Source organism: Streptomyces sp. NPDC091371, from assembly GCF_040684275.1.
In the GTDB taxonomy this organism is placed as follows: Bacteria; Actinomycetota; Actinomycetes; order Streptomycetales; family Streptomycetaceae; genus Streptomyces.
The window spans coordinates 1-55,523 of the sequence record NZ_JBFBFP010000025.1; the positions used below are offsets into that span (position 1 = coordinate 1).

The following is a 55,523-nucleotide window of genomic DNA, read 5'->3' on the forward strand; positions in this document are numbered from 1 at the left end:
CCGCTGTGGACCGCCTCCGTCAGCCTGGCCGGCGGCACCGCCGTGCACTACCGCTGCGACGAGCAGTCCGACTGGATGCCGGACCTCGCCGACATCGAGCGCAAGATCACCGACCGCACCCGCGCGATCGTGATCATCAACCCGAACAACCCGACCGGCGCCGTCTACGACGACGAGATGCTGCACGGGCTCACCGACATCGCCCGCCGCCACAACCTGATCGTCTGCTCGGACGAGATCTACGACCGGATCCTCTACGACGGCGCGATCCACACGAACACCGCCGCCATCGCCCCGGACCTGCTGACGCTCACCTTCAACGGGCTCTCCAAGAACTACCGCGTCGCCGGCTACCGGTCCGGCTGGATGGCGGTGTGCGGGCCCAAGAAGAACGCCTCGTCGTACATCGAGGGCCTGACGATCCTGGCGAACATGCGGCTCTGCGCCTACATGCCCTCCCAGCACGCCATCGCCACCGCCCTCGGCGGACGGCAGTCGATCAACGACCTGGTGCTGCCCGGCGGGCGGATCCTGGAGCAGCGCGACACGGCGTACGACCTGCTCACCCAGATCCCCGGCATCACCTGCGTGAAGCCCAAGGGTGCGCTGTACCTGTTCCCGAAGCTGGACCCGTCCGTCTACAAGATCAAGGACGACCGGCAGATGGTCCTCGACCTGCTGCGCGAGGAAAAGATCATGGTCGTGCACGGTACGGGCTTCAACTGGCCCGAGCCCGACCACTTCCGCATCGTGACCCTGCCGGGCGCGAAGGACCTCACCGACGCGGTCACCCGGATCGGCAACTTCCTCGACGGCTACAGCCAGCCCTAGAAAGATCGTGCGCCAGCGGGCAGAGGGTTTGCGGGGTGGCGGCGAGGTCCCTGAGCAGAAGCTACGGGCTCCAGTCAAGGGCGATCGTCGTTTCTGTGAATTGCAGAAGTCTGCAATTTCATAGATGCTGTGAGGGCTGTGTCTGCAGGTAGCCGCGGGCGCAGCACCAGCCGTTCGCCCCGGTGCCTGGGGCGGGAGAAGGGTGCGAGACCGTGCCGGTTCCGCTGTATCAGGCCAAGGCCGAGTTCTTCAGGATGCTCGGGCACCCTGTGCGGATACGGGTTCTGGAGCTGCTGCAGGACGGGTCGATGCCGGTGCGCGATCTGCTGGCCGCGATCGAGGTCGAGCCCTCCGCGTTGTCGCAGCAGCTCGCGGTGTTGCGCCGGTCGGGGATCGTCACCTCGGTGCGTGACGGATCGACCGTGGTCTACGAGCTGGCTGGCGGGGATGTCGCGCAGCTGATGCGGGCGGCTCGGCGGATTCTGACCGAGGTGCTGGCGGGGCAGCGCGAGCTGCTGGAGGAGCTGCGGGAGTCCGAGGTCCGGGCGCCGTGACTGTGAACAACTTCCTGACTTCCATGCTGGGGCGGGTCCGCTCGGTGCTGCCGACGCGGGCTGATTTTGCGGTCATGGGCCGCAGTCCCCGCCGGGATCTGCTGGCTGGGCTGACCGTGGCGATCGTCGCGCTGCCGCTCGCGCTTGGCTTCGGGGTCTCCTCCGGGCTCGGTGCGGAGGCCGGACTCGCCACCGCCGTGGTCGCCGGCGCGCTCGCCGCGCTGTTCGGCGGGTCGAACCTCCAGGTGTCCGGGCCGACGGGTGCGATGACCGTGGTGCTGGTGCCGATCGTCGCCCAGTACGGGCCCGGCGGCGTGCTGACGGTCGGGCTGATGGCCGGTGTCCTGCTGATCGGTCTCGCGCTTCTGCGGGCCGGGCAGTACATGCGGTACGTGCCGGCGCCGGTGGTGGAGGGGTTCACCCTTGGTATTGCCTGCGTGATCGGCCTCCAGCAGATACCCAACGCGCTCGGTGTGGCCAAGCCGGAGGGCGAGAAGGTCCTGCTCGTTGCCTGGCGGGCTCTCGTGGAGTTCGTGGCGTTCCCGAACTGGACCGCGATCGGTCTCTCGGCCGGTGTCGCGGCGGTGATGCTTGCCGGTGCCCGGTGGAGGCCGACGGTCCCGTTCTCGATCGTCGCGGTGATCGCCGCGACCGTGATCACGCAGGTGTTCCACCTGGGCGCGGCGTCCCCGATCGGTGACCTGCCCTCCGGCCTGCCCGCTCCTTCCCTGGCCTTCCTCGACCTGTCCGTCCTCGGCTCGCTGCTCGCCCCGGCCGTGGCTGTCGCGGCGCTTGCCGCGCTGGAGTCCCTGCTGTCGGCGACGGTCGCGGACGGGATGACGGTGGGACAGCAGCACGACCCGGACAAGGAGCTGTTCGGGCAGGGCATCGCCAACCTGGCGGCCCCGCTGTTCGGCGGAGTTCCGGCCACGGCCGCGATAGCGCGGACCGCGGTCAACGTCCGTACCGGCGCTTCCTCCCGCCTGGCCGCGCTCACCCACGCCGCGGTGCTCGCGGTGATCGTGTTCGCCGCGGCCCCGCTCGTGTCGAAGATCCCGCTGGCCGCGCTCGCTGGTGTGCTGCTGGCGACGGCGATTCGCATGGTGGAGGTCGGCTCGCTGCGGGCGATGGCGAAGGCGACGCGCTCGGACGCGGTCGTGCTGGTCCTGACCGCCGCCGCGACCCTGGTCCTCGACCTCGTCTACGCGGTGATCATCGGCCTGGTCGTCGCCGGAGCGCTCGCCCTGAAGGCGGTGGCGAGCCAGGCTCGGATGGAACTGGTCGACTTCCGGCCGGATGTGCCAGGTGAGCACAGCGAGGAGGAGCACGCGCTGCTGGCCGAGCACATCGTGGCCTATCGCATCGACGGCCCCCTGTTCTTCGCCGGCGCCCACCGCTTCCTCTTGGAGCTGTCGGAGGTCGCTGACGTGAAGGTGGTGATCCTGCGCATGTCGAGGGTCACCACACTGGACGCCACCGGCGCCCTCGTACTGAAGGACGCCGTGGAGAAGCTGAACCGACGCGGCATCGCCGTCATGACCTCCGGCATCCGGCCAGGCCAGCGCCAGGCCCTGGACGCCGTGGGCGCGCTCGACCTGCTGCGCCACGAGGGACGTGAATACGCCACGACCCCGGAAGCGATCGCCGGGGCCCGCAAACACCTGGAACAGGCGGGACTGCTGCCCCGTACGCATCACCGACCGCACCGCATCCGGAAGGGAGCACGATGACCGTCCCCGCCGACCGCCGCATGATCGAGGTCTCCGGCACCGAGGCCCTGTGGCTCCTCGAAGGCTCCAGCCAAGGCCGACTCGTCTACGTCCAGCGGGAGCTGGCCGTCGTGCGCCCCGCCACGCACGTGATGGAGTACGGGCGCCTCGTCGTCCGGGCCCCCGTGCAGGCCGCCAGCATTCCCGGCCGTGCGCTGCTGACCTACCAGGTCGATGAGATCCGCACCCCTGCCGGCACCGGCTGGACGGTCAGCGCGCACGGTCCGGCGGACGTCATCGCCAACCCCGACGAGGCGGCTCACTACCGGCGCACCCTGCCAGGCTGGGCCCACGGCCCGCACGACACCCTGCTGCGGCTGCACCCGCAGCAGGTGTCCGGGTTCCGCCTTGCCCGCACCGTGGCGGGGGCGGGCCGGTGAGTGTCCGGGTCGAGACGATGCCTTACCGGCACGTGTTGGACGTGCCCGCCATGGGCTCGGCCGTCCGCATCGCGCGCGAGACCACCGAGCTGGTCCTCATGGAGTGCGGGGTGGGCCTTCGGCATCCGAGCGTGGACCCGGCGCTGCTGATCCTGGCCGAGCTGGTCACCAACGCCGTCCGCCATGCCGCCGTGTCCTCGCCGACGATCACGGTCACCTACGCGCACGGACCGGGGGCGTTCGCGTTCGCTGTCCATGACCGCCACCCCTACCAGCCGGCCTTGTTCGGGGCGCTCGCCACCGCCCCGGGCAGCGGCCTGGCCATGGTGGTCGAACTGGCGATGGAGCTGGGCGGCACCGCCGCCGTGAGGCCGGACGCGGACTCGCGCGGCAAGGCCATCTGGATCACCCTGCCCCTGTGACGAGCGAACCGAGGAACGAACGATGACGATCGAATGGCGGTACACGACCCGCGAGGACCTGGGCGTACTGTCCCTGGCGGGCTACCTCGGCGCGGATGCCGTGGACCGGTTCACCGGCGCCATCGGCTGGGCGCTGGCCCGGGGCACCGGCCCGGTCATCCTCGACCTGACCGGTCTGCTGGGCTGGTCGGCCGGCGGACAGATCGCCGTCGCCCAGGCCGCACGCCGCCTCGCCGAGAACGGTCGACGCTTGGAGCTCGCGGCGATACCCGCGGACGGCTCCCTCGTACCGGACGCCACCTGCCCGCCCGTCGCCGTCCACTGCGACCTTGCCGCCGCCCTGGCCGCCCACGGGGCCCAGGACGCGGTCAGGCAGTGGCGTACCGATGACTGGCAGGACCCGAATCACCCGGCCACACCCGCCCTCACCTGAACACCAGCACCAGCTACGAGAACGGCAAGGACACCCACGCCATGAGCGACATCATCGTCAAGGACTCCAACGGCACCCCGCTCGCCGACGGCGACTCGGTCACCCTGATCAAGGATCTCAAGGTCAAGGGGACCTCCGAGACCCTCAAGCGCGGCACCCTGGTCAAGAACATCCGTCTCACGTCCCGTCCGGGCGAGGTCGAGTGCAACACGAAGAAGGTCAAGGGCCTGGTCCTGCGGACCGAGTTCCTCAAGAAGGCCTGACCGGCGAAGGACCCGCTCTCGGGGGTCCGAACGTCACGAAGGCCGCCCACGGGGTCCCAGGAGTTGCAGGGATCTGCAACTGTGGAGGTCGCAAGGTGTGAAGAGGGGCGATCGGATGCCCCTACGAGGGAATGGTTCCGGGTGGATGAGATGGGCAGTCAAGGCAGGGGTACCCAGGTGAGCACACCGCTGTACCAGCTGAAGGCGGAGTTCTTCAAAACGCTGGGGCATCCGGTCCGCATCCGCGTCCTGGAACTCCTGGCAGTACGCGAACACGCGGTCGCCGAGATGCTCCCGGAGGTCGGGGTGGAGGCGGCGAGCCTCTCCCAGCAACTGGCCGTCCTGCGCAAGGCCAACCTGGTGGTCACCCGCCGCGAAGGCTCCAACGTGTACTACCAGCTCACCCACCCCCAGATCGCAGAACTGCTGCGGGTCGCCCGCGGCATCCTCTCCGGCGTACTGGAAGGTCAGGCCGAACTCCTGGCCGACCTGCGCGCCACCAGCCACATCTAGGCAGCACACACGGCGCAGGCCCCACGAGGGCCGCGCCCCACATGCGGCGGCCGTCTTCCGTTAGTGCGGGTTCAGCGCGCTTCTGACACCGGAAGACGGCCGCTCCTCATTTCTGAGCGTGCTGGCCGAGATAGAACAGCAGGTACACGAAGCCGGCGAACAGGTGCGTGCCGAAGATGTAGAAGAAGGCGCGCAGGGCGACGCCCTTGGCCAGCCACCGTTCCTGTTTCGCAGCCTCGCTCTGCGCGGGCTTGTCGTCCGTCATGACGGCTGCCCTCCTGTCCGGGTGTCGGGTTCATGCTGGGCTGGGGCGTGCGGGCGGACGAGGATCTTCATGCCGTGCTCGCCGGCGTGCTCGATGACGGCTGCGACCCCACTTGCCTCTACGGTGCGGGTATCGGGGACGGCGCCGAGGTAGGTGATCTCGTAGAAGTGGACAGCCTGGGGCTCACTGCTGTTCATGGGGTTCCCTCGGGCAGGATGAAGCGGACGATGACCGTCTTGCCGCGCCCGCCGGTGGCGGGCTCGATACGGACGTCACCGCCGTAGGCGCGTGCTAGGTCGGCGACGGTGCGCAGCCCTTGCCCTGTGGCCCGGTCGGCGTCGGCCAGGGTTATGGGGCGCGGGTCCAGGTCTGCGACGGCTACGACGAGCATGTGGTCGCTCACGTGGAGGGTGACCTCGGCGTCCGGGGACTGCTGGGCGTGGCGGACGGCGTTGGCGATGAGCTCGCTGACCACGAGCAGCGCGGCTCCGAAGAGGGAGGAGGCGCTTCCCAGGCCGAAGAGGACCAGGGAGCGTTCCGTACGCTCGCGCGCGGCCCGTACCGAGCCCGGCACCAGCGGGACCGTCCACGCGTGCTTGCGCGTCTGCGGCAGCGCATGCTGCCCGCTGGGGTGCCCGGCCATTACCGCGGCCTCGGACGAGACCGTGACGCCATCGGCTTCACCGGCCATCCGCGCCGGTGGCCACGCCGTGATCGTGGGCCACGCGCAGCGCGTCCTCCAGCTCCTCCTCAGCCTGCGCCTCCTCGACGGCATCGTCAGCCTCCCGCGCAGCCTGGAGACGAGCCCGCGCCATGCGGACCCGTTCCAGCGCCGCTTCCTCGAACCCGGCCACACCACAACCCCCGTCCACCGAATCCAGAACTAGTAAATTGCATAACTCTGCAAGTCTAGCGGGTGCGGGTCCGCCCGGGGTTTCACAGTGGGCGGGGGTCAGCGGATCTGGTGGACTCGCTGGCTGGTCAGTTCGTAGCGGGCCCCGACCACGGCCAGCACGCCCGCTGCAACCTTGGCCGACAGGACGGGCTCGGCGGCCAGGCGGGAGCGCACCAGCCGCACGTTCGCCGTGATGGCCGCGTCCACGCGCGCCGCCCCGCGAAGGGTGCGGTTGAGCGCCGGATGGATTTGGTCGGCCAGGTACTGCATATGGCCGGGCAGTAGCTCGCCGTCCTCGGCAGCCTGGACGGCGGCGGTCACGGCCCCGCACGACTGGTGCCCCAGAACGACGACGAGCGGGATTCCCAGCTCGTGAACCCCGTAGGTGATACTGGCGAGGACCGCCTCATCGAGGACGGAGCCGGCCGAGCGAACCGTCAGCAGGTCACCCAGACCCTGATCGAAGACCAACTCCGGCGGGACACGGGAATCGATGCACCCCAGAACCACAGCGAAGGGATGCTGCCCGGCCACCAGTGTCTGCCGCACCGCCCGCGTCCGGTCCGGATTCCGCTCGTGAAACGTCCGCCAGCGGGCATTGCCCGCCGCGAGTTCCCGCAGCGCGGACTCGGGAGTCCGCGGCCGCAGGCCCTTCCCATCGGCGCGGATGGCGGTCGAGGTAGCGGTATCGGACACCAGCCCGGCGGCCACCGCCACCGCTCCCGTCAGCGCGCCCCGGACGAGCCCGCGACGCCCCAACGGTGCACGACGTTCAGTGTTATCTGTCATGCAGGGACAAATTAGGCGTATCCCGGCCGACGTGCAGGCTGCCGCCTCAGGCTTGGTCCGGCCTTGAGGAAGTCTTGGCCTCATCCGCCCAGGCATGGCCAGCGTGGAGGCGTGCGGCCTTGAGTAGCCCTCATCCATGGCAATCGGTCCAGGTACAGCGCGCCGTCTTCCAGCGAGGCGAGACTGGGCTGAGTGCGCATCCTGTCACTGGACTTCACTGCGGCCTGACGCAAACGCCCACACCGGAAGGTCTGAACGATCACGTGATTCCGTGATCGCTCACAACCGCGAACAACGTCGAAATCGCTTACACGCCGACGAACTCCTTCTGGCTCAACCGCATCGAGGCCCAGTTCACCGCCCTGCGCTACTTCACCCTCGACGGCACCGGCCAGACGCCGAAGGCAGCGGGCAACGCCGTCATCCGCAACTGGACCGACATCACCGATACATGGCAGAAGGATCCGCTCCAAGATGAGATTGCCGATGCCTTCATCTGGCAACCCCCAGCGCGCAGGACCGTCCGAGCTGGCTGACCGCAGTTACACGTTGGCGGCCGGCCAGCCACGACACGGTCCGTTCGACGACCCATCGGTGTCGGCCCAGACGCTGCGAGGACTCGACGCCCTTGCGGGCGACACGATGCCGGATCCCTCGCAGTCGGAGCCATCGCCGCAGGTGGTCGTAGTCGTAGCCCTCGCCCGCACCAGCCGTGACCGGCACAAGGCCTGAACCTCAGCTGCGAGATCACGCACTCAGCGGTCCACCCGGCCAGTCATCGTCCGCGACCACTGCGGCGACTATTGCGGCTGTCATTGCCTCGATGGATGCGGCACGGCCCGCTGTGGTGCCGTCGCGTGCGCCGCTACCGATGACGATCTCCCTGACGCGCCTCCTTTCGACGGGCGGCTCGGGGTTCCAGGGCGCGGAAGGGGTTCCGTCCGGTTCGAGACCATGGGGCCACGGGTTGTGCGAGAAGTCCACCAGGAAGTCACCCGAGCTGGAGTCGAGCATCAAGGCATCATCCCTGCCGGCGTCCACGGCGGCCCGGATTCGGTCCAGGAGCGCGCCGCGGTCCTTCCCGCGGTTCTTCCCGCGGGCTTCGAGCGCGGCGAGTCCGAACAAGGCTTCGGGACTCCCGGCATCCGCTGCTCCGTGGAGCAGGAGTACCGCCCCTTCGGTGTTCTCCCCGGCCTGCTGCCCCTCCAGTGCCAGGTGGTGCACCACCGCCGCCGTCTCGTCCTCGTCGGCCACCGCGCGTGCCAGCGCCCGCCAACCGTCCACGTCACCGTCGGCCTCGTACATGCGGGCCAGTTGTACGAAGGCGAGCGCAGCCGTGTTCTTGTCCTCCGCACCCGATGCGCGACGGTACAACGCCTCGGCTCCCGCCCGGTCCTGCGACGCTTCCAGCACACCGCCGAGGCGAAGCATGCCCTTGTCGTCACCGGCCTCAACCGCGCGCTGGTACAGCTCCTTCGCTTTCTGCAGGCTCCCGTTCAGGGCAGCCCGCTCTCCGAGCACGACCAGGGCCTTCGGGTTCCCGTGGAAAGCCGCGCGTTCATACAGGGCCAGAGCGTCTGCTTCCTCCCCTGACCTCTCCAGTATCTCGGCGAGCGCCGCCAGCGTAGCGGCGCTCGCCGGCCCGTCGGCTTGGTGGAGCAGCGCCGTCAGGCCCGGACGGCTGCCGTCGGCGGCTCGGAGGAGCGCCAGCCTATAGGCGGGCCACTCGCTGGACTCCTGCGCCGACAGGACGAAGGAAGCCGCTGCATCAAGACTGCCCGACTGGACGAGCCGGTCCGTCCACTGGTCGCGGGCGAACCAACTCCCCGCCTCGGCCGCCTGGTGCAGCAGAGTGTCGGCCTGCGCCGCGTCCCCGGCTTCCTCTCTCGCTCGCGCGATCGAGTAGAGCACTTGGCCGTTGCCCGCTTCAACGGCCAGGCAGCAGACCTCGGCGACGCCTTCCTCGTCGTTCATGCTCTGGCGCAGCAGACACATACCGACGAGTGCCCGGGTGTGTCCGGCATCCGCGGCCAGCCGGTAGAGCTCGTCGGCCCGTTGCAAGTCACCGGCCTTTGCACGCTCCTCGGCAACCTCGGCGAGATCGTCTCCGCCGAACGGGCCGGAACACCGGAGGGTCACGAACTCCAACACGTCCAGGCCGGTGAGCCCTCGGCGCAGTGCGTCGAGCAGTGCCCGTGCCACGTCGCTTCCGCTCCTGGCCGCGTACGCGCACAGGTCTTCGGCGCGGGCGGGGTGACCTTCCTGCGCGTACCAGTGCGCCAGGTGGAGCAGCGGGCCTTCCTCCCCGGCGTCGCAGGTCAGGCGCACTAGGCGGTCGGCGCGGTCGAAGTCTCCGACGGCTGCGCGGGACATGGCCAACGACATGGCGCTCTGGTCGTGTCCGGCCTCGGCCGCCCGTTCGATGAGCCGGTCCGCCCCCTCGACGTCTCCCGCCCGCCGCTTGGCCTTGGCGACCTCGACCATGGCCACGGTGTCGCCCAGCTCGGCCGCTCTCAGCCACAGCCGGTGCGACCAGTGCAGTCGCAGCCGCGACGCTGCCGCCCGGGACAGCAGGAGAAGGCTCTCAGGGTCGTCGACATGCTCGTACGCGGCCGACCAGAAGGACGCCGGCGGGCACAGAGCGCGGCGCTCGTGCGCACCGTGCTGCTCGATGTAGTCCGCCAGGCGGTACACCGGCCCGGACGTGTGGTCTCCCGGAGGACCGCCGGCGGACCGCGGACGCATCCGGCGCAGCGGTGCGAGGTCGCCGTGGACCGCCCGTCCTGTCTCGGTGAAGGCCCGCTCGTACCAGTCGTCTTCGAGGGTGTCGTACTCGTCGTCGGTGAGGTAGTCCTCCGCGGCCTGTGTAAGGAACGCGTACGGCAAGTGGGGGCCGACGCCGAGGCGGCGGGCGTCGACCGCCGCGCAGAGCAGGGCACGCGCCGCGGGCGAGGCGGCCCGGTACTTCTGCAGCAGTGCGGGCGCGCCCGCGAGGAACTGGGCCAGCCGTCCGTCCTGCGTGCGTTCAAGCGCCAGTCCGAGCTGCCGGTCGCCCTGCCCGGCCAAGGCTCGCGCCGCGTCCAGGGCCGGAGGGTCGAAGCGGTCGGGCAGCATGACGAGCCGCCCGGCCAGCAGCGCGCGGACCTGCGCATGGGGATCCTGGCCCAGAGCCGCGGGCCGGGTGTAGTCGTCCGCGTACCGGGGCCACAAGGTGCCCAGCACCAGGACGGGTCCCCGGCGCTGGTCGGCCAGGAGGGTGCGCAGGCCCGCGGCGATGCGTTCGCCGACGCCCTGCCCTGCGCCGAGGTAGTGCTGGGCTTCGTTGAGCCAGACGACCGTCCGGGGCCGGACCCGGGCCAGCTCCGCCTGCGCGGACTCGGCGCGGGTCGGGTCGAACGGGTGCCACAGCCGCCATCCCTGAGCGGCCAACGGCTGTACGGCCTCCCAGAGTGCGCGGGTCTTGCCGGTGGACGAGGATCCGACCAGTACGGCCATCCGGCTGTTCCCGGCGGCCGCGTCGGCGACGACCCCGGCCAACTCGGCGTCGTGAGGCCGTCGTACGTAGGACGGCATCGCGGGGACCGTGAGCCCGGGGTGCGGTTCGCCGAGGGGTGGCGCCGGTTCGACGGCCGGGTGGACTTCCAGATCGTGCGGGTGCCACTCCCGGATGGGGCGGCCCGCTTCGGGGGCCGGCGGCGGTGGAGCTGCGGCCGGTTCCGGCCCGGCCGGCGACGCCGCGCGGGCAGACGTACGCAGCTCCAACAGCGGGCCCGGTTCCAGGCCGAGCGCACGCGCGAGCGCGGCCACGGTGTGTGCGGAGGGAACGGGGGTGGCGTCCGAGGTGCTGAACGCCTGGCTGACGACCGTACGGCCCAACCCCGCCCGGCGGGCGAGCATGCTCTTGGTGAGCCCGGCCACGGCCAGCGCCTCGTCGAGGCGGGCACGCAACTCGGCCCACGCCGCGGGCCCGTGTGGGACCCGGGGTTCTTTGCCCTCCATGGCCGTCCGCGCCCCCTCGTTCGCCAATGCCGACCTGGTGTTCGTGATTGTTCATTGTTGACCGGACGCACCACGGCGAACAGCGGAAGCGCGACATTCGGTTCATCACCCACACGTGCCCGCCGAGCAGGCGCGCCGAGCCGAAGGGAACGACCCGTGTCCCAGCGAACCACGCTGATCCTGTTTGCGTCCGCCCTCGCCGTTGTCATCTGCGGCCTGGCGGGCGTGGGCGCCGCCTATCTCGCCCGCCGTGACGGCGCCTCGTACCCGCAGGCCCTGAGCCGGGCGGCGGGCACATTCGCCGCCGGTATCACCGTCGTCGCCGCGACGGCGACGGCCCTCGTCAACGTGATCGGTCAGGGCCCGTGAGCGTAGGTCCTGTCGTCAAAGTGGGGCCGTTCAGGCCCGCGGAGTCCGGCGCCGAGCATTGCGAGGCGCCTTCGAGCTGACGAGCCCGCTCTTCCTGGCCACCGGTGACCGAATCGCTTTCGAAGGTGACGGGCTTGTCGTCGTGCGGGCCAGTGGAGAGCGACTGTCACCGGCCGGCGACTGGTTCAGTCGTTGCGGAACCCGGGTCTCTGCGCCGCCGGTAGAAGGGGATGAGCCTGCAACATCACGATGCCCGGCAGGAGCCGCTGGTGGAACTGTCAAGCTTCCGGGGTGAGTTCTGTTCCTGTCTCACCGCTCGGGCAGATGCCCTGTTCGACGAGCCCTGGCCTCGGTGCTGCTCACCCGGTCGGCAGACGGCCGGCTGGTCCTGGCCGTCGATGTCACCTGCTGACTGCGGTCCGACGCCCACACCTCACCGCAGCGGATCATGTGTCACACCTACGGCCAGGGCAAGGACCAGCACATCCCCTTTCCCGGGTGGCCCTACTCGATCGTCTGCAGTTGCGCGAACTGGTCGAGCGGCTGATCACCGCAGGCCAGTGACAGGTCGACGACCCGGACGTCCTCGTCATCGCGGACGCCGGATACGACGCACCCCGCCTGGCCCACCTCCTGCAAGACCTGCCGGTGCAGCTCCTGGCCAGGATACGAACGGCATGAAACGACCCCGGCGTCCGTCAGGCCGCCGGGGTCGTCGTGAACACGGTGTCGGCGCAGCTCCTCGTCCGGGCCGGCCACCTCGCCCCTGGGCCTCGGCGGCGTCACAAGTCAGACGGCCACGGCCTCGGAGGCCCGCAGCGGCAGTCGTCACAGATCGGAGTTCTGACCGGGCGCGGGGGCGACCGGTCAGTGCTGCGAGCGGCGGTGTTCCGCCGGGCGTGATCACGGCACGCCACCGACGCCCTCCGGCCGGCCCGCCGTTCGGGGGCCGAGCCGGGCGGCGTCCAGTTCGTCCTGCCAGGCGCGGGAGGCGAAGGCGGAGGCGTACAACTCAGAGCAGGTCGCCAGGTGTTCGTTGAACGCGGCGCGCAGCCGGGCGGTGTAGTGCCGGCACAGCGCGGCCGCCGGGGTCCCGCCGGCATCGGCGTCGATCACGGCGGCGGCGAGGACGGCCGTACGCAGGGCTTGGGCGGTTCCCGTGCCGCTGAGCGGGTCGTAGCGGATGGCGCCCGCCCCGACGGTCAGCAGCCCGTGCGGCAACTCATCCGTGGGGGTCAGCGCCGGGGCGGGATGCAGCCGAGGGGCTGCCGGGATGGCGGCCACCGTATCCGGCGGGCGGCGCAGTACGTCGCCCGCCGCGGACTCGGTGAGCAGCCGGGCCAGCAGTCCGGCCGGGTCCTCGGCGGGGCCGGGCACCATGGCCTGCACCAGGCAGTCGCCCGCGCCGAGGGGGGTGAGCTGGACCCAGCCCAGACCGGTGGTGTCCAGCACGGCGGTGCGCTCGTCCCGGCCCGCCCGCAACGGGGCGGTGCCCGCCAGCAACCGCCGTCGCCCGAGCGTGTGGTGGGCCACCGGTGCGCCGCCCACCACCTGCGCCGTCACCGTCCACCGCGCCGGGCCGCCCGCGTCCGGCGTCGGCCAGGCCTCGAGCCGCTCCCGCATCCGGGCCGCCAGCACCGCCCCGTCCACCACCCGCCCCGCCTGCGCGAATCGCGCGGAGCGCACCCCGGCCCCCCACCGCACCCGGCGGTGGGTCAACTCCCACGCATCGTCGAGGAGTCCGGCTCCCCACACGGAGCGAAGCAGCTCCAGCGTCGGCCCGGTCAGCAGCAGGGGCCGGGTACCCGCCCCGGGTTCCGACGCCGCCAGCTGGATCCGATGCCCGCGCCCGACCAGCAGCCACGCGCAGGTGAGCTCCGCCAGCCCCGATCCGGCGATCGTGACGGGACTCACCCGTTGTCGCCGCCGTCGTGCATGGTCAGTGCGCCGAGCAGTGCCTCGGTGTCGCGGTAGTGGCGGACCACCGTCCTTCGCTCGCCCACCTCGACGAGGCTGAAGAGGGCCTCGTGAGCTCGGATGGCGGCGAGGGCCGCGGCCCTGGTGAGCTGCCCGTCGGCGAGGGCCACCCCGCCCGCGGGGGCGGGCTCGACGAGCCATTCGGGGAGCGTGAAGCGGGGTGCCACCCCGCGTGCGGCGAGCATGTGGTTGACCTCGTGCAGGTTGGCCATCGTACGGCGGGACTGCTCGATCAGTACTCCGCCCGCGCTGTCGCCCAGCATGAACGTGGGCTGCAGCGCCCCCAGCAGCATCGCGTAGTACAGGTCGCTGAGTTGCAGGAGCTGTGTGTGCAGGGAGCCTCCGTCGCCCGGCCCCAGGTCGCGCAGGTATTGGCTGGGGGTGAATTCCGCCAGATGGCCCTTGACGGCCTGGAAGCGCCTGAAGTGGTCGCCGCCCTCGTCGATGATCAGTTTGATCAGATGGGCGAGCCGCTCCGACTCCGGGAAGAGGTCCGGCCGCTTGACCAGGGTTTCGTGCAGCTTGACGTACATCCCGTCCACACCGGTGTCCACCTGCTGGCTGGGCGCCTCGACGTCGATGAACCATTGCAGCTGGGCGGCGTCGAGCGGGCGCAGTGCGAAGTCGTGTGCGCCGTCGCGATCGATCGTGCTCGCGCGGCCGAGGACCACGGATTCCCCCAGTGTCCCGAGTGCCTCGTTGACCCACCGCAGGTGACGCATCTCGTCGACCGCGACAGCGAACACCTCCTGGGCGGCCGCGTACACCTTCCGGGTGAGATCGCTCGGGTTCGCCGGCAGGCGCATCGGTGCCTGGAGCGAGTAGTGGGCGAACAGGTACTCCACGCACAGCGCGTGTTCGACCGTGGCCAGCGTCTTCAGCTTCTTGATGACGGCCGGCCGGTCCAGCGGCTGAACGGACGAAGGGGCCGGGATGCCTTCACTGTCGTCCTCGCGGTCGTTGAGGACCACGGGCAGCACGTTCCAGTTCGCGATCAGCCCCGGGTACGTGAACTCCAGCGCCGTGCGTACGCCGCGCGGGGAGGCCTCGTCGGCCGCGTCCGTGTCCAGATCGGGTACCGGCGTACGGTCTTTGCGCAGGAAGTTCATCTGGGGGACGCTGCCGTCCGAGCTGCTGGTGACGTCGGGCTTCGAGGCGGCCCAGTAGAAGCACCCGCAGTCCCGGAAGTCGTACTGCCACGGCGCGCACAGGCTGCGCGTGAGGTCGCCCGGCTGGTACACGTCCGGGTCGATCACCCCGTCCTCGTCCAGGTAGCGGGCCCGGTCGGCGACCAGAACGGCGAGTTTGAAGCCGCCGTTCGGGCCGCGCCGCACGAAGTCGGCGTTGTTCCTCCGCAGGTCGTTGACGTCGCCGACGGCCAGGGCGCCCTCCGACCACCTGCCCGGTCCCGGGCCGACCAGGACGGCGATCCGGCCGGGCAGCAGATCGTGTACCCGCCGCCACACGTCCAGGCCGTCCAGCCCGCTGCAGTCGATCACGGGGGCCTGGGCCTCCGTCTGATCCACGGTCGTACGTCCGCACAGCGCCCAGATGTACAGGGGGCTGTCGGGGTCGTCCACGTCGGAGGCCTTCAGACCCTGTGCCGCGGCGGCCCCGCCGTTCACGGCCAGGACCCTGGAACCGCTGCCGCGCTGGAAGTCGACTGTCAGGCCGGGGAAGAACGCCTTGTCCAGGTTGCGCTGATCGAATTCCAGGCCCGGGAAGCAGTTGTCGACACCGCTTTCCGGGCGGGTGCCCGAGGGGTTGCCGCGTACGACGTACTCGGCCCGGGCAGTGAGGTTGCGCGGGAACAGCTTCCCGTCGGGGGGCGGAAGGTCTGGCATGGACGGCTCCTTCAGACGGCGCTGGCAGGGCTGGCGGGGCTGACGGGAGTGGGGGTGGAGTCCGCAGCCATACGGAAGAACTCGGGTACGGCAGCGGACAGTTCGACGTAGGCCCGCAGGCAGAAGTCCAGCCAGCCGCGGATGTATTCACAGCCCGGCCGTCCCCGGCGGCTCACCTCGTGGTAACAGCCGCCGCCGCACAGGTAGCGGGCCCAGCAGGAGCGGCACGGCTCCTGACGATCGACATGGCGTGCAGCCAAGTGCCGGGCGCGGGCGGCGACGTCGGAGCCTTCCGCCAAGGAGCCCATGGCGAAGGCCGGGTCGTCGACCAGCCGGTGGCACGCGTACAGCCCTCCGTCGGCCGAGGCGCTGAGATATCCGGCGCCCGCGCCGCAGGGATACGGGCGATGCGTGCCCCGGTGGAGCTGGTGCATCGCGGTCTGGAAGTTGCCGAAGGGGTAGGCGCGCCCGGCCGACAGCTCGCGCAGCGCCTTCTCGCCGCACTCCACCATCCGCTCCAGGAACCCGGTGAAGGCCTCGGCGGTGATCTCGTACGCCGGGTCCGGCGCGCTGACCACGGCGGCGAAACCGACCTCGTCGAAGCCGAGGCCGATGCCGTGCTCCAGCACGTCGAGCAGTCGGCCGGTGTGCGGGGTGACACTCACCCGCGCAGCCAAGTGACGGGGGCGGCCGTGCCGGGCGAGCACCTCCAGGCCGGCCCGCAGACGGTCGTACGCACTGCCTCCGCCCGGCGCCCGCCGCAGCGCGTCGTGGCCCTCGCGGTCACCGTCCAGGCTGACCGTGACGGTGAAGGGGTGGTCCGCGAACAGGCGCGCGTCCTCGGGGCGTACGGTCGTCAGGTTGGTGGTGAGGGCGAAGCGGACCCGGTTCCCGGCGGCGGCCCCGGCCCGTTCGGCGTACGCGACCACCTCGTGCAGCAGGTCCCGGGCCAGCAGCGGCTCGCCGCCCATGAAGCCGACCACCACGTCCGCGCCGGGCGCGGCTTCGGCCAACAGCCGGTCGACCGCGTCGAACGCCGTCCGCCTGGGCATCGCGCGGGCGGCACCGCCGAACTTGCCCTCGTCCGCGTAGCAGTGCCCGCAGCTGAGGTTGCACGCCTGCATCACGTTGAGCGAGAGGGAGGCGAGCGGCGGCGGCTCGGCGGGCGTGCCGTCGATGCGCCGCTGCGCCCAGAGCGGTAGCGCGAGCTCGCGGGCCAGGTCCTCGAGCGAGCCCTCCGGGGCCGCCGTCCACCGCTCCAGCCGGGCGGCGGTCGGCTCGGGCAGGTCGTACACCCTGCTGCCGTCCGCGACGAAGAGGTGCGCACCGTGCGCGCTGCGGAAGACCCGGACCTCGGAGCTCGGGCCCGGGGGCGCGAGAGTGGTCTGCGCGTCCGCCGGCGGCGGACCGGCCGGGCGACGGCCGATCTGCAGCAGTACGGTCATGACCCGGGCTCCGTGTTCTCGCGCAAGGAAGCGGCCCAGCCGGTCAACAGGTCGTACTGGCGGCGGGTCAGGTGCAGCGGTCCGGCGTCGGCCCCGCGCATGGCTACGGGCATACGGCCGTCGAGGTAGTCGGGCGTGTCCTCGACCGGTTCGCGGATCACCCGTCGGATCAGGTCGGGCTGCTCCCGCAGCAGGTCCTCCAGTACCTCCAGCGCCACGTAGCGCCGGTGGCGGCGCCGACCGCCGTCGGTGAGCGCGAGCAGGACGCCGGTCAGAGGTTCGGGGACGGGAAGCGGGCCGCGGTCGTTCACTCCGTCGCCGTCGAGGTCCTCGCCATAGGTGTCGCGGACGCGCTCGTTCTGGACATCGACGTTGATGTTTCCCATCGTTTCCAGGATCCGCTCGAACAGGTCCCGGATCTCCAGGGTGGTGAGCGGTTTGTCGGCCAGGTACGCAGGGTCCTTGACGTCGGCGCGCTGGACCCGGTCCGCCAGCCCGTCTGCGAGCGAGACGAAGGGCCTGCGGTCCGGGGCGAAGTCGGGCGGGCTCACCACGATCCGGGCCGAGGCTTCGAGGCCCCCGGGGAGGGAGGCGGTGACCGTGCCGTCGCAGATGTCGTCGACCAGTCCCAGGCTCTCGTTCTTGTCCTCGATTTCCGCACCGGCGAAGAGGCCGCCCGGAACGGTCCTCGGGTCGTCGCTGGTGTCCTGGAGCGGGAACCCGCACCACCGGGCGTCCGGGTTGAGGATCAGCCGCTGCGGCGGCAGCGCGTAGTCGGTTCCGTCGGCGCGGGTCTCCAGATCGGTCGGGCCGTACACTGCCCCGACCCCTGGCCTGAACCGCAGCCGCAGCTCGGGGAGCGCGGCGTTCGGTGCGGGCACCTGTACGGAGCCCAGCGGCAGGCTGCGGCCGGCCGGTAGCAGCGGATCCGCGACGCCCTGCGGCGATCCGCCGGCCAGCGGACGGGGGGTGTGGTCGTTGCCCCGCACCTCGGTGAGCGCCTCGACCCGGTCACCGTCGGACTGGGTGTAGTGGTGCGCCTTGAGATTGGCCACCGCGACCTCCCAGCGCAGATCCGCCAAGGTCAGCCCGAACTCCGTCAGCACCGCCTCGGTCAACGGGCCGGTCCGGCGCTTCCCACCGGTGGTCCAGGTGCCGTGCAGCTCGAAGTACGGGCACACCGGCCGCCAGCCGCCCTGGTCGTCCTTGAAGCCCACCGCCTCGGGCATCCGCTCGGTCAGGGTGCCGTCAGGGGCAAGGTCGAGAGTAGGGGCGGGGACGACGGTGGTCTTCCCCGAACCGCGCGGCGACAGGTCGCTCGGCCCCCAGCTGTAGTTGTCGCACGGCACGGGGGAAGGCCCCAACCGGGCGATGGCGAGCGGCGGATGGAGCCAGATTCGGTCGATCACCAGCATCTCCTAGCGGTGGCGAGCTCGGGGAGGAGACGAGCGCGTGCGACCTCGTGGGTCGCGGGCCGGGCCTGCGAGACAGGACAGAATCACGGTACGTGATCAAACGTACGAGATTCATCACAATCCGTCACGTCCGACACGGGTGGTGACTTCGACGTCGCCGACGCCGGTGCCGACCGTCCGGTCCGATCGCGGGAGGCAGGTTGCGCAGGCAGGCGACGGCGGACACGACGAGCCGGCCCCGTCCGTTGCCGAGGTGGGTGATCCCTGCCGGTTCGGTGCGTCCGGCGAGCCACTCGGCCCGCTCCACGTCCAGCCGCCGTGGCGGGGCACACGGGCACAGAAGACCCACGCGGACCCCGACGACACGACGTGGCCGACCGGGAATCCGTCCGGACGGCCGTCGTCCGGCCTGTTGAGCGACGCTGAAGGTGTGGATGAAGGCGACGTGCTGGTTGTCGATGGGATGGGATGAAACGCCCCCGGCGGCCGTCAGGCCCCCCGGGGGCGTCGTGAGCACGGTGCCGGTTTCGTGCTCACTCTGTCGCGTGGGTCTCGGTGATGGCGGTGCGGGTGGAGGACTCGTCGACGATGCCTTTCTCCTCGGTGAAGGCGGCGATGAGGGACTGCCCGGCGATGTCTCCTCCTTGCTCATGGTGGGAATCTGGTAGCTGATCGAGATCCGCTGGGTTCAGGGCTGCCAGGACGCCGTGCTTCATGCGTGTGCGCAGGGTGGGCTGGCCGATCAGCAACACCGTGAACGGCGTGGTGGAGTCCATGTCGTAATTGGTGAGCATGCGGAACGCGTCCAGCTCCTGGTGGTCGAGCAGGTGCGACTCGTCGATCACGACGGCCGGCGTCCTTCCCCGTTCGTCGACCTCCGCGGCCAGCGCGGCGGAGGCCTGGGTGGCGAGGGCGGCCAGGTGGACCTTGGGGGTCTCGCCCAGGCTGGTGGCGATGTGGTCGTAGAGGCCGCGCATGCCGACCTCGGGGTTGGGCTGGTAGATGACCGTGAACCGTGCGGGGGCGAGTGAGGCGACGGCGCCTTCGAGGGCGACGGTTTTGCCGGAGCCGGCTTCGCCGGTGACCACGCCGATCGCGCAGTTGTTGATGCACCAGGCGATGCGGGCGGCGGCTTCCCGGTGGGAGTGGTGCTGGTGGAGCATGGACGGGGCCAGGTTTCGGCCGAAGGGGACGCGGCTGAAACCGAAGTACCCCTGAACGCGGTCGATCATCGTAATCCCCGCCCGTCGTCCATCAGGGACGAGTAGTTGACGCCCTTCGCTGTGTTCGCCGTGTGTGTTTCGTCGAGGATCTTCAGGTAGTCAATTCCAGTCGGCGGGGCCGGCTCCAACGGTGTCTCCGGCCTCGCCTTCGGATGGATGTGCCGGCCCACCCGGTGAACGCCTCCCGGAGATCAGCGGGGCTGGGCAGCGGCAGCGGCAGCGGCAGCGGCAGCGGCCGGGGAATCGAACCCAGCCAGCGTTCGATCGGAGGCTGCCCGGTCTCCGAGTGCACAGTGCGGTGGTAGACGGTCTCCACCCACGCGGTGAAAAGCCTGTTCAGCTCGGTGAGGTGCCCAATCTGGCCGACACGTTCGTCGTCGAGCTCGACCAGGAACTGGTCACGGACGGTGCGGAAGAACCGTTCGATTTTACCCGGCCCTGTGACCGTCCGGGCTTGGAGCGGGTGAGCCGGATAGCCAGGGACGCGCAGGCGCGCAAGAGCCACGTGTCCACGAAGGCCGATCCGTTGTCGACGTAGATCGGCTCCGGGACGCCGCGGGAAGACAGGGCCGGCCGCAGGACTGCGGCCAGGCGGAAGGTGTCCTCGGCGAACCCGAACCGGTGGCCCACGATCGCGCGGCTGTGGTCGTCGATGAACGCGAACAGGTACTCGCGGCGGGCGGATGCCGCCGTCCGGATGGTGACAGCTGGAGAATGGAGGATCTGTACGTACCCACTCTCCGAGGTCGAAGCGGGTTGCTGAGCTGATGACTGAAACGCCGTCCACGATGCACATGGTCTCCTTTGCGGCCTGGAGGGATGACGCCCTGCCCTCGGGCCGCCTGGCCGATCGGCGCTATGTCACCCTGGCTGAGCTTCTGGTCCGGCTGGGGAGTTACGGACTCGGGCTGACCTGGAAGGTTCAACTGTTCGACGATCAGCCGCACCCGGCGTTCGCGCAGATGACGAAGATGTCAGCGGGCACCGGAATCCCCACCCTCGAGTTGCTGGCCATGGACGCGCCTTACCTGCAGGCAGTCGACGGAGACTTCGAGGGCTACGCGGGCAGCGAACTCATGCTGACGTTGCGGGAGTTCGACAGTTCCAGCTGGGACGTCCGTACAGCCGACGCGTGGGTGCTGAGTGAGATCCAACGGCACTACCCAGACGCCAGGCCAATGACTTCAGACGAATGGGACACCACGAACTGATCTTCTGAGGAGGGAGCGGCCGAGCCTGTGGCCCCGTCGCCTGGCTGTGCATGAGCAGACCGACGCTGGTTGTCCACGGCGTCGATCAGGGTGCCGTCGACGTCGAACAGGACGTACCGCTGGGGGCCGGGCGGGGGAAGTTCGCTGGTCACGGTCCCGGTCCTGCCATCCGACGCCGCGGGCGGATGGGCCGGCCCAGGCCGGACCGCACAGGGGTCGCACGGTCCGGCCCGAGCTTCAGGGGTGTGGTGTCAGCGTCTGGTGACCCGTGTGGTGGTCCTGTCGGTGTTGTTCGCCGGGTTCTGATCAGTGGTACGGGAGGTGGCTCCGGCTGTTGCGGTGATGGCGGGGCTTTGGGTGGCTCGCACCGTGACGTGGAAGACCCGCTGCTGTCCGGCGCCCAACGCCTTGACGCGCCAGGTCACCTGCGTCGGATGATGCCGGTCGGCACCTGGAGACGCCCCGGTGACCGGCACCCCGCGCGGTCGGGTCAGCGTGACGGCCGTGTCGGCGGCGCTGAAGGGCCCGTTGTTGGTCACTGTGACGTCATAGCTGTACTCGGCGCCGCCGCGTACAGTGGCCGGTGCGCTCAGCCGGACCGCCAGGTCTGCCCTGGGCGGACCGGCCCCGACCTCCAGTCGCCCGATGTGGTCGCGGAAGAGTTCGGTGAACCACACGTTGCCGTCCGGGCCCGCGGTGATACGGATCGTGCCGCTGCCGGGATTGGGCAGCGGGTACTCCTCGATGTCCCCGTCGGTGGTGATCCGCCCGATGCGGTCGCCGACCTGTTCCGTGAACCACAGATTGCCGTCGGGCCCCGCGGCGATTCCGTCGGGACCGGGACCGCTGTCGGCGTTGGGCAGGGTGTACTCGGTGACGGCGCCCGCAGTGCTGATCTTCCCGATCCGGTTGGTGAGGATCTCGGTGAACCACAGATTGCCGTCGGGCCCGGCCGCAATGCTCAGCGGGAAGTTGCCGGCGCTCGGCAGATCGTACTCGGTGACCTGTCCGGCGGTCGTGATCTTCCCGATCCGGTCAGGCGAGTCCTCGGTGAACCACAGGTTGCCGTCGGGCCCGGTGGTGATGCCGAACGGGGAACCGCTTCCGGCGGGCAGGTCGTAGAGGGTGATGACACCCGACGTGGTGATCTTCCCGATATGCCTGCCGATGAACTCGGTGAACCACAGATTGCCGTCGGGCCCGGCAGTGATGCCGAACGCATCGGTGTCCTCGCCGGGCAGCTGGTACTCGGTGAGGTCCCCGTCAGGGGTGATCCGACCGATCTTCCTGATGCCCTGCTCGGAGAACCAGAGATTGCCGTCGGATCCCGTGGTGATCTCGCTGGGAGAGGCGCCCACGGCGACGGGGTACTCGACGACGTCCCCGACATCGGCACGTGCGGGGCGGAGGCGGAGGCCGCGGGCAGGATGACCAGACTGAGGAGCAAGGCCGCCGCCAGCGGGTAACCCCAGCGCGAGCGGCGGTGTCGCGGTGTCGGGGGCGGGGGCTCGCACAGGGTGCGGGGGGACATGGGGAGGCAGACCTTTCGGCCGGAGGTCGGGGGCGGCCCGCCATGCGGGCGAGACCTCGCCGACGGGTCTGAACGCTGTCGGGCGGCGCGTGAGGTCGCGACAGCGGTTGCAGCGTAGGCCTCCGGGTGACGGCATGTCAGGCACCTGCGGGGCGACAGGCTGACAGCCGAGGGTGGGTTCCCCCCGCCGGGCGGATCCGCGGGAACCCTCCGGCCGCGCGGCGCGTCATGTGCTGTGCAGGGCAATGGAATCGAACGCAAGGGGGAACCATGGGTGAGAGCGACTCCACTGAACCGGCCTCCCAGGAAACGGACAACGTCCAGCACGCCGACTGGGTCGGCCCGACCGCGGCCCCGGTCGACCCCGAGACGGACTCGGACCCCGACGCGGAGACGGCCGCGCCGACGGAGACGGACTGGATGGGCCCTGGCTGACCCGCCACCCGCTGGCGAGCCCGGCGAACGCCCGGGTGAGCGGGCAACGGATTGTCGATCGCTATCAGGGATACATGCCACTCCATGGTGCAGCCGCCCCCTGTCAGGAAGAACCCAGAGGCCGGTGGCCCCCATCCTGGCCGCTGGTCATGGACGGCGGTTGCGCAGGGCCAGTCCTGGACGTACCGGTGCGGGATGCTGCGCGGAATCAGTGATGCGAGGCCGCCATCCCGCCCGAATCCTCCGTCACCGATCTCGGTGTAGATACGCCGAAGCAACTCGGGCAGCCGATACCCGAGCTTCTGTTCCGCGTGCTCGACTTCGGCGATCGTGACAGGTGGGAAGGGCTTGTCCGAGAGGCTTCCGCGGAAGGGGATCACGCTTCCCCCTCCCCATGCGAGTGCCTGCAGCCTCTCCAGGAGCGCATCGTCGTCCGCAGCGGTGCGGTGGCTGGCGTCGGTCACGATCCGGAACTGTAGTGGGGACACCGAGGCAGCCCCGGGTCGGTGTCCTGACGGGCAGGGGGGTGCGCGCTGGTCGCCGCCGACCCCGTCTGGTACCTCGTCGCCTACGACACCGGCCTGGAGGAGTGTCGGCTGTTCCGCGTCAACCGCCTCAGCGAGCCCGCCCCCACCGGCCACCGCCCACCCCGCGCGAGCTGCCCGCCCCAAACGCCGCCGCCTACGTCGCCGCGCGCTTCGCCACCGCCCCCGCCCGCTGCACCTCCACGCCACCGTGCCGGCCGACGCCGACACCGCCCGCACCCGCACCTTCTCCCTGCCCGGGACGGGGTTACGCCGTCGACGACCGCACCAGCACCCTCGACCTGGCCGCGAACGACCCCGACCCCGCATCGCCGCACAGCTCCTGGGCATCGACCTCGGCCCCACCGACGCCATCCACGGCACCCGGAACTCGCCCCCACCCGGAGCGGTGCGGCAACCGCCTGCTGCGCGCCGCCCGCGCCCACACCCGCCGAAGGAGCGAAGAATGACCCCACAGCACCGCGGGCAGCCGCACGCGGCCGCATTGCAGCGCGGTGCTGCGGGTGCACCGCCTAGTAGTGCTTTGTTAGCTGGTGTCGTGGGGCCTTGGAACGGGTTGTCGGCAGGTGGGGCAGGTTCCGGTCCAGGTAGCCGGCAGGTGCTCGAGGAGTCCAGGGCCTGGCAGAGGGTCAGGCCCTGGCAGGGGCTGGGCGAACTCCCGGTCAGATGAGCAGCGCCCGGATCGGCATCACGAGGTACAGCGCCGGCAAGCCTATGCAAGCGACCCCGATGCCGAGGACGTCGTTCCCGGACGCCGTGCCGGACAAGAACGGCAACGCGGCCAGCAGTACACCTGTGACGGCGCAGGCGTGCACGGTCTGGGTGACCGGGGACCACGCCAGTTCCTGGAGCCCGTCGTCCTCCGCCGCGATCGAGACCGGGAGCATAGCGGCCAGGATCAGCAGCAGGACGATCGCCCCGGGGGCGATCCCGCTCAGAGTGAGGCCCCAGTCCCGGTCCAGGTACCTGCCCAGGTCCTCGCCATCGTCCACCAGACCGCCCAGGCCCGGTGCGGTGGGCGCCCAGAGCACGTGGACCCGGCTGTCCGGTTTCGGTTCGTAGCGGGTGGAGGTGTGTTCCGCGCGGACCCGGCCGCCGCCCGGCAGGGCCAGCAGCAGCGTGGAGTGGTACCCGACGACCTCCCCTTCGGAGCGGCTTTCCGTGAGGTCGGCCACTTCGGCCACGGAGGCCGGGCCGTACGCCGCTCCCGCCCGCAGCAGGGAGCGGATGTGCTGCGACCCGTGCGAGTCACCGAGCCCGACGAGCGCCACGAAAGCGACCGGGAGCAGCAGCCAGACCGCGCTCTGCCGCAGGTACACCCACCACACGCTGTCGTAGTGGTAGGCCAGCACCCTGCGCAGCACACCGGGCCGGTTCCGCCGGGCCCGGCCCGCGCCCTTGGCCAGCGATACGGAGCGTACGGGGGCCTTCCGACGGGGCTCCTCGAGCGACACCCAGAAGTACTCGCCCTGCAACCGCCCGATCCAGAGGGCGACGACCCGGAGCCAGACCAGCCCGATCAGCGTCCAGGCCAGCCCCACCAGACCGGGCACGGGCAGCGGAGCGCCGCTGGGCAGCCCCGCCGTCCACAAACTCAGCACCGCGGCCGCCACGTAGGCGAGTGCCGCCGACAGCCGAACGCACCAGACCACCACGACTTCCCCCCGAATGATCGCTGGGGGAAGACTACGGTGGCACTCGCCGATGCGGAACGCGGGAACTCCCCGCGCCGCGCGCCCCAGGACCGGTGGCTAGGCCCTGTCTGATGGGTCTTTCGGAGCTGCCACCACGACAGACGTGGGAACGCGGAGTCGCTCCTGGCCGCCTTGGGAGGGTTCAATGCCCAGGTGGTGAACTGGGCACACATGCGCGACTGCAGGTTCAACGTCGATCGCGTTCCCGAGCTCTTGGAACGGGTGGAGCGCCAGGACGACCCTGAAGCATGGGAGGAACTGGGCTGGCGGCTCGTCCTTGAGCACGACCTGGTCTCTCCGGCCAGTTTCGCCGCCTTGCCCCACCTGGTGCGCCTCGCGCCACGCAGCGCGCAGGCGCGCGGCCTGGCCGGGAAGGTCCTGGAGCGCGCGGCAGGGAACGCGGCGACGGTGACCGTGCCGTAGAACAAGCAGGCCCACAGTCAGACGCCCAGCCGTCTCTTGCGTGATCAGCTACGGGCGGCCGTGGCATGCTCCCGTCTCCGGCACGCCGGGGACGGGGCACGGACGACAGCCCCAGGTCGATGCGCTTGTCCATCTCCAGGCGGAAGGTGCCGTACGGGTCAACGTTCGACCAGAACAACGCGGTCAGCCCGCGCCGGTCCTCATCCGGCAGCTTCGTTGCCCAGGCCGGATCCGCAAGAAGCTGCTGAAGCAGCAGGGTGTTGATGTGCACGAGGCTCGACTGGAGCAGGTGCGGGGCGGGCATCGAGGTCTCTGCGTGTTCCTTGTCCGGGCCGGTCAGGGCGCCGTCCTTGCCGTAGTGCAGGACGTCGTTCGCGCTGTTCCAGTTCTCCACGGCCTTGAGTCCGCCGTGGATGTCGCGGCGCAGGTCGGGGCTGGCGAAGTAGCCGCACGCGCAGATCGTGTGTACAGCACGGCCGTGTTCTTCGAGGGCTGCGTAGGTGGGGTGCTTGGGACCTCCATGGGTGAAGCGCCGCAGGACCTGCTCGGCCTCGGCGGTGCCCGGGCGCAGGACGGTGGCGTACTTGACCATCTGGTCGTACTGCTGCTCGATCAGGTCCCGCTTGATGGCCCCGGGTCAGGGAAGCACCGAGGGCCGGCCAGCCGGGCGGGGTGTCGTCGGGGCGGCCCAGGCGGATGCTGCCGATGTTCTTCAGTCGGATGATCGGCGGCATGTAATGCCAACCGGCCCCGCGGCCACCCCCACCAGGCCGGGCCCTGCCACGGCACCGCCCGTCACGATCCTCAAAAGGGGCTTCATGCAAGGGCGCGGCATAGGCTGGTCACGCTGCGGCGGGGCAGGTAGCGCGGAGGTAGACGCGCCCTCTTGTCAGGAGGGGATGACGGTGGTTCGAATCCGGCCCTGCCCCCGCCGCGCACGACCAGAGCCAGGTCTTCGATCCGGCGGGTTCACGAAGACATCGGACGCATGTCAAGCGTGCAGCCGGTGCCCACGCCGCTTCTTGACCCAACCGGCCCTCTGGAGGCGCCGTAGCCACATTCTCTCAGGGACCCCGACTCAGGGCACGCACATCCCCGAAACCAGGCCGCAAGCACGGGCCCGACTCACTTCGGAAAGGGGCGCTATCCCTTGTCGGCCAGCGGGATCAGCGGGCCGGGGGACTGCTCCGGCCGGGCCCTGCCCTGAGCAGAGAGGCAAGGACATGTGGCGCTGGCCTGACCCAGCACAGACACCACAGGGTGATACCGATGTGCATCCAACTGACCAGGCACTACGTCAAACGTCAGCGCGGAAGCGGCTGCGCTGTCAGTGGGAGACCTCAAGCCGCACGCCCCCGACCAGGGGAAAGGTCCTGACGTCCATGCCGGGGATCGGCGTCAGGACCGGAGCACGAATCCTCATCGACATCGGCGACGGATCCAGCTTCCCGTCCGCCGCCCACCTCGCCGCCTACGCTGGCCTCGCCCCGGCGACCCGTAGCTCGGGCTCCTCAATCCGGGGCGAACAACCCTCCAGAAGAGGAAACAAGCAGCTCAAACGCGCCTTCTTCCTGTCCGCGTTCGCGGCCCTGGCCGACCCGACGTCCCGGGCCTACTACGACAAGAAGATCGCCCAGGGCAAGCACCACACCCAAGCCCTCCTCTGCCTCGCCAGACGACGAGCCGACGTGCTCTTCGCCATGCTCCGCGACGGCACCTTCTACGAATCAAAACCGGCTGCGTCAGCCTGACCACCCAGGGCCTGCCTCGCCCGAACCCACACCTGCTCGAACTCCTCACCGGAGAGCTCGTCGGCATCCAGTTCGTCCTCCCAGCCGTCAAAGACTCTGCCGTCCGCCAGCACTCCGTACTGCTGCTCATACCGGCTCATCGCCGCCCGATCGCCGTGATCACGCAGATGCAGGACCTCCTTCAGAGAGGCGGCCGTCACCGGCCGCGCATCCACCCCCCGAATCTCAACCTGACGAACCGCCCAGCCCTCACCATCCGCCTCGAAGTACTGCCACAGATCTTCATCCTCGAAATAGGCACGGAACCAGGTCGTCATGACGCCATCCTCGCCTCACCACCTTGACCAAACCCATAGGGGCACCCCCTCGTCCCGGCTGACGCCCACCCAGTACCACCACCACACCCGTTTCACAGCCGACTCGGTTCGTTGAGACAGACTGCGAGTCTGGGGCCAGTGCGCTCAGCGAGAGTCCGCGGATGCGTCGTCGAGGGTTGCCGGGGCGAAGCCGGCTTCGGTGAGGACTGCGGCGGCAACTCCGCGGCCGAGTTGAGCGAGGCCGATGAGGAGATCGTCGCAGTCGATGAGGTCGGATCCGTTCTGCTTGGATCGCGCCTCGGCAATCGAGATTGCCTTGCGGGAGTACGGGGTCCAGGCGATCCGCTCGGCTGCTTGCGAGGCACCCATGCTCAGCCGGGTTCCGACGGACTGGTGGACCGTCTCCGGAGGGACGCCAGCGGCTTGAAGGCAACGGGTGGCGCTGTTGTCTTCCGCGGTGAGCCCCCAGAGCAGGTGCTCGGTGCCGATGTAGTTGTTGCGGTGCTGCACCGCTGCCCTCTTCACGTGGGCCATCGCCTCGCGGAGGTCGTCGGTCATCGCCTCGGAGCTGTAGCGCTTGTGCGGGGCGTGGAAGCGTTGTTGGACCGCTTGCCGGGTCACTCCCAGGGCGGTGCCGACGTCCGTCCAGGTGGAACCGTGCATCCGGCAGTGCTCGACGTAGTCCTCGACCAAGTCGTCTGCCAGGGCTTGCAGTTGGCCTGCGAGGTGTGCGGCGACCGTCAGCAAGGCGAGCCAGTCGGGCTGTTCCTGACCGCCGGGGCGGTGTGCGGTGTCGCATCTCTTGTCGACTTCCGCGATGAGATCGTCCAGGTCTGGAAGAGTCATGAGGCAAGTACGCCTTGACAATTTGAACTTGTCAAGGCGCACTTGCCTTTGTGTCTCTTGTCGGTAGCTGTCGACAACTCCCCCGGCAGGCCCGTCCCGTCGTCGAAGGCCTCGTCCAACGCCTTCAACGGGCGATGCATGCTCCCGACCAGCAGGCGCTGAGCAGCATCACCACACCGGCCGCGAGTGTCAGGGCCAGACCCGCGACCGCGTACCCAGTCCAGTCCGCCCACCACCCGCACGCCGCCAGGACCAGCCCCGACCGGCATGCCTCCCCAAACACGGCGCTGGCTGCCCTACATCACCACCCCGCCACACACCTCTCCCCTGCCCGAGCCCGCACCCTCATACGTTCGCCGGGCGGGGGGAGGGCGAGGTCAGCGGGAGCGATGCGGCCGGGCTGTGCGGCCGGTGCGAGGAGGACGGGCCGGCCCGCGACCGGCGTGACATGGCGGAGCCCCGGGCCGGTGCCCGGGGCTCCGCCGTGGGCATGGCGTGCTCAGTAGCCGCCGGCGTGGACGAGGTGTCCGTAGTAGCGCCCGCTGACGGGCGCGTTCGGGTCGCCCGCGAAGCCGTACGCGGCGGGCTGGGCCGCGGCGTCGTCACGGAGCTTGGCGGCCACCTGTGCCGGGGTCATGCCCGCGCACGGCCCGGTGAGGCACAGCGCGGCCGTGCCGGCCACGTGCGGCGAGGCCATCGATGTGCCGGAGTAGACCGTCGTGCCGATACTTCTGCGGGTGGACTCGATGCACACCCCAGGTCCGGCGATGGTGTGGGCGGCGTCCGCGGCGCTCACGGCGAAGTTGGAGAAGTCCGCAGCGGTCTCGTCGGTGCCGGTCCGGCAGGTCGCAGCGGCGCCGCCGCCGGGCTGCCCGTTGAAGTCGGCCACGGCGGTCACGGTGAGGACCTCGTCGAAGGCGGCGGGGGCGTGGTCGGTCATGTCATCGGCGTCGTTGCCGGCCGCGACCACCATCGTGACGCCGGCGTTGTTGACCACGTGGCAGATCGCCTGGTGCTCGGGGTCGTTGTTGGTGAACCCGCAGTTGCCGTCGTCTGCGCCGTCGCCGCCCAGGCTCATGTTCGCGACCTTGATGCCGAGCGGGGCGGCGTTCTGCGCCAGCCAGTCGAGCCCGCAGACGATGTTGGAGGTGGAGCCGCTGCCGGAGGCGCCGAGCACCTTCACCGCGTAGAGGCGGGCGCCGGGCACGACCCCGACCACGGCGTCGCCGTTGTCCCGGGCGGCGACGGTACCGGCCACGTGGGTGCCGTGGCCGTGGTTGTCCCGCCACGCCTCGGGGCGCCGGGGGTTCGTGCAGTTGAACCCGCCGGCCACGTTGAGATCAGCGTGCCGCTCGTCGATGCCGGTGTCGAGGATCGCCACCGCAGTGTCGACGGTCCCCGTCCCGTTCCCGGAGGCCGTACTGCTCACGTCGGCCTGGATCCGGTCCACGCCGGTCGGCAGCACCTGCTGGGTGGCGTGCACCGGCAGGTCGGGAGCCACCGCCTTCACGTTCGGGTCGCCCCGCAGCGCCGCCACCTGGGACTCCGGCACCAGCGCCGAGTACCCGACCAGCGCATGCCGGTACCGGAAGCCCGCCAGGACCCCGTGGTCCCGTCCGTGCGCCCCCACGACCGCGTCGAGCCGGTCACGGGCCGAGTCCTGAAGGACGATCACGTACCGCCCCACCACCGCGCCCGTCCGCCCCGTCGCCTCCGCCCCCGTGTGACTCCCCGCCAACAACGCCACCACAGCCGCGGACACCGCCGCGAGCCGGTATGCCGGACTCGCGACCCGGACTCGTCCCGCCATGCCGAACACCTCGTTTCCTTGCGTGGTCAACGAACGCGAACTGGTTCGCGACGACCACGTAACCGGGACCGCGAGGCGCGTGCAGCGCGGGCGCGGCGGATGGACCAACAGGCCACCCAAACCGCGTTTCACCCGACCAGAGGGGGGTCAGGGCACCTCGCCCCGGCCGGTCGGGTTCGCGTTCGAGGCGGAACAGGGCATGCCGGCCCGGGGCTGGTCAGCACGACACCCGCGCGAGGAGCGGGTCGTGGCCGTGACTCCATCTGCCGGCCCGGCGGAGCACCGCGGTGACCCAGGCCGGTCGCCGGGGCCTGCGAGACAGGGAGGCCCGACAAAGGCCTGTTCGACAGAGGGCTCGTGTATCCCCTCATCACCGCCCGCGCCAGGCGGCGGAGCCCGTCGTCGAGGGCAGGGCCGGCGCCATGGTGGAGGTGGCGGGCCGGTACGGCATGACTCGGGTGACGCTTTCGATGTCGATCACGGACTGGCCGCGGAAGGCCCAGGCGGCGAGGTAGGCCCAGGCCTCAGCGTTGCGGTCGGTGAGTGGCTCGTTGTACTCCGCAATGCCCGGCCGGGTGCTTACCGGGAGGGTGTCGCGGACACCGAGCCACTCGGGCTGCAGGGCGTTGATCTCCTTCAGCGCTGTACGCAGAACCTTCAGGTGCCACTCCCGCCGCAGCGAAGCGCTGCTGGTGGGCAGGTGGCCCAGCTGTGCTTCGGCAAGGTCGAGGAACGCCGCCGCGGTGGAGCGCACGGCGCTCCCCGCAGACCCTCTGACGGGGTGTGTGAGCTGCGTCATGGGCACGACGTTGAAATCGCTCACGGCACCGGACGCGGCAGTTGGATCAGCGGCTGCTGTTCAAGGCCCGGAGCCACATGCCGGCTCCCTCCCGTTTCTTGATCGCGAACACCTCGCTGGCCTGTTCGGCCCTTCGAAACAACCGGCCGACCCGGCAACTCAGACTGCCGTAGCCCCGCCGACGAAGGCGGAAGACGGTGTGGGCTCTGCCGTGAGTGGTCAGCGCATGCGGACGGTGATCTCGGGGAGCGGTATGTCGGACAGGTTGAGCTGGAGCCCGGTCATGGTCAGGTAGGTCTGCGAGTCGCTCAGGGTGTTGGACGGTGCCTGGGTCTTCCCCCGCGTGCTCACCAGCAGGTACCAGCCCCCGCGTTTGTAGCTGCGGGAGGCGTCGGCGCTGTCGCCGTTCGGGTTGAGCACCCAGCCCTGACGCTCCAAGTCCGCACAGATCGCCTTCATTTCGGACTGTGCGGCGGCCTTCTCACGGACGGCCATCCAGCCCGTCCTGTTCAGGTTGGATCCGGCCGGGACCGTCGGCTTGCCCTGCTCCGGGTCGAGGCCCGCCGCGCGGACCGATGTCCGGATCACTTCGTCCACCTCGTCCCGCGTGAGGGGTGGCGACGTGGGTTGAGGCTCCGGCGCGGGCGCCGACGCCGATCGGGACGGCTTGGGCAAGGGCGCGCCCAGGTGCACGCGCCCGTCGTCGTCGATCTGTACCTGGTCCGGCAGGACCACGGCGGCCAGACTCACGATCAAAGTCGCGGCCAGTCCGATCCACACCCTCTTCAAGAACGCGTTCAACGTGAAACTCCCCCGAATGATCATTCGAAGGGAGTCTCACACATCCCGTTCGGCGCCGGCACCCAAGCCCCCGGGAGCGGAGCACGCGCCCGCTTCGGCAACACCGCTGCCGGCACCACCGACGCCGGACGGCTGCGCCACCTCACCGAGGGCCTGCCCCCCGCCTACGCCGCCCGCATCGCCGAGGCCGATCGACCAGCGGGGCTCGCGGGCGACCGACCTGGGCATGCCGAGTCGCGCCGCCGGTCTTGTCCACAGCGCCACGCCCGCTCAGCGCCGCACATGACCGGCGGGTCGTCCAGGAGCCGCCATGACACTGACGCTGCGACGCGGTTCAGGCCACGAGCAGGCGGAGGCCGAGATCTGCCGCGTCGAGGCCGGTGAGGTCGCGGTTGCGCGCGGCCCACCGGCCGGACTCGAGGTCGTCGCGGAGGCTTCGTACCGCCCGCTGCTCGGCCTCGGGCCCGACCCTCGTCCACACCGACATCGCACGGCGGACGTGATCCTCCAGATAGGCCCCCGGCCGGCGCCAGTACGCCTCGAACAGGCCGTCGGCGCAGTCCCAAGGGACGGGCACCGGCTCGGCGCGGGCGCCGATCGCGTCGGCCATCCCGGCGAGCGGGGGAAAGCCCGCGAGGACGGCGGCGAACTCGGGCAGGTAGTCGCGGGTGAGCCAGAACCGGTCCTGCCACCCGGGTTCGTCAGTGTCGAACGTGAGCACCACCACGCGGCGGGCCACGCGCCGCATCTCGCGCAGCCCCGCCATCGGGTCCGCCCAGTGGTGGACGGTGGAGACGGCCATCGCGACGTCGAAGGAGCGGTCCTCGAACGGCAGGCTCTCCGCGGCGGCGGCCACGCACGGCGCCGAGCCGGCGGGCCGCTGCCCCAGCATGACCGCCGACGGCTCCACCGCGGTCACGTCGCGGTCGGCGGGCTCGTAGGAGCCAGTGCCGGCGCCGACGTTCAGCACCGTCCGCGCGTCCCCGAGCGCGTCCCAGATCTGCGCGGCGATCCGCGGCTCGGTATGCCGTGTCGCGGTGTAGGCGCCGCCGATCGCGTCGTACAGCCGGGCACCGAGCATCTCCAGCTGCTCCTGCGGTGTCACCTTGAGTCCCTTCGCCCGTGCCGCTAGTTCTCTGTCGATGGCCGCCACCATGGCGTCGGCGCGCTCACGCCGCTCCAGCAGCAGGACGCGCAGCCGGCGCAGGTGCGCGACCGCGTCGGTGGACGGGTCGCCGACCAGTTCCGCGACCTCCCGCAGCCCGAAGCCCAAGCGCCGGTAGGCCAGTACCTCCCGCAGCCGCTCCACGTCGGCCGCCGAGTAGGCCCGGTACCCGGCCGCGGTCCGCGCCGACGGCCGGACGAGCCCGATCGCGTCATAGTGGTGCAGTGTGCGGACGCTCACGCCGGCCAGCTCGGCCACGCGTCCCACGCTCCAGTGATCATCCATGGCGCCGACTATGCGGCCTGACGTCACGTGAGGGTCAAGAGCCGCACGCGAAGCAGCGGTCCGAACGACTTCTGCAAGCCAGAGCGAAAGGTCTGGCTTGCAGAAGCCTGCGTACGCTGCCCCGTCCTGCGGCCGGACCCGGCACAACGTGCCCGGCTGGCGGAGATCCGCGACAACCTCTGCAACCGGATTGCCGAGGCCTAACGAGAAGGCCGGCTCAGCGAGATCAAGGGACTCGAAGTCAGTCTGGCCGGCGCGAAGGAGAAGCTGGACCAGCTCGACGCCGAATCAGCCCGCAGATCCACGGCTGTCGATCTCGGCATGCCATCCCTCAGCGAGATGGCCATCCGCACGACAGACACAAGGAGAACCAGCTCGTAAGTCCGGGGGTGCCGGTAAGACCCGCGCAACCCGGCCGCCCGATCACCTCAGCCACCTGACCCGCCGCCGGGCGTAGCCCCGGTGATGGCCAGTGTCTCCCGCTCGCCCATGTCCTGCAGCGGCACGCCGTCGGTGTTGCCGAGGATGACGCCGACCCAGCCGGTGTACGGGTAGATGGTCCACTTGGCGGCGACACCGGGGTTGCCGCCGGCGCGCTGGTACTTCCACTGGCCATTGACGATGGAGACCGGAATCCCGTACGCGCCGAACGATGCCGGTCCGTGGGGGATCTTGGGCCCGGTGAGCACGTCGGCCCAGGGCCGGTCCAGGAGCGTGCCGTCGCCCAGCGCGTGCGCGAACCGGACCAGATCCGGCGCGGTGGCGAAGCCACCGTCCCCGGGGGCATCGATGAAGGCGCGGCCCGGATTCTTGCCGAGTACGTTCGGGTGGGGGCTGCCCTTGTCCAGATTGCGGACGGCGTCGACCTGGCCGGCGTCGGCCCGCGTCATGTACGGGTGCGCGATGCGCTGGTCGGTGAGCCACTGCGGCCTGGTGTGGAACGCCGTTCCGGTCATGCCGCAGCGCTTGAAGATGTGTTCCTCGGCGTAGCCCCAGTACGTCGTGCCGGCCACGGCCTCCACGATCAGCGCGGGAATGGTGACCTCCGCCTCCGCGTGAGCGGTGCCGGGGGTGCCCGGGACGCCCACCAGTCTCGCCTGCCGGGCCCGCTGCTCGTAGTACTTGTGCACCTCATCCCGGCTCCGGAGAGCAGGTGGTGGATGGTCACCTGCTCGGCGATGTCCTTGGCGAAGCCCTTCAGATGGGTGCCCACCGTGTCCGACAGCTTCACGTTGCCCTGCTGCGCCAACTGCAAGATGGCCACCGCGCCGAACGGCTTGCCCGCCGAACTGAGGCTGAACGCGATGCCCTCGTGATTGCGGATCCCCTTCTCCTTGTCGGCCATGCCGTAGCTGCGGGACAGCACCGTCCGGCCCTGGTGCGATAACAGCACCACGCCCGAGAACTTGCCCTCGGCGGCCAGCTGCGCCACGTACCGGTCGTAGGCTCCGCCGGGACGGGTGTCCGGTGGGATGTCGGGGTCGGTTGAGGCCGGACGGTGCTGTCCGGCAGCTACGGCATGGCCGTGTCGGGCGGCCACCAGCGGCGCTCCGGTCGCCACCACACCGGCGGCCGCCAACCCGCCCCACCCGAGCAGCCGCCGCCGGTCGATACCACGTACGGAATCCGAGTCCATGATCACGATCCCTTCCCGATCAACAAACCGACCGTTGCAGGTCTGCTGCGGTCCATGCCTCCACTGAAGACGGAAGACTGTTGCGGTGGCGTCTGGGATTCTCGATACGCCCGCGATGCATCGGAGCCCCGCCATCAAGGAACCAGCGCAAGCCGGCGTCGCTCCCCACCTCCCCACATGGTTCAAGAGTGAACGAAGTGAAGAGAAGATCGCCGCCGGCCGATCCGAGGGCTGTGACCGCGCTTCCGTGATGACTACGGCTGGATGAGGATTCGGGCTCTCAGTACGTGGAACGAGGCTCGGCCGTACATCTGCCGTTTGATCGTTTTGATGCGGTTGACGTGGCCTTCTACGACGCCGGAGCTGTATTGCAGGGTCAGGCCCGCGGTGACAGCGTCGATGTCGAATTTCATGAACCGGGCGAATCCGCGGATCGGCTGGGGCGCGTCACGCTCCACTTCGCTGATCCAGTCGGGCAACAAGTGACCTGTGCGTTCGCGGACCAGGGCGGTGAACCGCTGCGCGATCTCGCGGGCGCGGGCGATGTCCGGGCAGACCAGGCAGACCTCGTTGAGCTGGACTTCGTCGTCTTCAGTCAACGACTCAGGGCGGCGCATGATCCAGGATGTGATCGCGCGTGGGCTCGGAATCGGGGATGGTGCGGGTATGGCAGTGCCGTCTCGGAGCGTCGCGACGTATCGACGGACTGTCTGAACGGTGCCCCCGAATCCACGCTCGCGGACTTCGCGGAAGAGTCGGCTGGCGTCCGTGCAGCCGTTGAAGAACCGGGCTTGCAGGTAAGGGTGAAAGGGCGTGAGGAGCCCCGTTCGACGATGCCGGGCGGACTCGATGAGCACGGCGACATCGGTGTCCCGGAAGTGCCGCACCGTTTTGCGGTCCATGCCCAAGCGGCGCGCGATCGCGCTGATCGTCCATCCTTTGTCCACCAGATCGAGGATGTCGGCGTGCCGGTGGAGGGTCCGCTCGACGATCGCGGTCTTCGGCAGCGCGGCCGGCTGATCCAGCACCCAGGTGTCAGGAACCGGCGCGTCAGGTTGAGCCCGCGCTTGGGCGTGTTTCCGCAGGCAGTTGCGGTGCTGGTGACATGTCTTCTCCACCACGACAGACAGGTTCTGCAGCAGATGCCATCGGTCGGCCACCTCGATCGCCCCGGTGGCGGCCTGCTTGATCGCGCGGGTGTAGCCAGTTGCCCGATCCCGGCAGATGATCTCCGCTCCGGGATGGGCCTCCAGCCAGGCCAGGAAGGTCTCCGAGGTGCGGTCGGGCAGCACATCGAATGGCTTGCCCTTCTCTACGTCCACGAGCACCGTTCCGTATGTATGCCCCCGGCGGAAGGCGAAGTCATCCACCCCCAGGACCCTCGGAGCCCAGGCCGGGACCTCCGGCGCCGAGAGCAGGCGGATGAGTGACGTCCGCCGGCCGGACAACGCCAGCCGTCGACAGAGGCGTTCTCCGGGGCGACCCCCGAGTTCCACGGCCACGAAGCGGGCAAGGTCACGCATCGCCACAGACGACTGACCGTGTGACCTCGTGAAACCTTCGATCTGCTCGACGAAAGTCCGTCGGCGGCACTTCGGTACGTCGCAGAGGAATCGCCTCACCTGTAGTCGGACGAGCACCTCGCGACCGCCGACAGGCCGATCAGGCAGCCGCCGCCAGTACCGACTGTGAACCCTTCGTGCGCCGCTGCCACAGTCCGGACAACGGCCGGGAGGACCGGTACCAACCGCGTCCACAAACAGGGTGCGGCCCGCGACATGCAACCGCTCCATCCGCACCCCGAGGCCGGGAAACAGGACATCCGACAGCTCACGCAACCCCATGCAGAATCTCTGCCGCAGCGAAACGATCCGGCATGCCAGCCCTCTCGGAATCGCGTTCCGAGAGGGCTGCTCGAGATGCCGACTACCCCCTTCACCCGTGGCCGGACTGGCCCGGCTATCTTCGTCGTCGCTGGTCAACACGACGTTCGAGCGAGGTGGGGTACGTGTCAGACCTTGACGAGTTGAAGCGGCTGTTGGGAGAGCCTGCACCAAGGCCGCACTCGTCGAGCGACTGGACTGAGGTTGAAACCCACCTCGGCTCGTCGCTGCCGAGCGACTACAAGGCCTTCATGGACGCCTACGGCAGCGGGATCATCTCCGAAGAGCTCATGGTCTTCCATCCCCACGGGTCGACCCCGCTCCTCTCACGCATGCGTGAGGTACACGAGCGCGCCAGCCGGTCCCGCGAGCGGCGCCCAGACGACTTTCCCCACCCGTTCCACCCTGAGGAAAACGGTCTCATCTATTGGGGGTACGACTTCGGCGGGGATGAGCACTTCTTCATGCCGTGCAGCCCTGATCCGAACCAATGGAAGATCGTCACAGCAGTGCATGGATCCAGCTGCGTGACATTCGACGGCCCCTTTGTCGCCTTCGTCCTTGAGTTCGTCACGACCCTTCAGTTCATGGACGAAGCGGGCAACATCGGGCCCGCGACACCTAGCTTCGAGTCCGCCTGACCTAGCGTCCACGCCCGTGAGCGGCAAGGGCCGTAGTCATCACGGAAGCGCGGTCACAGCCGATCCGAGAGTCGGCCTAGTCTTCTGAGTCAGGAATTCTGTTCAGATATGAGGCGAGGCGTTCGAGGATCTCGTCCGCGGTCTTGGTCCAGATGTACGGCCTGGGGTCGGTGTTCCAGGCTGCGATCCAGGTTCGGATGTCATTCTCCAGGGCCTGGACGGATCTGTGGACGCCTCGCCGTATCTGCTTGTTCGTCAGCTCGGCGAACCATCGTTCCACCAGGTTGAGCCAGGACGATCCGGTCGGTGTGAAGTGCAGGTGGAACCGGGGGTGAGCCAGGAGCCAGGTCTTGATGGCCGGGGTTTTGTGGGTGGCGTAGTTGTCGAGCACCAGGTGGACCTCAAGGCCGGCCGGGACTTCCTTATCGAGCTTGATGAGGAACTTCTTGAACTCCTCTGCGCGGTGGCGGCGGTGCAGGGAGCCGATGACCTGGCCGGTGGCGACCTCGAGTGCGGCGAACAGTGTGGTGGTGCCGGCGCGGACGTAGTCATGCGTGACGCGTTGCGGCACTCCGGGCATCATCGGTAGCACCGGCTGCGAGCGGTCCAGGGCCTGGATCTGCGACTTCTCATCCACGCAGAACACCAGTGCCCGCTCTGGCGGGTCCAGATAGAGACCGACGACATCGTGGACCTTGTCGATGAAGTACGGGTCCGTCGACAGCTTGAAGGTTTCCGAGCGGTGCGGCTGCAGACCGAACGCGCGCCAGATCCGCGACACGGTCGACTGCGACAGGCCCAGTTCCTTCGCCATCGAGCGCGTCGACCAGTGGGTCGCGTTCTTCGGAGCCGACTCCAGCGTCCTGGTGACCAGCGCAGCCACCTGCTCGTCCGTCACTGTCCGCGGGCCGCCTGGGCGCGGCATGTCACCCAGACCGGCGATCCGGTGCTCGACGAACCTCGCCCGCCAGCGACCCACCGCGTGGGGAGTCGAGCCGAGGCGAGCCGCCACGTCCTTGTTTGAAGCGCCTTCGGCACAGGCCAGGATGATCCGACATCTCAGAGCCCACGCCTGCGGCGTGGAACGGCGCCGCACCCACCCCTCGAGTGCGGCCCGCTCCTCATCCGACAACGTCAACTCGGCCTTTGGCCGCCCAGTCCGCGCCACACCGCAAGCCTACACATCTGAACAGAATTCCTGACTCAGAAGACTAGATCGTGTTTTAGACCTCGCCGACCTGCCTGGTTGGCCGTCCGGGGAAGTCGCGGGCGGCCATCCAGATGGTGAGGTCGCGGGCGATGCCGTTGATGCCGGCCGACGTGGTGACCTCGTGCTCGTTGCGTGCGGTGTCGTCGGCGGACGATCTCGAAGCCACCTTCGTTTTCCAGGACGGCCACCGATAGGGCGCTTAGACCACTTCTAACCCTCTTTATGTTATTTTGCGTCAAGTGGCTGATGAGGTCAGAGGGAACCGCGGGCACGATGGGGCGGCGGAGGCTGCGAAGCCGCCGTTGCGCCCCATCTGATCCTGTTTCATCCCAAGGGGCACCGGTTCACGCCGGATGCTTCAGGTTCAGCCTCGCACGCCCTACCGGGCTGAGCACGCGTGGCGCGTCCTGGCAGTATGAGCGAACGTCGCCGCTATCCCAGCGACTTGTCCGATGCCCGGTGGGCCCTGGTGGAACCGCTGCTGACGGGCTGGCGGAACGACAAGGCCCGCCACGGACTGAACATCGGCACCCCGCCGCAGCACAACCTGCGCGACCTCCTCGACGCGATCCTCTACGTCGCCGCACCGACATCCCCTGGCGCTACCTCCCGCACGACTACCCACACTGGAACACCGTCTACGGCTACTTCGGCCGGTGGGAGAAAGACGGCATCTTCGAGCACCTCAACGCGCTGCTGCGGCGCCGGGTCCGTGAGGAAGAGGGTCGGAACGCAGAGCCGACCGGCTTCGTGATCGACACCCAGACCGTGAAGACCTCGAAGTCGTCCGCCGCACCCCCGGCACCAAGGGCTTCACCGTCCTGCCCCGAAGGTGGGTCGTCGAACGCACCCTGGGTTGGCTCATGCACCACCGCCGCCTGGCCCGCGACTACGAAGCACTCCCCACCCGCTCCACCGCCATGATCTACATCGCGATGATTGCCCTCATGACCCGCCGCCTCACCCACGAATCAACACTGACCTGGCTAGGTGCCTGAATCACGATCAAACGCCCACTTCGGAACCATCCAGAGGGATGCTTGTTGGCAACTGATTCTCGGTGTTCTTGCGGGAAGCGCTGCGCGATACTCGCCCTGTGGAGTGGTACGAGCAGGCACAGGCAGCAGAACAGATCAGTGACTGGGATACAGCCATCCAGCTGGTGAGCGCTCGTGCCGAGTGCTACTCCGCCGATTTCTACGCGCACGACAATCACCTGTGGCACATGGATTTGCTCGTCCGTGCGGAGCGGTTCGATCAACTCACTGAACTCGCGGTCACAGACGTCCACGGACGTCGGAGACTCAACAGGTCGCTTCACGAGCGGGGGATGGACACAGCACTGCGCCATCGTGCTGAGGCCGGCGACCGTGATGCCCTCTATCACCTTGTGAAGTTGCTGTGCGAGAAGGGCCGGCTCCAGGAGGCCTGCGAAGCGGTTCAGGGCCTCGGTCCGGAGGATGAGTACGCGCACCAGCTCGTGGCCGACTTTCGAATGTCCTCGGGCGGTGCGCGGTAGGTCTCCGCACCTGCCAATCGGACTCGTCTACGTCCGTGAATCCATGGCGCCTCCGGGTGAACTGTTGGCAGAACCCTCTAAGCGAACAAGTCGCCCGCTGCCCCTGGCACATCACCCAGGGCCAACTTCGACCTGCACGACAGCACTGCCGGCCTGGTCCAGTCCTACACAGCAGCCACGTCATCGGCCACGTCGAACAGATCCCGGGCCGTCTGCTGAACCTCCCGAACCCAGTCAGAGAAAAGATCTTCGGCCAAGACCACGGCCAACCTCTCGCGGGCCGCCGTCGCATTGCCGAGTAGCCCAGCGGCCACGCCAGCGTTGAAGCTCTCCCACAAAAGGCCAGGTCGAGCCGGTCGGGACAGCAGGGAGTGAGCCACGGAGTCCAGGTCGGCGAACCGGTCCCTGATCCCCGCCACCTGCTCTTCAGCAGTGCCGGCGAGTTCCGCAGCCGTGGAAGCGAACTGCGTCTCGTTACGGAACGGTTCCGTCCCCTTGGCTCGCTCGACGAAATCGAACGTCACGTGGCCTACGCCCTGCCACAGCCACAGGTCATGTCCCTTGTAGTGGTGTAGCCGATCTTTCGGTGGTGTCGGGCAAGCGGGTCGCGGTGTCCGGATAGAGGCTGTCCATGCTTTCGATGGAGAGGTAGCGGCGGGGGAAAGCGACCCATTCGTCGTGGAGTTCGGTGAGGACAGCGGTGGCCAGGCGGCTGACGGCGGCGGTATTCGGGAAGACCTGGACGACGTCGGAGCGTCTCTTGATCTCCCGGTTAAGACGCTCGAGCGGGTTGGTCGACTGGATCTTCTTCCAGTGCTGGTGGGGGAAGTCCGCGAAAGCGGTCAGGTCCTCCTTCGCCTCGAGGAGCATGGCCTTGACCTTGGGAAACTGCTGCCGAGCATGTCGGCGACGGTGTCGAGGTGGGTCCGGACGGCTTCGGCGGTGGGCTGGGCGAACAGGGTGCGGATGGTCGCGGCGACCATCTCCGCGGAGCCTTTCGGGATCACGGAGAACACGTTGCGGACGAAGTGGACGCGGCAGCGTTGCCAGGCGGCACCGATCATGACCTTCCGGATCGCCTTGACCAGGCCGCTGTGGCTGTCGGAGATCACGAGACGGACGCCTGTGAGACCGCGTTCGCGCAGGTGACGCAGGAACTGGGACCAGAAGGCTTCGGTTTCGCTGTCGCCGACCATCACGCCGATGACTTCGCGGCCGCCGTCTTCGGTGACGCCGGTGGCGATGACGATGGCCTGGGAAACGATGCGGTGCTCGACGCGTGCTTTGACATAGGTGGCGTCGAGGAAGACGTAGGGAAACCGGATGTGATCGAGGGGCCGGGTGCGGAACACCTCGAGCTGTTCGTCGAGGCCGGCGCAGATCCGGGAGACCTCGCTCTTCGATATACCGGTGTCCGAGCCGAGGGCTTTGACCAGGTCGTCGACGGAGCGGGTCGACACGCCATGGACGTAGGCTTCCATGATCACTGCGTAGAGGGCCTGGTCGATCCGGCGTCGGCGCTCGAGCAGGCTGGGAAAGAAGCTGCCGGCCCGCAGTTTGGGGATCGCGAGTTCCAGGTCGCCGGCCTGAGTGGTCACTGTCTTGTCCCGGTGCCCGTTGCGCCAGCTGGTGCGGGCATCGGTGTGTTCGCCCCACTCGGCGCCGATCCTCGAGGTGGCCTCGGCCTCGATCAGTTCCTGCAGCAGGCGTTCGGCGACCTCGCGGACGAGTTCAAGACCGTCCGCCGAACGTAGTGACTCGAGCAGGCGAAGTAGGTCATGCTGGGACAAGGCCACCGTGCACTCCTTGGGTTGAACTGCCCGTTCACCAAGGACATTTGCACGGTGGCCTGCCCAGTTTCAGGGAGCATTCACCAACAGCCGATGCACACGGGCACACCATGACGGCGCACATCCCAGCCAAGATCAGTTACACCACTCAGCGGGACACCATCCAGCCACATCACCCCGACCCTCAGCCCACTGCCCTGGCTCCACTGCGGCGACGGGAACTCGACGACGCCAAGCCACCACCCGTGATCACCGAGCCAAGCCGCGATCGGCCCCGCTGGCGGAGGCCGAGAGGACGAACTCGTTCCCGAGCTGCCGCGGCGGGACCAGTCGTGACGCAGGAGAGATGGCTGCCGTGCCCAGCATTCTCGTCTACCCGCACATCCTCATCAGTGCCGATCCCAACAAGCTTCAAGGATCAAGGAAGTGAGGCGAGAGGCAGCACCGGCCGTTTCCAATCCAAAGATCCTCATCATGGCGACGGTGTGACGGCTGCTGAAACGACACGGCCGGTTCTGGCAGGCATCCGCCCCCAGAGCCCTGGAGCGTGACGAGCACGTGGTGGAGCTGTGGAAGGTCCTGTGTAGCTCGGAGAGTGTCAAAGTCCTACCGAGCAACGGGGAGGCCCTGTTGTCCCAGTCTGTCGTGCTCAAACAGCTTGCGTCCAACTTCCGTGTGTCGGCGTGCGATTGCCTCGCCCACGTATACGGGAACGCGGCCGACCGACCGGAGAGACAGCGGCGGTATCCGTCGGACATGACCGATGCGGAGCGGACCGTGGTCCGCGCGTCGCTGACGGTGCCGGGGCGGTCGGCCGGAGGCTCAGCCGAAGGCGCTCGCCGAGGAACCGATCGTCGCGGACTTCTGCTCTCCCACGCGGCACTCATCTGTGGCTGTACGTCGAGTGCCAGTGGCCAACGAGGCCGGACGGCCGCCGGGCAGCTGCGCGTACCCCGCGATCCGGTCACAGCGTGAACGGGTTGCCGTCCACAAGTCCCGCCTGGAGCTGAGCTGAGCCGCTGTGCAGGTCAACGCGGAGCAGGAACGCGTAGGGGCGCTGGCCGCATCGGCGGGCGATCCGGCGCCAGTTGGCGAGAAGGAAGTCGACGCTGGCCAGTGTCGCGATGTCGCTGCTGCCCGCGCAGATGGTCACCCGCGGGCCGTCGGTGCCGGCGGTGAAGGACTGGACGGTGGCGATCTCCGTGTCGGGTACCGTGCCCCTGCCACCAAAGAACTGACCGGCCATCGGCCCGCTGCGTATCCGCAGACCCCACTCCCCGGTCGGGTTCACCTGTTCCGGCACTGCCTGCACGTCGGGATGAAGAAAGCCGAGACTCGTCAGATGGTTGTAGGCCGGGCCACCGATGAGCACGAGGCTCCGTCCGGACAGTTCACCCGGCAGGTGGGTGAACGGGTCGGCCGACGCTTCAGCGACCGTAAAGGCGGTGCTCGGAGGGCAGGTCTCGGTCGCCTCGACCGCACCGGCGGAGCCAATGCGGCCGGCCGGCATCAACGATCGGCGCGGTTGCAGCAGGCGTACCAGCGGATCAGTCAGGGCGTCCCGCAGCGCGACGGCGGCCTCGAACTCCCCCCGGGAGACGGCGTTCCCGGTGAACCCCACGCGGCGGTAGGTACCGACCGTTCCGCCTTCCCTGATCCGCATGTCGGGTAGCACGATGATGAGCCTGCGGTTGCGGACGGCGCCCAACAGCCGGGCGAGGCCGCGGTTCTGCCGGCGCAGGAGCAGGTAGCCGACCAGCAAGGCCAGGAGCGACCAGACCACGTCGGCCGCGAGATTCTCAGCGATAGCCATCACATCCATCGGTCAGCCCCGTCGCCCGCCGGCGTCACCAGATGTCACCCGCGCGCCAGTCGGCCGCCAGGTCGCCGGCCGGGTCGATGGTGCTGCCGGGAGGCAGGCGGTACATCACCGCGCCGCGCGCAGGTGCCGCAGGCCGACGGCCGTCGGCGGCCACCACATAGGTCTCGCCCGGCCATTTCAGCCAGCCGAGGCGCTCGTAGAAGTGGTACTTGCTGGCAGCGAAGACACCGATCTCGTGGTGCATGAGGATGTCGGCGGTCGCGGCGGCCAGCACGATACTGCCGAGTCCGCGACCGCGCAGGTTCGGAACTGTTGCCATTGACTCGCCGTAGAGCCCGCGCAGCTCCCGCCCCGCCTGCTCGAAGTGGCGGGGGATCAGGGCCCCGTGCGACACCAGCTGACCGCGGTGGCGAAGCAGGTAATGGGTCCCGCCCAGGCAGTGTGCCCATGCACTTTCGTCGTAGCGCGGGCTGAAGCAGTCGACCAGCATGTCCCTGAGTTCTGCAAGCTCCCCTGCGGCCATCTCGTCCGTGTGACGGACGTCCAATGCCAAACTCATGGATGCCGGCCCCCTCCCGCCCTGGGCTACGCATTCCCCCCGATCGGTAGGGAGAACCGCAGCGGGGTGAACATTTCTGCGTAGGTGTCGCCGCAGCGGAGCCCGTGCAGGCGCGCGCGAGCCCGGATTCCCTCGTCGGTCAGTTCCGGCAGCCGTGCGAGCTGGGATGCGTGAGCGGCCAGCAGTTGCGTCTTCGCCTCGATGAACTCGGTGATCCCGACGGTGATGCCGGTGGACTGGATCGGGGACCTCGGCGACTCGAACATGAGCACGTTGGCCTGTCTACGGGTGGCGACGGCCGTCGCCCGGTGTGTCTTCACGTGATCCTGGTGGGTGTCCTCGGGGAGGTGTGAGTACACGAGGTCGGGGGCCACCTCGTCGGCGATTTGCTCAAGGCGCGCCACCAGATCGGCCAGGCTTCCGAGGCGGCCGTCCGACAGCCCGAGCATCACGACCTTCGCGCCGATCAGCCGGGCCGCCCGGATCTGCTCCGCGCTGCGGAGCTTCGGGTCCCCGCCCAGCGCGCCATCGCTCACCACCACCATCGTGATGTCCACCCCCTGGGCGGCGTGGCGCAGCAGGGTACCGCCGCAGCCGAACTCGATGTCGTCGGGATGGGCTCCAATGGCCAACACCCGCTTCCACATATCCCCTCCACGAGTGCAGCGCCTTGCAAGGCGCTAAATGCCGTGCGGTCCAAGCATATTGACGATCGGCACGCGGTCTGGGTCCAGCCACGTCGGAGGCCGACGACGTTCCCGAGACCGACCCGGCCAAGGCCGGTGAGACCGGCACCGAGATCGACGCCTCCGGCTTCAAGACCGCCTGGCGCGCCCTGGCGGCCTTCGCTGCCCACGAATCCCGGGTAGTCGGCCGGATCACCGAGCTACCCACCCGCCGCTCGCACCCGAAGCACGGCGTCTCAGCAGGACGCGGGCGAGGCAGGTGAAAGCGGTTGGCCTATTGCGGGTTCCGCGGCTGCCCGGTTGCGCGGCCCCTGCCCCGGGCTTCGCCGGGACGCGCTCCCGGCGAAACCCTTGTCGGAGGCAACACGGATGCGGTCCGCCAGATGGCTGGCTCCGGGGGTGCGGCCGGGTGAATCTCAAGCGGATCAATGGTCGCGCATATGCCTGCTCACTGATCGTTAGCTGGCTCTTTGGTCCATGACGCCCAGCAACCCCATGGGTGTAGCGCCCGCACCCCTTCTGGAGGTCTTTCATGGGAAGTTCGCTGTTCCGCCGTGCCCGCCGGATCGCCATCGGAGCCGTGCTGTTGGCGCTGACGGCGTCCACGAGCGTAGGCGCCATCGCTGCCGAGGTTCCCTCCCAACGACCGGCGGGCGCCCTCCACACCGGCGCCCTGCGTTTCGGGTACAAGGCGTTCACCGGCGGCTGGGTCGACGTCAGGCCGGGCACCTCGAACTGGGGTTCTGTCCACTGCCCGCCAGGAACGAGTCCGTCCGGGGGCGGTGGACACGTCGATAACAACTCGATGTTCATGCTGACCTCCGATCCGGTCATGGAGACGGGCGCCTGGGTCGTGCAGTTCGTCAACACCAGCCCCAACACGTGGGGGCGGTTCTACCCCGTGGTGCTGTGCACGAACGGGGAGTCGTACGCGCACAAGGTGGAGAGCTGGGTGAATCCCAACCAGGAGACGACCATGACCAGCTGGTGTGCGCCGGGTGAGCGGCAGAGCGGTGGCGGCTTCGACTCCTGGTCCACGGAGGTGCGCATTAATGACGCGTTCTCCGTCAACGACGTCACACAGCAGGTACGCGTCACCAACGAGACCGGGTGGCAGCCCGAGGTGGACACCTGGGTGGTCTGCGGGAGGGACAACTACATCGTCCGGACAGCGTCCATTACCCTCCAGGCGCAGGAATCGAACTGGGTCCGGGCGTACTGCCCCAACGGCTGGGTTCCAACCGGCGGCGGCGGCCGGGGCGGGCAGTACACCTACCTGCAGCACAGTGAGCCCGCAGCCTCCGGCTGGGAGGTGCGCAGCAAGAACACCGGGCGGTTCCCCGCGACACTCACGGCGCAGGTGATCTGCGCCGTACCTCGCTGACGACACGACCGGGTGGTCCACGAACATGGCTTGTTCCAGGTGCACCCGGCGCCCCTCCCGGGACGACTCCTTGCCGCCGCATTGCCGCCGACTGCGGCGAGGCCGGCCGGTGACTCGTCTCGCTGAAGCTTGACCGGTGTCGCGACGAACCCTGCACAGGAGGCCTGCAGGACACCGACCAGCAGGCGCAACCAGGTGCCATCGATGGCTCAGTTCCGCAGCCTCGTGTGAACGCCGTTCCACGAGCCGTACTCAGCGGGTAGGTGCACCCGCTGCGACCCGGTCTGGAGCTTCCATGCGATCGCATCGGTCACTTGCCGGTGATCACGCCACCGACCACCTCGCCTCGGTGTCCGGTCAGGCAACAACGGCTCTACCCGCGCCCCCACTGCGCGTCGGTTTACGGCACGGCCAGACCAGCGATCCGGTGATCGGGAAGAAACTCCCGGCGAACGTCCGCCCCGCGGGAGTGACCAGCCGTGGTTCGTCCGCGTTCTGAGGACTCGCCGACGACGTTCGGGGCCAATCGTCAAGGTGAGAGGTCAGCCTGGGGTGCGCAGCCCGGCCAGGAGCCTGTCGAGTGCCTGCTCCGCGGCCTGCGGGTCCCCGCCGCGCGCGATCCAGAGTGCGGCCTCGTTCATCGCCCCGGAGAGCAGTCGGGCCAGTGGCTCCACCGGCTGGTCGTCGATGATCCCGGCTGCGGCAAGCGCGGTCAGGGCCTCCGCGAGGTGCCGGGCAGATGATTCCTCGTCCAGGGCCCGCCATTCGTCCCAGCCCAGCACGGTCGGCGCGTCGACCAGCAGGATCTGTCGAACCGCCGGGTCTGTGCCTGCCGCCAGGAAGGCCCGGGAGCCGGCCCGGAGCTGGTCCCAGAGGTCCTCGTACCGCTCGGCCGCGGCCGCAACCCGCTCGCCCAGTTCCTGTTGGACCTCGGCGACGACGGCACGGAACAGCCCCGCTTTGCTGTCGAAGTGGTGGTACGCGGCCCCCTTGGTGACCCCGACAGCCTGCGCCACTTCGGCCAGCACCACATGGTGGAAACCGTCGGCGGCGAAGCGACGCCGCCCTTCGGCCAGCAGCGCTTGCCTGGTTGCCGCCCGCTGCTCCGCCCGGCTGATCGCCATCACGCTAACCGCCCTTCCCTTTTCGCATACCCCAGGTATGCTAACCCCACGTTCGCATACCTGGGGTATGCGAAAAGGGATGTGGAGGACCTCTGCCATGGCGAACCGACCCACGACCAAGCTCTCCGGCTTCTACCCGGTGCTCGCCACCCGCGACGTTGCCGCTTCCCGCGACTTCTACACCGGCCACTTCGGGTTCGAGGTGACCTTCGAAGCGGACTGGTACGTCAGCCTCCGCCGCCCCGACGCCCCGCAGTACGAGCTGGCCCTCCTCGACCACACCCACCCGACCATCCCCGAGGGCCACCGGGACGCACTTCGGGGCGGCTTGCTGCTGAACTTCGAGGTGGACGACGTGGACTCCGAACACCAGCGGCTCGTGGCAGAGGCCGGCCTGCCCGAGGTACTGGCGCTGCGCACGGAGGAGTTCGGTCAGCGCCACTTCATCGTCGCCGCCCCTGACGGAGTGCTGATCGACGTCATCACCATCGTCCCGCCCAGCGCGGAGTACGCCGCCCAGTACACGCCCGCCTGACCGGGTGGGCCGTGCCTCGGGGACAGGAGCAACTCGCGGACCCGAGACCGACCTGTACGGCCGTAACCGAGACTCCACCACTGTCGACCTGATCCACTGAGAGGGGCCGCCAGCAGGTCATCGGATGCGGGGGCTTCGAGGCCGGCCGTCCAATCGGTAGCGGGTCCGGGCGCGTCGGATCAGGTACCGGACGGCGATGATGACGCCGGCCGGGGCGATGAAGAACTCGACAGGGGTTCTTCATCGCTCGGTGCAGCGGCGGAGCTTGCCGAAGTTGTCCATCCAGGCGTTCGTGCGCTCGACCACATAGCACCCGCAGGCCTGGATCGGGGTCTTGGCGCCGCGCCCGGCGATCTTGCCGGTGATCCGCCGGATGTCGACATCCTGGAGGACCATGCTGTCGTCGTAGTCGGCGTCCAGGGCCGGGCGGGAGTGCTCGGGCAGCGGCCCCAGAGTCGCCTCCAGGGCGGCGAAGCAGACCGTCGGCGAGCTGCCGGCGCTGGAGGTGCGGCTGCCGGAAGACTTTCTCTCCCAAGACCGATGAGTTCATGCAGCGGCGGCGGTCAAACCTGAGAAAGCAACGACAGCCGACCTGGGAGACCTGAAATGTCCAGCACCGCCAACGCCGCCGCCACCATCACGACCACCGCCGCGAAGTCCGGCAAGGCCGTGGTCCGGGTGGTCTGGACGCTGCGGATCCTGCTCGCGCTCTTCTTCGCCCTGGCCAGCGCGCTGCCCAAACTGCTCGCGCTCCCCGCCTCCACGACCGTCTTCGACGCCATCGGCGTAGGCCACTGGTTCATGTACCTGACCGGACTGGTCGAGCTGGCCGGAGCCGTCGGCCTGCTGGTCCGCCGGCTGGCCGGGCCTGCCGCGACGGCGCTGATCGTCTTCCTGGCGTTCGCGTTCGTCACCCAGCTGACCGCGATGCACGGCGAGAACGCCGGGACCCCGTTCATCTTCATGGTGCCGCTGGCCGTCATCGCCTGGAACCGGCGCGCCGAGACGGCCGAGCTGCTCGGCCGCTCGCGCTGACCCGGTGTTTGGAGGAGTCCGTCAGCAGAGGGCCGTCCCGCAACCGTGTCCCCGCCCATGGACCCGGCCCTGACCTGGACCGCATCCAACTCCCCCGCTGTCCCACTGAGTACGCGTACTCAGGTGCCGTCCTCCGGACTCCTCCATGCTGGGGCGCGAACGCCGACCGTCTCAGGGAGACATACCCATGGACCACGCCCTGCAGCTGCGCACTGCCACGCCTCGGGATCACGACTGGATCCACGAACTGCGCCACCGGGTGTACGCGGAGGAGCTCGGCCAGCATCCGGTGGATCCGTCGGGAAGGCTGAGCGACGGACTCGACGGCGACAACGTGTATCTCGTGGCCGCGCGCGGCGAGACGCGGATCGGCTTCGTCAGCCTCACTCCGCCGTGGGTCGGCCGCTACTCCCTCGACAAGTACCTGACGCGCGAGGAGCTGCCGGTCCTGACCGAGGAGGCGCCGTTCGAGATCCGCGTCCTGACCGTCGAGGAGCGCTGGCGGTCCACCGCGGCGGCGCCGCTCCTCATGTACGCGGCGCTGCGCTGGGTCGCGGCGCGGGGCGGCCGCCGGGTGGTGGCGATGGGACGCACAGAGCTGCTCGACATGTACCTCGCCGCCGGGCTGCGGCCGGTGGGGCGTACGGTCCGCTCGGGCGCGGTCTCGTTCGAGGTCCTCAGCGGCTCCGTGGCCGAGCTGACGAGGACGGTCGCGGAGCGCCACGGCCGGACCCTGGAGCGGCTGAGGACGGGCCTCGACTGGCAGCTCGACATGCCCTTCGCGCCGCGTGCGGACGGCTGTGAGCACGGCGGGGCGTTCTTCTCGGCGATCGGCACCGACTTCCGGACGCTGACCCGCCGTCACGAGGTGGTCGCGGCGGATGTGCTGGACGCCTGGTTCCCGCCGTCCCCAAAGGTCCGCGCGGTCCTTTCGGAGGATCCGGGGTGGGCGGCCCGGACCTCACCGCCCACGGGCGCGGAGGGACTGCTCGCAGAGATCGCCAAGGTCCGCGGGCTGCCGGTCGAGTCGCTGGTCGTCGGGGCGGGCTCGTCCGATCTGATCTTCCGGGCGTTCGGCCGGTGGCTGACACCGGGGAGCCGGGTGCTCCTGCTCGATCCGGGCTACGGGGAGTACGCCCATGTCACCGAGCGGGTGATCGGCTGCCGAGTCGACCGGCTCCAACTGCGCCGGGAGGACGACTGGCTGCTCGACCCGGCCCGCCTCGCCGCCGCGACCGGCGACGGACGGTACGACCTCGTGGTGGTGGTCAACCCGAACAACCCGACCGGCCGCCACGCCCCGGCCGACGCGCTGCGCGCGGTGATCGCGGCCTCGCCCGCGCGGACCCGGTGGTGGATCGACGAGGCGTACCTGGGCTACGTCGATCCGGCGGACTCGCTTGCCGGGCTCGCCTCGGCCGACGCCCGGGTCGTGGTCTGCACCTCGCTGTCGAAGATGTACGCGCTGTCGGGGATGCGGGCCGCGTACCTGGTGGCCGATCCGGAGACGGCCGGGGAGCTGCGCCGCTGGACGCCGCCGTGGCCCGTGAGCCTGCCGGCCCAGCTGGCTGCCGTGACGGCGCTGCGCGACCCCGCGTACTACGCGGAGCGCTGGGACCGCACCCATGTGCTGCGCCGGGAACTGGCGTGCAGCCTCGTGGAGTTGGACGGCTTCTCCTCGGTCGACGAGGGGGTGGCGAACTTCCTCACGGTGACCCTGCCGCCGGACGGACCGAGCGCGGCGCGGTTCGTCCGCGAGTGCCGGCGGCACGAGGTGTTCCTGCGTGACCTGTCGCCGATGTCCCCGGCGTACGAGGGGCGCACCGTCCGGATCGCCGTCCGCGACACGGCGGAGAACGCGCGGATCGTGGCGGCGTGCCGGAACGCCCTGGAGGCGCTGCGCGCGCCGGCCGCGGTGGTGTCGGGTGCGCCGGGGCGGGCCTCCCGGTGACGACGGTCGCCGGTCTCGTGCCGTACCTCGGCGGGGCGCTGGCGGTCGGGGGCGTCGCGGTGGCGGCGACCCGGCGCCGTGAGCTGATGGTCCGCTGGTGCGTGTGGGCGCTCGGAGTGCCCCTGGTGACCGCCGCGTTCTGGCTCGGTCCACCGGGGATCGCGGTGCTCTCGGCCGTGGTCGGTGTGGTCGCGGTGGCGGAGTTCGGCGGGCTGCTCCGGCTGGGCCCGGTGGACCGGGCGGTGCTGGGCGCGGCGATCGTCGGACTCGTCCTGACCGCCTGGCTTGCCCCCGGGGAGGTGCTCAGGGTTGCGGCGGCCGGGGCGCTCGCGATCGCCGGAGTGCCTCTGCTCGCGGGGGACGCGGAGCACGGGCTCCGCCGCCTGGGGGCGGGCCTGCTGGGGCTCGTGTGGCTGGGAACCCTGGCCGGCCTCGTACCGTCCGGCGCCCTCGGCCTCGTCCTGTTCGTGGCCGTGTCGATCGCCGACATCGCCGCGTACGCGGCGGGTCGCCGTCTGGGCGGCCCCCGGCTCTCCCCGCTGTCGCCCGCCAAGCGGTGGAGCGGCACGCTGGCCGGGGCCGCGGCCGGCCTCCTCACGCTGGCGGTGCTGTCCTGCCTGACGTGGCAGACGGCGGTGGCCGTGGCGGTCGGCGGCCCGCTCGGGGATCTGCTGGAGTCGATGGTCAAGCGGGGCGCCCGCGCCAAGGACGCCGGCCGGTGGCTCCCCGGCTCCGGCGGCCTCCTCGACCGGATCGACTCCCTCCTCGTCGCCCTGGCGGTGCTGTTGGTGCTGGAGTGAGCCACGGGGCGGGGTGAGCGTGAGGCCGGCTGGGGCCGGGGCCGGCGACGCACGCTCGGTTAGGCCTTGACCGGGGAGGGACGTCAGCCGCTGAGGGCAGTCCTGCGAATAATCTCCGGGGTCGTTCGGGCACGCCCGGTCGCGTGGGCGCCTGCCCGTCTATCCCGCGAGGGCGAGGTCGCTGCTTCCGGGCTGGCAGCCCGGTCTGCGTTTGGCTCGTCGGTGCGGGACGACCAGGTCGGTGCCTTGATAGCTGCCGTCGCCGATCGTGGTGGTGTTGCCGACGGCCGCCTCGGCGGGGCCGGACTGTCGGCCCATGGAGGGCAGTCGTCGCGGTTGCCTGGCAGAGGTCGGCCGACCATGACTACCGAGCGGGTGTCAGCGTCGATGAGACTCGGTGGTCGGTGGAGTATCAGTCGTTCCTGGACTGTTCGGCGACGGTGTGGTCGCGAGTGAGATCAGGGTGCCGTCCACGATCAGCACAGCGTCCTTCGCGAATCGCTTGCGCGGTTGGAGGGCCGGCTGTCGGAGCGTGAGACTGGTTCGCCGGCATGCGCAGCCACCAGCAGCACCCGGTACTCCCGGCGCCGTGCTCACACCGGCCACGGCAAGAGCATTGCACGGGCAGAGACAGCGGCGGGGAGTGTCATCCGAACCGTGCGATTCCTCTCGGATGCCGGCGGGCAAGAGGTTTGAGCCGACGGTCCAATTGGCGCTGCCGGGGCCTGCGAGAGTACGCGCTCCATCTGGCGGCCATGGGCGTCAGGAGTGGGAAGCGGCCTCATCCCGCTTCAGGTAGCCGCCCGCAGGGCAGCCGTCGTCCGGGTCCTTCGTGGGGCACATGCTGGGGTCCTCCCCATCACCGAAGTGTCCGTAGAGGTAGACCCACACCGTGCACCCCGGATCATCCGCGAACGACAACTCGAGATCGTTGCCTCGCGTGGCGGTCTCGTCGGGAACGATGCTTCCGTTGCCCTCGGGGCTGACGTAGAAGGCCCAGCGACCAGTGGACAGCGTCTCGCGGTGAGCGCAACCAGCCATCGCCTCGACCTTGTCAAAACCCGTTCCGGTGAACGTGTGATCGTTCGAGAAGGTCAGGGACGTCCCGGCGGAGCTGGTCCACGTCCCCACCAGCTGCTCCTGCGGGATCTCCGCCGAGTGGATTGCTGCGGCGTACCCACAGGACGCCGTGAGCACCACCCCAGTCACCGCGAGAACAATCGCACGCCATCCGCGCATGTCCACAGAGCTCCCCCATCGGTTGGGCGTCCGGCCCCGCGGCCGCACACCCATATTTGAACATGCTCAAATCCAATGCCCTCCCCCGGGTCCCCACATCCGACACCTCACAACAACCGCATGGGCACGGCAGCGGACCACGAGGCGACCGTGCACCGCGTGGACTCGGAGACCGAGGAGGGGACGAAGTAACACCGGTGACACCGCGATTCACTGAGAACGACGCGGACAACCTGCCGACCCGGCCGTCGCCGTGGGTCCGTTGGCTTTGGCGAGGGCGATGGCCTGCCAGTAACCGAGCATGGACGTCCAGAACATGACCATGCCGATCTGGTACGTGCGCGCGGCCAGGCCGGGTCGTCACCCCGGTAGTCCGTACCGGTCAGCACTTCGAGGGTGGACTGGTGCGCCTCGAACACCTCGCGCGGCCCGCTGTAGAACGTCGACGACTCGGGCTGTCCGATGCCGGAAGGCGGGACGGTGACGCCACCGGTGAGGTGGACTGCGCCATGCTCGGACACCCACCGCGCTCCGGCCCGGGTCTTCTCGGGCGTATCGGAGCTGAGGTTGACGAGCACGCGGCCGGTCAGGGCGTGAGACGCCGGTTCCGGCACGGTGGACAGGCCGGCACGCGTGACCGGATCATCACCACCGCATCGCGCCTTCTGCAGCGCCGGGGCTACGTCGGCACAGGCATCAAGCAGATCGCCAAGGAGGCGGGGGCCACACTGGGCTCGTCTGCCACTTCTTCCCGGGCGGCAAAGAAGCCGTCGCAGTCGCCGCCATCAAGTACAGCGACCAGGAGTTCGCGACGGTCCTCCGCGATGCTCTGGACAGCGAAGAGGATCCCGGCGCAGCCGTGGAGGCCTGCGCCAGGCAGCTCGCCGAAGGGCTGCGCGAGTCAGGTTGGATCGAGGACTGCCCTGTCACGGCAGCGGCGCTGGAGACGCTGGGGACCGAATCTGAGATCCAGCAGGTATGAGCCGACGCGCTGCGCAACTGGCAGCAGATGGTCACCGACAAGCTCCTGCGCTCCGGCTTCCAGGCCCCGGAAGCCCGGGAGCCGGGAGCCGGGAGCCGGCGACCACCATCATCAGCGCCATGGAAGGCGCCGAAGTGACGGCCCAGGTCAACCGCAGCGAGGAACCACTGCGGTGACGGGCCGACAGCCGGCCCGCTTGGTGGGTTCGTACGGAGTGTCCGGGGCATAGGGGTGCGCCCCGGCACACACTGTGCCGGGGCGCCTGTTGCCGTGATGTGCCGGCCACGCGGTCCGGAACCGCGTGGCCGGCTGCCCGGGGTCAGCCGCTGTAGGTGGCGGTGATGGCCACTGCTCCCGGCGCTGCAGGCAGGCCCATGAGGGGTGCCGTCACCGGCGCGTCCCACGTGCGGTTGGTGTGGCGGGTGGTGTGGAGGAGCTTGCCGTCGGTCGTGGTGACGGCGACCTGGACTTCGCCGTTGACGGTCGCGGCGGATACGGACTTGGCGGTCACCACGCCCAGGACGTCCTTCAGTTCGCCCCAGGTGGCCCAGGTTCCGTTGAAGTTGCGGATGGTGTGGTACTGGCGAGTGCCGTTGTCGGTGGCGATGACGAAGTGGGTCTCGTCGCCGGAGCCGGCCATGCCGAGGGAGGTGACGGGCCCGGTGGGGCCGACCGCCTGGGTGACGTCACCCCAGCCGAACCAGTTCCCGTTGGTCTGTCGGATGGTGTGGTAGGGCTTGCCGCCGCTGATGAGACCGACCTGGAGCTCACCGCGGACGCTGGCGGTCGCCGCGGCGGTCACGTTGGTGAGGGAACCGTTGATCTGGCGGAAGGGGGTCCAGTTGCCCGCACCGGTGCGGACGGTGTGGAAGGCCTTGCCGTCGGCGACGGCGACGACGTGGAGGTCGTGACCGATGGAGACAGCGGAGACCTGGGTGAGGCTGCCGAGGGCGTTGGCCACGGAGAACACGTCCCCGAAGCTGCTCCAGGTGCCGTCCTGCTTGCGGATGGTGTGGAAGAGCCCACCGCTGTTGCTGATGGCCAGTACGTGGGTGTCACCGTTGATGCCGGCGGCGGCGGAGCTGCGGATCCCGCCCAGGTCGCTGGCCTTGCTCTGGACGTCGGCGTATCCGGTCCAGGAGCCGTCGGACAGCCGGACGCCCTGGTAGAGGCTGGTGCCGGACTGCACGAGAGCCTTGGTCTGCCAGCCCGGCGTCGCGGCCCGGACCCCGTCGATCCACTCACGCAGCCCGTCGGTACGGGCCGCGATGGCGCCGGTTCGGGTTTCCGCGGGGTCGGTGGCCAGGCAGCCGCCCTGCCAGGAGCGGCTGTTGATGCCGACCAGTTCACCGGCCGCGTTCAGCAGCGGGCCGCCGGTGTCGCCCTTGCAGATGACGTCGGTACCCTTCCCGGTGATGGTCAGGGTGGTGGCGTCGGACGTGTTGAGGGTGAACGCGCCGGTGTGGGCCTTGCCGGGCGCCCACTCGGTCCGGGTCCGTCCGAAGCCCACGGCGGTCAGGTCGGCGCCGGCTGCCGGGGCAGCGCTCGCCTGAGTGATGCCCGCGGCGCCGGCGGCGGGAGTGGTGAGGCGGGCCAGGACGACATCCCGGTCGGTGCGCGGGACCAGCTCGGCCACCTCGACGCGCTTGCCGTCGCTGAGGGTCACGGTGGTCTTCAGCGCGGGCGCACCGGCCGGCACCGCAGTACCAGGCGTCGCGGCGAAGCAGC

The 55,523-nt window shown here is 69.5% G+C and carries 51 protein-coding genes and 14 pseudogenes (1 of these 65 running past the window's edge); 27 read left to right on the plus strand and 38 right to left on the minus strand.

Translation table 11 applies throughout. From position 1 onward, the window contains the following. From AB0O21_RS24740 to AB0O21_RS24775, 8 genes are all read left to right on the plus strand, one after another. On the plus strand, positions 1-831 hold an 831-nt coding region (locus tag AB0O21_RS24740), incomplete at its 5' end, for an aminotransferase class I/II-fold pyridoxal phosphate-dependent enzyme (protein ID WP_365174012.1). Between the two features lie 212 nt (positions 832-1,043). After that, a complete protein-coding gene (locus AB0O21_RS24745; RefSeq protein ID WP_365174015.1) occupies positions 1,044-1,385 on the plus strand; it encodes a metalloregulator ArsR/SmtB family transcription factor in 342 nt (113 codons plus the stop codon). A 74-nt stretch (positions 1,386-1,459) separates the two neighbouring features. Beyond that, positions 1,460-3,115, plus strand: a complete 1,656-nt coding sequence (locus AB0O21_RS24750; protein ID WP_365174017.1) for a SulP family inorganic anion transporter — start codon at positions 1,460-1,462, stop codon at positions 3,113-3,115. Beyond that, complete coding sequence (locus AB0O21_RS24755) at positions 3,112-3,534, plus strand: pyridoxamine 5'-phosphate oxidase family protein (RefSeq protein WP_365174019.1); 423 nt, start codon at positions 3,112-3,114, stop codon at positions 3,532-3,534. The genes AB0O21_RS24750 and AB0O21_RS24755 overlap by 4 nt, the downstream gene beginning before the upstream one ends. Positions 3,535-3,551: 17 nt before the next feature. Further along, positions 3,552-3,956, plus strand: a complete 405-nt coding sequence (locus AB0O21_RS24760) for an ATP-binding protein (RefSeq protein WP_365174022.1) — start codon at positions 3,552-3,554, stop codon at positions 3,954-3,956. Between the two features lie 22 nt (positions 3,957-3,978). Further along, positions 3,979-4,389, plus strand: coding sequence for an STAS domain-containing protein (locus tag AB0O21_RS24765; protein ID WP_365174025.1), 411 nt, complete (start codon positions 3,979-3,981; stop codon positions 4,387-4,389). A gap of 41 nt (positions 4,390-4,430) precedes the next feature. Continuing rightward, positions 4,431-4,652, plus strand: a complete 222-nt coding sequence (locus AB0O21_RS24770) for an alkylphosphonate utilization protein (protein WP_365174027.1) — start codon at positions 4,431-4,433, stop codon at positions 4,650-4,652. Positions 4,653-4,829: 177 nt separating this feature from the next. Then, positions 4,830-5,165, plus strand: coding sequence for a metalloregulator ArsR/SmtB family transcription factor (locus AB0O21_RS24775; protein WP_365174030.1), 336 nt, complete (start codon positions 4,830-4,832; stop codon positions 5,163-5,165). 106 nt (positions 5,166-5,271) lie between these two features. On the opposite strand, the gene AB0O21_RS24780 is transcribed toward AB0O21_RS24775, so the two are convergent. Genes AB0O21_RS24780 through AB0O21_RS24790 form a run of 3 tightly spaced genes read right to left on the minus strand, consistent with a single transcriptional unit; the run spans position 5,272 to position 6,073 of the window. Then, on the minus strand, positions 5,272-5,430 hold the full coding sequence (locus AB0O21_RS24780) for a DUF6126 family protein (RefSeq protein ID WP_365174032.1): 159 nt from the start codon (positions 5,428-5,430) through the stop codon (positions 5,272-5,274). Then, positions 5,427-5,627 carry a hypothetical protein gene (locus AB0O21_RS24785; protein WP_365174035.1) on the minus strand — a complete coding sequence of 67 codons (201 nt, stop codon included), beginning with the start codon at positions 5,625-5,627 and terminating at the stop codon, positions 5,427-5,429. Before AB0O21_RS24785 ends, AB0O21_RS24780 begins: the two co-directional genes overlap by 4 nt. Beyond that, positions 5,624-6,073: an ATP-binding protein gene (locus AB0O21_RS24790; protein WP_365174038.1), complete on the minus strand. Its 450-nt coding sequence runs from the start codon at positions 6,071-6,073 to the stop codon at positions 5,624-5,626. The genes AB0O21_RS24785 and AB0O21_RS24790 overlap by 4 nt, the downstream gene beginning before the upstream one ends. A gap of 22 nt (positions 6,074-6,095) precedes the next feature. On the opposite strand from AB0O21_RS24790, the gene AB0O21_RS24795 reads away from it, so the two are divergent. Then, positions 6,096-6,317 (plus strand): hypothetical protein, encoded by a 222-nt coding sequence (locus AB0O21_RS24795; protein WP_365174040.1) that lies wholly within the window; start codon positions 6,096-6,098, stop codon positions 6,315-6,317. 65 nt (positions 6,318-6,382) lie between these two features. On the opposite strand, the gene AB0O21_RS24800 is transcribed toward AB0O21_RS24795, so the two are convergent. Further along, positions 6,383-7,114 (minus strand): carbonic anhydrase, encoded by a 732-nt coding sequence (locus AB0O21_RS24800; RefSeq protein WP_365174043.1) that lies wholly within the window; start codon positions 7,112-7,114, stop codon positions 6,383-6,385. Between the two features lie 287 nt (positions 7,115-7,401). Here AB0O21_RS24800 and AB0O21_RS24805 point away from each other — a divergent pair. Beyond that, positions 7,402-7,503: pseudogene (locus tag AB0O21_RS24805) on the plus strand (transposase); the annotation flags it as partial. A gap of 157 nt (positions 7,504-7,660) precedes the next feature. Here the strand turns inward: AB0O21_RS24805 and AB0O21_RS24810 are convergent. Both AB0O21_RS24810 and AB0O21_RS24815 read right to left on the minus strand, forming a co-directional pair. Then, positions 7,661-7,792: pseudogene (locus AB0O21_RS24810) on the minus strand (IS5/IS1182 family transposase); the annotation flags it as partial. 69 nt (positions 7,793-7,861) lie between these two features. After that, a complete protein-coding gene (locus tag AB0O21_RS24815) occupies positions 7,862-11,113 on the minus strand; it encodes a transcriptional regulator (protein ID WP_365174046.1) in 3,252 nt (1,083 codons plus the stop codon). A 156-nt stretch (positions 11,114-11,269) separates the two neighbouring features. Here AB0O21_RS24815 and AB0O21_RS24820 point away from each other — a divergent pair, with 156 nt between their 5' ends. Continuing rightward, positions 11,270-11,482 carry a hypothetical protein gene (locus AB0O21_RS24820; RefSeq protein ID WP_365174049.1) on the plus strand — a complete coding sequence of 71 codons (213 nt, stop codon included), beginning with the start codon at positions 11,270-11,272 and terminating at the stop codon, positions 11,480-11,482. 230 nt (positions 11,483-11,712) lie between these two features. Continuing rightward, positions 11,713-12,154: pseudogene (locus AB0O21_RS24825) on the plus strand (transposase); the annotation flags it as partial. 231 nt (positions 12,155-12,385) lie between these two features. Here the strand turns inward: AB0O21_RS24825 and AB0O21_RS24830 are convergent. The 6 genes from AB0O21_RS24830 to AB0O21_RS24855 form a co-directional block, all read right to left on the minus strand. Continuing rightward, the gene (locus tag AB0O21_RS24830) at positions 12,386-13,396 is read right to left on the minus strand and encodes a hypothetical protein (RefSeq protein ID WP_365174051.1); all 1,011 of its coding nucleotides are present in this window, start codon (positions 13,394-13,396) and stop codon (positions 12,386-12,388) included. After that, positions 13,393-15,303, minus strand: a complete 1,911-nt coding sequence (locus AB0O21_RS24835) for a ferritin-like domain-containing protein (RefSeq protein WP_365174053.1) — start codon at positions 15,301-15,303, stop codon at positions 13,393-13,395. Before AB0O21_RS24835 ends, AB0O21_RS24830 begins: the two co-directional genes overlap by 4 nt. Before the next feature lie 11 nt (positions 15,304-15,314). Continuing rightward, a complete protein-coding gene (locus AB0O21_RS24840; RefSeq protein WP_365174055.1) occupies positions 15,315-16,748 on the minus strand; it encodes a radical SAM protein in 1,434 nt (477 codons plus the stop codon). After that, entirely contained in the window at positions 16,745-18,157 is a 1,413-nt protein-coding gene (locus tag AB0O21_RS24845; RefSeq protein WP_365174057.1) for a hypothetical protein, read from the minus strand. The genes AB0O21_RS24840 and AB0O21_RS24845 overlap by 4 nt, the downstream gene beginning before the upstream one ends. Before the next feature lie 539 nt (positions 18,158-18,696). After that, positions 18,697-19,395 (minus strand): AAA family ATPase, encoded by a 699-nt coding sequence (locus AB0O21_RS24850; RefSeq protein WP_365174060.1) that lies wholly within the window; start codon positions 19,393-19,395, stop codon positions 18,697-18,699. A gap of 327 nt (positions 19,396-19,722) precedes the next feature. Then, a complete protein-coding gene (locus tag AB0O21_RS24855) occupies positions 19,723-20,109 on the minus strand; it encodes a transposase family protein (RefSeq protein WP_365174251.1) in 387 nt (128 codons plus the stop codon). 44 nt (positions 20,110-20,153) lie between these two features. On the opposite strand from AB0O21_RS24855, the gene AB0O21_RS24860 reads away from it, so the two are divergent. Next, entirely contained in the window at positions 20,154-20,597 is a 444-nt protein-coding gene (locus tag AB0O21_RS24860; RefSeq protein WP_365174062.1) for a hypothetical protein, read from the plus strand. A gap of 59 nt (positions 20,598-20,656) precedes the next feature. Here AB0O21_RS24860 and AB0O21_RS24865 read toward each other — a convergent pair. After that, positions 20,657-20,749: pseudogene (locus tag AB0O21_RS24865) on the minus strand (phosphatase); the annotation flags it as partial. A 99-nt stretch (positions 20,750-20,848) separates the two neighbouring features. Next, positions 20,849-21,955 carry a virginiamycin B lyase gene (locus tag AB0O21_RS24870; RefSeq protein ID WP_365174065.1) on the minus strand — a complete coding sequence of 369 codons (1,107 nt, stop codon included), beginning with the start codon at positions 21,953-21,955 and terminating at the stop codon, positions 20,849-20,851. Positions 21,956-22,398: 443 nt separating this feature from the next. Here AB0O21_RS24870 and AB0O21_RS24875 point away from each other — a divergent pair, with 443 nt between their 5' ends. Together AB0O21_RS24875 and AB0O21_RS24880 are read left to right on the plus strand one after the other, a co-directional pair. Then, complete coding sequence (locus tag AB0O21_RS24875) at positions 22,399-22,563, plus strand: hypothetical protein (protein WP_365174068.1); 165 nt, start codon at positions 22,399-22,401, stop codon at positions 22,561-22,563. A 581-nt stretch (positions 22,564-23,144) separates the two neighbouring features. Then, a complete protein-coding gene (locus AB0O21_RS24880; protein ID WP_365174254.1) occupies positions 23,145-23,624 on the plus strand; it encodes a hypothetical protein in 480 nt (159 codons plus the stop codon). Positions 23,625-23,770: 146 nt separating this feature from the next. Here AB0O21_RS24880 and AB0O21_RS24885 read toward each other — a convergent pair whose 3' ends face one another. Continuing rightward, the gene (locus AB0O21_RS24885) at positions 23,771-24,760 is read right to left on the minus strand and encodes a hypothetical protein (protein WP_365174070.1); all 990 of its coding nucleotides are present in this window, start codon (positions 24,758-24,760) and stop codon (positions 23,771-23,773) included. A gap of 195 nt (positions 24,761-24,955) precedes the next feature. On the opposite strand from AB0O21_RS24885, the gene AB0O21_RS24890 reads away from it, so the two are divergent. Next, the gene (locus tag AB0O21_RS24890) at positions 24,956-25,225 is read left to right on the plus strand and encodes a hypothetical protein (protein ID WP_365174263.1); all 270 of its coding nucleotides are present in this window, start codon (positions 24,956-24,958) and stop codon (positions 25,223-25,225) included. A 202-nt stretch (positions 25,226-25,427) separates the two neighbouring features. On the opposite strand, the pseudogene AB0O21_RS24895 reads toward AB0O21_RS24890, so the two are convergent. Then, a pseudogene (locus AB0O21_RS24895) lies at positions 25,428-25,817 on the minus strand (Tn3 family transposase); the annotation flags it as partial. Between the two features lie 778 nt (positions 25,818-26,595). Between AB0O21_RS24895 and AB0O21_RS24900 the strand changes: the two are divergent. Continuing rightward, positions 26,596-26,976, plus strand: a pseudogene (locus AB0O21_RS24900) (transposase); the annotation flags it as partial. Here the strand turns inward: AB0O21_RS24900 and AB0O21_RS24905 are convergent. From AB0O21_RS24905 to AB0O21_RS24925, 5 genes are all read right to left on the minus strand, one after another. Beyond that, positions 26,946-27,293 carry a hypothetical protein gene (locus AB0O21_RS24905; RefSeq protein ID WP_365174072.1) on the minus strand — a complete coding sequence of 116 codons (348 nt, stop codon included), beginning with the start codon at positions 27,291-27,293 and terminating at the stop codon, positions 26,946-26,948. The pseudogene AB0O21_RS24900 and the gene AB0O21_RS24905 overlap by 31 nt on opposite strands. A gap of 144 nt (positions 27,294-27,437) precedes the next feature. Continuing rightward, complete coding sequence (locus tag AB0O21_RS24910; protein WP_365174074.1) at positions 27,438-28,139, minus strand: Clp protease N-terminal domain-containing protein; 702 nt, start codon at positions 28,137-28,139, stop codon at positions 27,438-27,440. A gap of 499 nt (positions 28,140-28,638) precedes the next feature. Continuing rightward, entirely contained in the window at positions 28,639-29,949 is a 1,311-nt protein-coding gene (locus tag AB0O21_RS24915) for a S8 family serine peptidase (protein WP_365174077.1), read from the minus strand. 370 nt (positions 29,950-30,319) lie between these two features. Next, entirely contained in the window at positions 30,320-30,748 is a 429-nt protein-coding gene (locus AB0O21_RS24920) for a hypothetical protein (protein WP_365174079.1), read from the minus strand. A gap of 219 nt (positions 30,749-30,967) precedes the next feature. Beyond that, positions 30,968-31,549 carry a hypothetical protein gene (locus AB0O21_RS24925; protein WP_365174265.1) on the minus strand — a complete coding sequence of 194 codons (582 nt, stop codon included), beginning with the start codon at positions 31,547-31,549 and terminating at the stop codon, positions 30,968-30,970. Between the two features lie 84 nt (positions 31,550-31,633). On the opposite strand from AB0O21_RS24925, the pseudogene AB0O21_RS24930 reads away from it, so the two are divergent. Next, positions 31,634-31,738 (plus strand): annotated as a pseudogene (locus AB0O21_RS24930) (XRE family transcriptional regulator); the annotation flags it as partial. 145 nt (positions 31,739-31,883) lie between these two features. Here the strand turns inward: AB0O21_RS24930 and AB0O21_RS24935 are convergent. The 3 genes and pseudogenes from AB0O21_RS24935 to AB0O21_RS24945 all read right to left on the minus strand — a co-directional run bounded on the left by AB0O21_RS24935 (position 31,884) and on the right by AB0O21_RS24945 (position 36,479). Further along, on the minus strand, positions 31,884-32,999 hold the full coding sequence (locus AB0O21_RS24935) for a MerR family transcriptional regulator (protein ID WP_365174082.1): 1,116 nt from the start codon (positions 32,997-32,999) through the stop codon (positions 31,884-31,886). Positions 33,000-33,427: 428 nt separating this feature from the next. Further along, positions 33,428-34,770, minus strand: a pseudogene (locus AB0O21_RS24940) (serine hydrolase domain-containing protein). 119 nt (positions 34,771-34,889) lie between these two features. Then, positions 34,890-36,479 (minus strand): ISL3 family transposase, encoded by a 1,590-nt coding sequence (locus tag AB0O21_RS24945; protein ID WP_365174084.1) that lies wholly within the window; start codon positions 36,477-36,479, stop codon positions 34,890-34,892. A gap of 164 nt (positions 36,480-36,643) precedes the next feature. On the opposite strand from AB0O21_RS24945, the gene AB0O21_RS24950 reads away from it, so the two are divergent. After that, entirely contained in the window at positions 36,644-37,159 is a 516-nt protein-coding gene (locus AB0O21_RS24950) for an SMI1/KNR4 family protein (protein ID WP_365174086.1), read from the plus strand. Between the two features lie 76 nt (positions 37,160-37,235). On the opposite strand, the gene AB0O21_RS24955 is transcribed toward AB0O21_RS24950, so the two are convergent. Both AB0O21_RS24955 and AB0O21_RS24960 read right to left on the minus strand, forming a co-directional pair. Next, entirely contained in the window at positions 37,236-38,327 is a 1,092-nt protein-coding gene (locus AB0O21_RS24955; protein ID WP_365174088.1) for an IS630 family transposase, read from the minus strand. Positions 38,328-38,382: 55 nt separating this feature from the next. Then, the gene (locus tag AB0O21_RS24960) at positions 38,383-38,535 is read right to left on the minus strand and encodes a hypothetical protein (RefSeq protein ID WP_365174268.1); all 153 of its coding nucleotides are present in this window, start codon (positions 38,533-38,535) and stop codon (positions 38,383-38,385) included. A gap of 249 nt (positions 38,536-38,784) precedes the next feature. Between AB0O21_RS24960 and AB0O21_RS24965 the strand changes: the two are divergent. Beyond that, positions 38,785-39,367: pseudogene (locus AB0O21_RS24965) on the plus strand (transposase). Between the two features lie 98 nt (positions 39,368-39,465). Further along, a complete protein-coding gene (locus AB0O21_RS24970; RefSeq protein WP_365174090.1) occupies positions 39,466-39,888 on the plus strand; it encodes a hypothetical protein in 423 nt (140 codons plus the stop codon). Positions 39,889-40,052: 164 nt separating this feature from the next. On the opposite strand, the gene AB0O21_RS24975 is transcribed toward AB0O21_RS24970, so the two are convergent. The 5 genes and pseudogenes from AB0O21_RS24975 to AB0O21_RS24995 all read right to left on the minus strand — a co-directional run bounded on the left by AB0O21_RS24975 (position 40,053) and on the right by AB0O21_RS24995 (position 44,691). Further along, on the minus strand, positions 40,053-40,412 hold the full coding sequence (locus AB0O21_RS24975; protein WP_365174092.1) for a hypothetical protein: 360 nt from the start codon (positions 40,410-40,412) through the stop codon (positions 40,053-40,055). A 28-nt stretch (positions 40,413-40,440) separates the two neighbouring features. Beyond that, positions 40,441-41,684: pseudogene (locus AB0O21_RS24980) on the minus strand (IS256 family transposase). A gap of 958 nt (positions 41,685-42,642) precedes the next feature. Beyond that, positions 42,643-43,500, minus strand: coding sequence for a hypothetical protein (locus AB0O21_RS24985; RefSeq protein WP_365174094.1), 858 nt, complete (start codon positions 43,498-43,500; stop codon positions 42,643-42,645). Positions 43,501-43,525: 25 nt separating this feature from the next. Next, positions 43,526-44,059: a GNAT family N-acetyltransferase gene (locus tag AB0O21_RS24990; RefSeq protein ID WP_365174096.1), complete on the minus strand. Its 534-nt coding sequence runs from the start codon at positions 44,057-44,059 to the stop codon at positions 43,526-43,528. A 26-nt stretch (positions 44,060-44,085) separates the two neighbouring features. Continuing rightward, complete coding sequence (locus AB0O21_RS24995; RefSeq protein ID WP_365174098.1) at positions 44,086-44,691, minus strand: PIG-L deacetylase family protein; 606 nt, start codon at positions 44,689-44,691, stop codon at positions 44,086-44,088. Positions 44,692-45,277: 586 nt separating this feature from the next. Here AB0O21_RS24995 and AB0O21_RS25000 point away from each other — a divergent pair. Continuing rightward, positions 45,278-46,129 carry a hypothetical protein gene (locus AB0O21_RS25000; RefSeq protein WP_365174100.1) on the plus strand — a complete coding sequence of 284 codons (852 nt, stop codon included), beginning with the start codon at positions 45,278-45,280 and terminating at the stop codon, positions 46,127-46,129. A gap of 209 nt (positions 46,130-46,338) precedes the next feature. Here the strand turns inward: AB0O21_RS25000 and AB0O21_RS25005 are convergent, their stop codons facing one another. Continuing rightward, entirely contained in the window at positions 46,339-46,518 is a 180-nt protein-coding gene (locus AB0O21_RS25005; RefSeq protein WP_365174102.1) for a transposase, read from the minus strand. Positions 46,519-46,671: 153 nt separating this feature from the next. Next, a complete protein-coding gene (locus tag AB0O21_RS25010; RefSeq protein WP_365174256.1) occupies positions 46,672-47,253 on the minus strand; it encodes a TetR/AcrR family transcriptional regulator in 582 nt (193 codons plus the stop codon). Between the two features lie 97 nt (positions 47,254-47,350). Between AB0O21_RS25010 and AB0O21_RS25015 the strand changes: the two genes are divergently transcribed. After that, on the plus strand, positions 47,351-47,788 hold the full coding sequence (locus AB0O21_RS25015) for a VOC family protein (protein ID WP_365174104.1): 438 nt from the start codon (positions 47,351-47,353) through the stop codon (positions 47,786-47,788). Between the two features lie 117 nt (positions 47,789-47,905). On the opposite strand, the pseudogene AB0O21_RS25020 reads toward AB0O21_RS25015, so the two are convergent. Continuing rightward, a pseudogene (locus tag AB0O21_RS25020) lies at positions 47,906-48,262 on the minus strand (IS5/IS1182 family transposase); the annotation flags it as partial. 132 nt (positions 48,263-48,394) lie between these two features. Here AB0O21_RS25020 and AB0O21_RS25025 point away from each other — a divergent pair. From AB0O21_RS25025 to AB0O21_RS25035, 3 genes are all read left to right on the plus strand, one after another. Next, on the plus strand, positions 48,395-48,823 hold the full coding sequence (locus AB0O21_RS25025) for a DoxX family protein (RefSeq protein ID WP_365174106.1): 429 nt from the start codon (positions 48,395-48,397) through the stop codon (positions 48,821-48,823). A gap of 187 nt (positions 48,824-49,010) precedes the next feature. Then, complete coding sequence (locus tag AB0O21_RS25030) at positions 49,011-50,774, plus strand: histidinol-phosphate transaminase (RefSeq protein WP_365174108.1); 1,764 nt, start codon at positions 49,011-49,013, stop codon at positions 50,772-50,774. Beyond that, positions 50,771-51,574, plus strand: coding sequence for a phosphatidate cytidylyltransferase (locus AB0O21_RS25035; protein ID WP_365174110.1), 804 nt, complete (start codon positions 50,771-50,773; stop codon positions 51,572-51,574). Before AB0O21_RS25030 ends, AB0O21_RS25035 begins: the two co-directional genes overlap by 4 nt. Positions 51,575-51,784: 210 nt before the next feature. Here AB0O21_RS25035 and AB0O21_RS25040 read toward each other — a convergent pair. The 3 genes and pseudogenes from AB0O21_RS25040 to AB0O21_RS25050 all read right to left on the minus strand — a co-directional run. Then, positions 51,785-52,093, minus strand: a pseudogene (locus tag AB0O21_RS25040) (IS5/IS1182 family transposase); the annotation flags it as partial. A gap of 243 nt (positions 52,094-52,336) precedes the next feature. Further along, the gene (locus AB0O21_RS25045) at positions 52,337-52,813 is read right to left on the minus strand and encodes a hypothetical protein (protein WP_365174111.1); all 477 of its coding nucleotides are present in this window, start codon (positions 52,811-52,813) and stop codon (positions 52,337-52,339) included. 258 nt (positions 52,814-53,071) lie between these two features. Then, a pseudogene (locus AB0O21_RS25050) lies at positions 53,072-53,427 on the minus strand (NAD(P)-dependent oxidoreductase); the annotation flags it as partial. Here AB0O21_RS25050 and AB0O21_RS25055 point away from each other — a divergent pair. Then, positions 53,407-54,024 (plus strand): annotated as a pseudogene (locus AB0O21_RS25055) (TetR/AcrR family transcriptional regulator). The pseudogenes AB0O21_RS25050 and AB0O21_RS25055 overlap by 21 nt on opposite strands. Before the next feature lie 90 nt (positions 54,025-54,114). On the opposite strand, the gene AB0O21_RS25060 reads toward AB0O21_RS25055, so the two are convergent. Next, positions 54,115-55,523: the 3' portion of a trypsin-like serine protease gene (locus tag AB0O21_RS25060; protein ID WP_365174113.1), read on the minus strand. The gene runs 226 nt beyond the window's last position; 1,409 of the gene's 1,635 nt are visible here — the last part of the coding sequence; its start codon lies off the right edge, out of view — the gene reads right to left on this strand; it ends in the stop codon at positions 54,115-54,117.

Bases quoted from the DNA above. Each gene is read 5' to 3' on its own strand.
- AB0O21_RS24945 (WP_365174084.1), bottom strand. From the start codon at position 36,479: ATGGGGTTGCGTGAGCTGTCGGATGTCCTGTTTCCCGGCCTCGGGGTG.
- AB0O21_RS24780 (WP_365174032.1), bottom strand. From the start codon at position 5,430: ATGACGGACGACAAGCCCGCGCAGAGCGAGGCTGCGAAACAGGAACGG.
- AB0O21_RS24990 (WP_365174096.1), bottom strand. From the start codon at position 44,059: ATGAGTTTGGCATTGGACGTCCGTCACACGGACGAGATGGCCGCAGGG.
- AB0O21_RS24800 (WP_365174043.1), bottom strand. From the start codon at position 7,114: ATGACAGATAACACTGAACGTCGTGCACCGTTGGGGCGTCGCGGGCTC.
- AB0O21_RS24920 (WP_365174079.1), bottom strand. From the start codon at position 30,748: ATGACGCAGCTCACACACCCCGTCAGAGGGTCTGCGGGGAGCGCCGTG.
- AB0O21_RS24910 (WP_365174074.1), bottom strand. From the start codon at position 28,139: ATGACTCTTCCAGACCTGGACGATCTCATCGCGGAAGTCGACAAGAGA.
- AB0O21_RS24770 (WP_365174027.1), top strand. From the start codon at position 4,431: ATGAGCGACATCATCGTCAAGGACTCCAACGGCACCCCGCTCGCCGAC.
- AB0O21_RS24765 (WP_365174025.1), top strand. From the start codon at position 3,979: ATGACGATCGAATGGCGGTACACGACCCGCGAGGACCTGGGCGTACTG.
- AB0O21_RS24755 (WP_365174019.1), top strand. From the start codon at position 3,112: ATGACCGTCCCCGCCGACCGCCGCATGATCGAGGTCTCCGGCACCGAG.
- AB0O21_RS25015 (WP_365174104.1), top strand. From the start codon at position 47,351: ATGGCGAACCGACCCACGACCAAGCTCTCCGGCTTCTACCCGGTGCTC.
- AB0O21_RS24905 (WP_365174072.1), bottom strand. From the start codon at position 27,293: ATGACGACCTGGTTCCGTGCCTATTTCGAGGATGAAGATCTGTGGCAG.
- AB0O21_RS24985 (WP_365174094.1), bottom strand. From the start codon at position 43,500: ATGGATGTGATGGCTATCGCTGAGAATCTCGCGGCCGACGTGGTCTGG.
- AB0O21_RS24785 (WP_365174035.1), bottom strand. From the start codon at position 5,627: ATGAACAGCAGTGAGCCCCAGGCTGTCCACTTCTACGAGATCACCTAC.
- AB0O21_RS25000 (WP_365174100.1), top strand. From the start codon at position 45,278: ATGGGAAGTTCGCTGTTCCGCCGTGCCCGCCGGATCGCCATCGGAGCC.
- AB0O21_RS24760 (WP_365174022.1), top strand. From the start codon at position 3,552: ATGCCTTACCGGCACGTGTTGGACGTGCCCGCCATGGGCTCGGCCGTC.
- AB0O21_RS24790 (WP_365174038.1), bottom strand. From the start codon at position 6,073: ATGGCCGGGCACCCCAGCGGGCAGCATGCGCTGCCGCAGACGCGCAAG.
- AB0O21_RS24815 (WP_365174046.1), bottom strand. From the start codon at position 11,113: ATGGAGGGCAAAGAACCCCGGGTCCCACACGGGCCCGCGGCGTGGGCC.
- AB0O21_RS24860 (WP_365174062.1), top strand. From the start codon at position 20,154: ATGACTGAAACGCCGTCCACGATGCACATGGTCTCCTTTGCGGCCTGG.
- AB0O21_RS24935 (WP_365174082.1), bottom strand. From the start codon at position 32,999: ATGGATGATCACTGGAGCGTGGGACGCGTGGCCGAGCTGGCCGGCGTG.
- AB0O21_RS25010 (WP_365174256.1), bottom strand. From the start codon at position 47,253: ATGGCGATCAGCCGGGCGGAGCAGCGGGCGGCAACCAGGCAAGCGCTG.
- AB0O21_RS24915 (WP_365174077.1), bottom strand. From the start codon at position 29,949: ATGGCGGGACGAGTCCGGGTCGCGAGTCCGGCATACCGGCTCGCGGCG.
- AB0O21_RS24750 (WP_365174017.1), top strand. From the start codon at position 1,460: ATGGGCCGCAGTCCCCGCCGGGATCTGCTGGCTGGGCTGACCGTGGCG.
- AB0O21_RS25045 (WP_365174111.1), bottom strand. From the start codon at position 52,813: ATGCGCGGATGGCGTGCGATTGTTCTCGCGGTGACTGGGGTGGTGCTC.
- AB0O21_RS25030 (WP_365174108.1), top strand. From the start codon at position 49,011: ATGGACCACGCCCTGCAGCTGCGCACTGCCACGCCTCGGGATCACGAC.
- AB0O21_RS24875 (WP_365174068.1), top strand. From the start codon at position 22,399: ATGGGTGAGAGCGACTCCACTGAACCGGCCTCCCAGGAAACGGACAAC.
- AB0O21_RS24850 (WP_365174060.1), bottom strand. From the start codon at position 19,395: ATGATCGACCGCGTTCAGGGGTACTTCGGTTTCAGCCGCGTCCCCTTC.
- AB0O21_RS24840 (WP_365174055.1), bottom strand. From the start codon at position 16,748: ATGACCGTACTGCTGCAGATCGGCCGTCGCCCGGCCGGTCCGCCGCCG.
- AB0O21_RS25025 (WP_365174106.1), top strand. From the start codon at position 48,395: ATGTCCAGCACCGCCAACGCCGCCGCCACCATCACGACCACCGCCGCG.
- AB0O21_RS24835 (WP_365174053.1), bottom strand. From the start codon at position 15,303: ATGCCAGACCTTCCGCCCCCCGACGGGAAGCTGTTCCCGCGCAACCTC.